The sequence below is a fragment of the Pseudoalteromonas sp. SR45-4 genome (assembly GCF_014163535.1).
Classification (GTDB): Bacteria; Pseudomonadota; Gammaproteobacteria; order Enterobacterales; family Alteromonadaceae; genus Pseudoalteromonas; species Pseudoalteromonas nigrifaciens.
Window position 1 is genome coordinate 1 of sequence record NZ_JACJDO010000008.1, and the last position, 57,671, is coordinate 57,671.

At 40.2% G+C, this 57,671-nt stretch carries 43 protein-coding genes, 5 tRNA genes, 1 other RNA gene and 3 pseudogenes (1 of these 52 running past the window's edge); 12 read left to right on the top strand and 40 right to left on the bottom strand.

The features are described from left to right. The 12 genes and pseudogenes from H5058_RS05395 to H5058_RS05450 all read right to left on the bottom strand — a co-directional run. A pseudogene (locus H5058_RS05395) lies at positions 1 to 309 on the bottom strand (transposase); the annotation flags it as partial. A gap of 302 nt (positions 310 to 611) precedes the next feature. After that, complete coding sequence (locus tag H5058_RS05400; protein ID WP_182677210.1) at positions 612 to 2,513, bottom strand: SurA N-terminal domain-containing protein; 1,902 nt, start codon at positions 2,511 to 2,513, stop codon at positions 612 to 614. Between the two features lie 171 nt (positions 2,514 to 2,684). Then, a pseudogene (locus H5058_RS05405) lies at positions 2,685 to 2,993 on the bottom strand (HU family DNA-binding protein); the annotation flags it as partial. 170 nt (positions 2,994 to 3,163) lie between these two features. Next, positions 3,164 to 5,524 (bottom strand): endopeptidase La, encoded by a 2,361-nt coding sequence (gene lon, locus H5058_RS05410; protein ID WP_182677212.1) that lies wholly within the window; start codon positions 5,522 to 5,524, stop codon positions 3,164 to 3,166. Positions 5,525 to 5,673: 149 nt separating this feature from the next. Then, positions 5,674 to 6,957 (bottom strand): ATP-dependent protease ATP-binding subunit ClpX, encoded by a 1,284-nt coding sequence (clpX, locus tag H5058_RS05415; protein WP_011328719.1) that lies wholly within the window; start codon positions 6,955 to 6,957, stop codon positions 5,674 to 5,676. Positions 6,958 to 7,089: 132 nt separating this feature from the next. Further along, positions 7,090 to 7,707 carry an ATP-dependent Clp endopeptidase proteolytic subunit ClpP gene (gene clpP / locus H5058_RS05420; protein ID WP_011328720.1) on the bottom strand — a complete coding sequence of 206 codons (618 nt, stop codon included), beginning with the start codon at positions 7,705 to 7,707 and terminating at the stop codon, positions 7,090 to 7,092. Between the two features lie 164 nt (positions 7,708 to 7,871). Beyond that, entirely contained in the window at positions 7,872 to 9,176 is a 1,305-nt protein-coding gene (tig, locus tag H5058_RS05425) for a trigger factor (RefSeq protein WP_011328721.1), read from the bottom strand. A 456-nt stretch (positions 9,177 to 9,632) separates the two neighbouring features. Further along, positions 9,633 to 9,709 (bottom strand) — tRNA-Pro (locus tag H5058_RS05430). A 64-nt stretch (positions 9,710 to 9,773) separates the two neighbouring features. Then, a tRNA-Pro gene (locus H5058_RS05435) sits at positions 9,774 to 9,850 on the bottom strand. Positions 9,851 to 9,865: 15 nt separating this feature from the next. Continuing rightward, positions 9,866 to 9,941, bottom strand: a tRNA-His gene (locus tag H5058_RS05440). 23 nt (positions 9,942 to 9,964) lie between these two features. Then, positions 9,965 to 10,041: transfer RNA gene (locus H5058_RS05445), tRNA-Arg, on the bottom strand. Between the two features lie 116 nt (positions 10,042 to 10,157). Beyond that, positions 10,158 to 10,234: transfer RNA gene (locus H5058_RS05450), tRNA-Pro, on the bottom strand. Between the two features lie 345 nt (positions 10,235 to 10,579). Here H5058_RS05450 and folD point away from each other — a divergent pair. Beyond that, positions 10,580 to 11,434, top strand: a complete 855-nt coding sequence (gene folD / locus H5058_RS05455) for a bifunctional methylenetetrahydrofolate dehydrogenase/methenyltetrahydrofolate cyclohydrolase FolD (RefSeq protein WP_182677214.1) — start codon at positions 10,580 to 10,582, stop codon at positions 11,432 to 11,434. Between the two features lie 30 nt (positions 11,435 to 11,464). On the opposite strand, the gene H5058_RS05460 is transcribed toward folD, so the two are convergent. Together H5058_RS05460 and cysS are read right to left on the bottom strand one after the other, a co-directional pair. Beyond that, positions 11,465 to 12,361 carry a DMT family transporter gene (locus tag H5058_RS05460; RefSeq protein WP_179808013.1) on the bottom strand — a complete coding sequence of 299 codons (897 nt, stop codon included), beginning with the start codon at positions 12,359 to 12,361 and terminating at the stop codon, positions 11,465 to 11,467. A 188-nt stretch (positions 12,362 to 12,549) separates the two neighbouring features. Continuing rightward, on the bottom strand, positions 12,550 to 13,929 hold the full coding sequence (cysS, locus tag H5058_RS05465; protein WP_182677216.1) for a cysteine--tRNA ligase: 1,380 nt from the start codon (positions 13,927 to 13,929) through the stop codon (positions 12,550 to 12,552). Positions 13,930 to 14,084: 155 nt separating this feature from the next. Here cysS and H5058_RS05470 point away from each other — a divergent pair, with 155 nt between their 5' ends. Next, the gene (locus tag H5058_RS05470; RefSeq protein WP_011328724.1) at positions 14,085 to 14,576 is read left to right on the top strand and encodes a peptidylprolyl isomerase; all 492 of its coding nucleotides are present in this window, start codon (positions 14,085 to 14,087) and stop codon (positions 14,574 to 14,576) included. Positions 14,577 to 14,688: 112 nt separating this feature from the next. Next, on the top strand, positions 14,689 to 15,429 hold the full coding sequence (locus H5058_RS05475) for a UDP-2,3-diacylglucosamine diphosphatase (RefSeq protein ID WP_011328725.1): 741 nt from the start codon (positions 14,689 to 14,691) through the stop codon (positions 15,427 to 15,429). A gap of 18 nt (positions 15,430 to 15,447) precedes the next feature. Here H5058_RS05475 and H5058_RS05480 read toward each other — a convergent pair whose 3' ends face one another. Next, positions 15,448 to 16,215: a tRNA isopentenyl-2-thiomethyl-A-37 hydroxylase MiaE gene (locus H5058_RS05480; RefSeq protein ID WP_011328726.1), complete on the bottom strand. Its 768-nt coding sequence runs from the start codon at positions 16,213 to 16,215 to the stop codon at positions 15,448 to 15,450. Between the two features lie 223 nt (positions 16,216 to 16,438). Here H5058_RS05480 and H5058_RS05485 point away from each other — a divergent pair, with 223 nt between their 5' ends. Then, a complete protein-coding gene (locus tag H5058_RS05485; RefSeq protein WP_011328727.1) occupies positions 16,439 to 17,038 on the top strand; it encodes a Yip1 family protein in 600 nt (199 codons plus the stop codon). Positions 17,039 to 17,131: 93 nt separating this feature from the next. Here H5058_RS05485 and purF read toward each other — a convergent pair whose 3' ends face one another. From purF to fabB, 10 genes are all read right to left on the bottom strand, one after another. Continuing rightward, a complete protein-coding gene (gene purF, locus H5058_RS05490) occupies positions 17,132 to 18,658 on the bottom strand; it encodes an amidophosphoribosyltransferase (protein ID WP_011328728.1) in 1,527 nt (508 codons plus the stop codon). 18 nt (positions 18,659 to 18,676) lie between these two features. Further along, positions 18,677 to 19,171, bottom strand: coding sequence for a CvpA family protein (locus H5058_RS05495; RefSeq protein WP_041454502.1), 495 nt, complete (start codon positions 19,169 to 19,171; stop codon positions 18,677 to 18,679). Between the two features lie 195 nt (positions 19,172 to 19,366). Continuing rightward, entirely contained in the window at positions 19,367 to 19,996 is a 630-nt protein-coding gene (locus H5058_RS05500; RefSeq protein WP_179808016.1) for an SPOR domain-containing protein, read from the bottom strand. Between the two features lie 11 nt (positions 19,997 to 20,007). Further along, positions 20,008 to 21,273, bottom strand: a complete 1,266-nt coding sequence (gene folC / locus H5058_RS05505) for a bifunctional tetrahydrofolate synthase/dihydrofolate synthase (protein ID WP_086998467.1) — start codon at positions 21,271 to 21,273, stop codon at positions 20,008 to 20,010. A 25-nt stretch (positions 21,274 to 21,298) separates the two neighbouring features. After that, positions 21,299 to 22,174, bottom strand: a complete 876-nt coding sequence (accD, locus tag H5058_RS05510) for an acetyl-CoA carboxylase, carboxyltransferase subunit beta (RefSeq protein WP_011328732.1) — start codon at positions 22,172 to 22,174, stop codon at positions 21,299 to 21,301. Between the two features lie 154 nt (positions 22,175 to 22,328). Next, complete coding sequence (gene truA / locus H5058_RS05515) at positions 22,329 to 23,123, bottom strand: tRNA pseudouridine(38-40) synthase TruA (RefSeq protein WP_011328733.1); 795 nt, start codon at positions 23,121 to 23,123, stop codon at positions 22,329 to 22,331. A gap of 149 nt (positions 23,124 to 23,272) precedes the next feature. Next, positions 23,273 to 27,277 (bottom strand): FimV/HubP family polar landmark protein, encoded by a 4,005-nt coding sequence (locus H5058_RS05520; RefSeq protein WP_182677218.1) that lies wholly within the window; start codon positions 27,275 to 27,277, stop codon positions 23,273 to 23,275. A 348-nt stretch (positions 27,278 to 27,625) separates the two neighbouring features. Further along, on the bottom strand, positions 27,626 to 28,642 hold the full coding sequence (locus H5058_RS05525) for an aspartate-semialdehyde dehydrogenase (RefSeq protein ID WP_182677220.1): 1,017 nt from the start codon (positions 28,640 to 28,642) through the stop codon (positions 27,626 to 27,628). Between the two features lie 45 nt (positions 28,643 to 28,687). Continuing rightward, positions 28,688 to 29,809 carry a 4-phosphoerythronate dehydrogenase gene (locus H5058_RS05530; protein WP_179808019.1) on the bottom strand — a complete coding sequence of 374 codons (1,122 nt, stop codon included), beginning with the start codon at positions 29,807 to 29,809 and terminating at the stop codon, positions 28,688 to 28,690. 109 nt (positions 29,810 to 29,918) lie between these two features. After that, a complete protein-coding gene (fabB, locus tag H5058_RS05535; protein ID WP_011328738.1) occupies positions 29,919 to 31,130 on the bottom strand; it encodes a beta-ketoacyl-ACP synthase I in 1,212 nt (403 codons plus the stop codon). A 181-nt stretch (positions 31,131 to 31,311) separates the two neighbouring features. Between fabB and mnmC the strand changes: the two genes are divergently transcribed. Then, a complete protein-coding gene (gene mnmC / locus H5058_RS05540; RefSeq protein ID WP_179808020.1) occupies positions 31,312 to 33,321 on the top strand; it encodes a bifunctional tRNA (5-methylaminomethyl-2-thiouridine)(34)-methyltransferase MnmD/FAD-dependent 5-carboxymethylaminomethyl-2-thiouridine(34) oxidoreductase MnmC in 2,010 nt (669 codons plus the stop codon). Between the two features lie 82 nt (positions 33,322 to 33,403). After that, positions 33,404 to 34,039 (top strand): NAD(P)-binding oxidoreductase, encoded by a 636-nt coding sequence (locus H5058_RS05545; protein WP_011328740.1) that lies wholly within the window; start codon positions 33,404 to 33,406, stop codon positions 34,037 to 34,039. Between the two features lie 5 nt (positions 34,040 to 34,044). Here the strand turns inward: H5058_RS05545 and H5058_RS05550 are convergent, their stop codons facing one another. Then, complete coding sequence (locus H5058_RS05550) at positions 34,045 to 34,803, bottom strand: sulfite exporter TauE/SafE family protein (RefSeq protein ID WP_182677222.1); 759 nt, start codon at positions 34,801 to 34,803, stop codon at positions 34,045 to 34,047. A 595-nt stretch (positions 34,804 to 35,398) separates the two neighbouring features. Here H5058_RS05550 and gltS point away from each other — a divergent pair. From gltS to H5058_RS05570, 4 genes are all read left to right on the top strand, one after another. After that, a complete protein-coding gene (gene gltS, locus H5058_RS05555) occupies positions 35,399 to 36,613 on the top strand; it encodes a sodium/glutamate symporter (RefSeq protein ID WP_011328742.1) in 1,215 nt (404 codons plus the stop codon). Positions 36,614 to 37,086: 473 nt separating this feature from the next. Next, a complete protein-coding gene (locus H5058_RS05560) occupies positions 37,087 to 37,662 on the top strand; it encodes a hypothetical protein (protein ID WP_182677224.1) in 576 nt (191 codons plus the stop codon). Between the two features lie 8 nt (positions 37,663 to 37,670). Beyond that, a complete protein-coding gene (locus tag H5058_RS05565) occupies positions 37,671 to 37,949 on the top strand; it encodes a hypothetical protein (RefSeq protein ID WP_182677226.1) in 279 nt (92 codons plus the stop codon). Next, positions 37,949 to 38,374 carry a protein-export chaperone SecB gene (locus tag H5058_RS05570; protein WP_182677228.1) on the top strand — a complete coding sequence of 142 codons (426 nt, stop codon included), beginning with the start codon at positions 37,949 to 37,951 and terminating at the stop codon, positions 38,372 to 38,374. The genes H5058_RS05565 and H5058_RS05570 overlap by 1 nt, the downstream gene beginning before the upstream one ends. Before the next feature lie 2 nt (positions 38,375 to 38,376). Here H5058_RS05570 and H5058_RS05575 read toward each other — a convergent pair. From H5058_RS05575 to ssrA, 13 genes and pseudogenes are all read right to left on the bottom strand, one after another. Continuing rightward, a pseudogene (locus H5058_RS05575) lies at positions 38,377 to 38,568 on the bottom strand (tyrosine-type recombinase/integrase); the annotation flags it as partial. A gap of 686 nt (positions 38,569 to 39,254) precedes the next feature. Beyond that, on the bottom strand, positions 39,255 to 40,400 hold the full coding sequence (mcrC, locus tag H5058_RS05580; protein WP_182677230.1) for a 5-methylcytosine-specific restriction endonuclease system specificity protein McrC: 1,146 nt from the start codon (positions 40,398 to 40,400) through the stop codon (positions 39,255 to 39,257). Continuing rightward, positions 40,400 to 42,877, bottom strand: a complete 2,478-nt coding sequence (locus H5058_RS05585) for an McrB family protein (RefSeq protein ID WP_259398618.1) — start codon at positions 42,875 to 42,877, stop codon at positions 40,400 to 40,402. The genes mcrC and H5058_RS05585 overlap by 1 nt, the downstream gene beginning before the upstream one ends. 54 nt (positions 42,878 to 42,931) lie before the next feature. Next, positions 42,932 to 46,108, bottom strand: a complete 3,177-nt coding sequence (locus H5058_RS05590) for a type I restriction endonuclease subunit R (protein WP_182677232.1) — start codon at positions 46,106 to 46,108, stop codon at positions 42,932 to 42,934. Further along, complete coding sequence (locus H5058_RS05595) at positions 46,105 to 47,136, bottom strand: SIR2 family protein (RefSeq protein ID WP_182677234.1); 1,032 nt, start codon at positions 47,134 to 47,136, stop codon at positions 46,105 to 46,107. Before H5058_RS05595 ends, H5058_RS05590 begins: the two co-directional genes overlap by 4 nt. 3 nt (positions 47,137 to 47,139) lie before the next feature. Beyond that, complete coding sequence (locus H5058_RS05600) at positions 47,140 to 48,534, bottom strand: restriction endonuclease subunit S (protein ID WP_182677237.1); 1,395 nt, start codon at positions 48,532 to 48,534, stop codon at positions 47,140 to 47,142. Next, a complete protein-coding gene (locus H5058_RS05605) occupies positions 48,524 to 50,269 on the bottom strand; it encodes a class I SAM-dependent DNA methyltransferase (protein ID WP_182677239.1) in 1,746 nt (581 codons plus the stop codon). The genes H5058_RS05600 and H5058_RS05605 overlap by 11 nt, the downstream gene beginning before the upstream one ends. Positions 50,270 to 50,699: 430 nt before the next feature. Then, positions 50,700 to 51,284: an inovirus-type Gp2 protein gene (locus H5058_RS05610; RefSeq protein ID WP_182677241.1), complete on the bottom strand. Its 585-nt coding sequence runs from the start codon at positions 51,282 to 51,284 to the stop codon at positions 50,700 to 50,702. Between the two features lie 298 nt (positions 51,285 to 51,582). Continuing rightward, on the bottom strand, positions 51,583 to 51,888 hold the full coding sequence (locus H5058_RS05615; protein ID WP_182677243.1) for a hypothetical protein: 306 nt from the start codon (positions 51,886 to 51,888) through the stop codon (positions 51,583 to 51,585). Next, on the bottom strand, positions 51,878 to 52,147 hold the full coding sequence (locus tag H5058_RS05620; RefSeq protein ID WP_182677245.1) for an AlpA family transcriptional regulator: 270 nt from the start codon (positions 52,145 to 52,147) through the stop codon (positions 51,878 to 51,880). Before H5058_RS05620 ends, H5058_RS05615 begins: the two co-directional genes overlap by 11 nt. A gap of 130 nt (positions 52,148 to 52,277) precedes the next feature. Then, the gene (locus H5058_RS05625; protein ID WP_182677247.1) at positions 52,278 to 52,970 is read right to left on the bottom strand and encodes a hypothetical protein; all 693 of its coding nucleotides are present in this window, start codon (positions 52,968 to 52,970) and stop codon (positions 52,278 to 52,280) included. 7 nt (positions 52,971 to 52,977) lie between these two features. Further along, complete coding sequence (locus H5058_RS05630) at positions 52,978 to 54,213, bottom strand: integrase domain-containing protein (protein ID WP_182677250.1); 1,236 nt, start codon at positions 54,211 to 54,213, stop codon at positions 52,978 to 52,980. Between the two features lie 175 nt (positions 54,214 to 54,388). Next, positions 54,389 to 54,745, bottom strand: a transfer-messenger RNA (tmRNA) gene (gene ssrA / locus H5058_RS05635). A gap of 270 nt (positions 54,746 to 55,015) precedes the next feature. Between ssrA and H5058_RS05640 the strand changes: the two genes are divergently transcribed. Then, on the top strand, positions 55,016 to 56,641 hold the full coding sequence (locus tag H5058_RS05640; RefSeq protein ID WP_182677252.1) for a DUF342 domain-containing protein: 1,626 nt from the start codon (positions 55,016 to 55,018) through the stop codon (positions 56,639 to 56,641). On the opposite strand, the gene rnt is transcribed toward H5058_RS05640, so the two are convergent. Further along, positions 56,625 to 57,323 carry a ribonuclease T gene (rnt, locus tag H5058_RS05645; protein WP_011328771.1) on the bottom strand — a complete coding sequence of 233 codons (699 nt, stop codon included), beginning with the start codon at positions 57,321 to 57,323 and terminating at the stop codon, positions 56,625 to 56,627. The genes H5058_RS05640 and rnt overlap by 17 nt on opposite strands. Positions 57,324 to 57,530: 207 nt before the next feature. On the opposite strand from rnt, the gene H5058_RS05650 reads away from it, so the two are divergent. Beyond that, positions 57,531 to 57,671, top strand: partial view of an OmpA family protein gene (locus H5058_RS05650; protein ID WP_182677254.1) — the start only. The gene runs 738 nt beyond the window's last position; the window shows 141 of its 879 coding nt (coding positions 1-141); the start codon lies at positions 57,531 to 57,533; the stop codon falls past the right edge of the window.

The window sequence follows — 57,671 nt, forward strand, 5'->3', positions numbered from 1 at the left end:
AACAGTGCCTTTACAAAGCCTGTGCCACCGCTGAATAATGGCTTTATCGGTTAGTCGCTTGGCTTTTTTATCATCAACATAGAGTACTAAGTGGGTGTGATTACTCATTACTGCATATGCGCACACATCGATACAAAATACGTTAGCGAGGGCAAGTAATTTGCTTTCAACCCACTCTCTGCGATGTTCATACGATTGATTAGTAAAGTTGTCTACGCCGCATAAAAATGCACGGCGTACACAGCGCGAAATACAGTGATAGTATTTTGTATCGACCAAACTTACCTGACGCTTTCTTGCGATAGCCATGTTGCACCCTGCTTAATTATTGCACTAAAAAGAGCATAGTTAATTACACTGATATTACAAATATTAGGGTGGGTGTCTTTATTGAAAATATTTTAAAATGGGTGTCTGCATTAAAAATATTTCAACTGTAAACCTAAATACCAAGTTTGGTTAATCACTTACTGATATCTGGCACCTTCTTTTAGTAATAACTGCTCTTACTCATAACTGCTCTTACTCATAACTACTTTTCCTAATAGCTGCTTTTTTACAAACAAAAAAGGCGCTTTAAAAAGCGCCTTTTAATTATTTTATTACGAATTTTACTCTGCGGCTTGCGCTACATTTGGTAAGTTAATTTTCGCTTGAGCTTTTAATGACTCAATAAACACCATGTAGTTTTTGTTTGCTTGTGCCATGGTAATGTTTTGCTGAATTTGTGGGTCAATATTATCTGCAACTTCAGCGTTCGTTACCGATTTAAGCGCAACAATCGCAGCATCACCATTATTTAAATTAACTAGCTCAACGATTGCTGAATCAGTTGGGTGAGCCATTTTAAATGTTTGCGTCACAATAGCTGGCGAAACAGTATAGCTCTGACGCGTTAACTGCGCTTCTTGGCGAACTGTTAGGTTTTGCTCAGCGGCAACGTCATTTAAGCTCTTGCCTGCTTGTACTTCTGCAAAGAGTGTACGGGCTTTTTCTTTAGCAAGCGCTGATGTTTTCTCGTTAACTAAGCTGGCTTTAATTTGCTCGCTTACATCGCTTAGTGCTTTAGTGGCAGCTGGCTCATGTTCATTAACACGCACCACAATAACATGCTCATTACCTAACTCAATCAGCTCTGAGTTTACTTTATCTTCAAGTAAATCAACTGATGTTAATGCTGTAATAACTGCAGGGCTGTTTAACGGCTCTGGTAGCTCATTTAGCGCTACAAGTGGAGTAGACTTAATCTCTACACCCGCGGCTTCTGCTGCATCAACTAAGCGGTCTGAAATTTCAAACGCAAGCGCGGCCATTTCTGTTTGCTTTTCGTAAAATGCATCTACTTTTTCAGCTTTTTCTAGTTCTGCACGTAAATCTGCTTTTACATCATCGTAGGCTTTTACTTGCTGTGCCTGTAGGTCGGTTAGTTTAATAATGTGGTAACCAAATTCTGATGCTATAACGTCTGAGTAGTCACCTTTATTTTCGAGCGCAAATGCTGCGTCTTCAAAAACAGGATCCATTACATCACGTTCTATCCACTCTAAATCGCCACCCATTTCGCCACTTACAATATCATCAGACGATGATTCTGCTAGCTCGGCAAAATCAGCACCTTGATTTAATTGCGCTAATAAAGACTCTGCTTTTGCTTTAGCTGCATCATCGTCTTCACTGTTATCAATTAAAATATGCGAAACACGACGCTTTTCAGGCTCAACGTATTGCGCTTTACTTTGTTCGTAATAGGCTTTTACGTCATCTTCAGTTACTGAAGCAGCTGTAATGTCTTGCGCTTTTAGCTCTATGTAATTAACCGATAAACGCTCAGGAGATAAAAACTGGCCGCTATTTAATTCATAGTAATCAGCTATTTCTTGCTCACTCACTACAACACTGTCTTGCATTGCTTCTTTATTAACTACTAGGTAGTCAATGCTGCGCGTTTGTTGTTGTAGAGCAATGGCACTCTCAAGTTCATTTTTTAGCGCAAAATCACTTCCCGCAACAGCAGATACAAGCTGGCTGCGTGTCATGTCTTTACGTAAGTACTCGCGAAATGAGTCTGGTTGAAAGTTCATTTGACGAATAACTTGCAAGTAACGGTCGTTGTTAAAGCTTTCACCAATTTTAAAATAAGGTAATTCTAAAATGGTTTGTCTTACACTTTCATCGCTTACACGAAGGCCTAACTCTGCCGCTAGTTGAGTTTGCAGTTCTTGTTGTACTAAACGGTCAATTACACCTTGGCGTATTTGCGCCATGTAATTTGGATCGGCTGCAATTTGGGTAAAGTATTCACCAAACTGTTGCTCTAATCGGCCTCGTTCATTTTGAAACGCACGATTAAATTCGGTTTGACTAATTTTAATACCATTTACTTCAGCAACAGGTTGTTCTGTGGTTTGACCTAGGTAACTACCAATTCCTGCTAAAGCAAAAGATAAAATCACGGCGCCTAAAATTACTTTGGCTATAGGTCCTTGCGAACCTTCTCTGATTTTCTCAAGCATTTGTTTATCTCTTTTCTGAGCAAGGTTTTTACCTTGTCATATGTAAAAAAAGCGTATCTTACCAGATACGCTTTTTCACTTGAAGTAACTGGCGGTAAAGTTACTTAATTCATCTTCTGTGGTCATTAAGTATTTTTACACTCGCCACAACTAATGTGTTTAAAACAGTGATTAGTTTACTGCGTCTTTTAGTGCTTTACCTGCTTTAAATGCAGGGATAGTTGCAGCAGCAATTTGAATTGTTTCGCCAGTTTGTGGGTTACGGCCTGAACGTGCAGCACGGTCACGAACTGAAAAAGTACCAAAACCAACAAGTGCAACTGAGTCGCCTTCTTTAAGTGCGCCAGTAACTGATTCGATAAATGAATCTAGTGCACGACCTGCAGCCGCTTTAGAAATGTCAGCATCAGCTGCGATTTGATCGATTAATTGAGATTTATTCACAATATCATCCTCTTTAATTGTTGTTATCAAGAGCGATTGTTTTTTACTAACATCACTGTTTTGAAAATTTAGAGCAAACTATTATGCTCATACGATTATATTTTTCTTAAGCCTAGTAACCATAAGGGCTAGGCTTGAAAACCAGTGCTTAACTTATCATACCGTTTAGATTTGAAAAGCCCCTAAAAGCACTTTTTTAGCGTTTTTTATCGGTTTTTCGGCGTTTCGACTGAAAAACTATCAACTGGGTGCACTAAAGCAAGTTTTAATACTTCATCAATCCATGTAACTGGGTGAATATCGAGGCCAGCCAATACGTTGTCTGGGATCTCTTTTAGGTCACGTTCGTTAATTTTTGGAATAATAACCGTTTTAATACCGCCGCGATGCGCTGCTAATAATTTCTCTTTTAAGCCACCAATTGGTAGTACTTCACCACGCAATGTAATTTCGCCTGTCATTGCAACATCGGCACGTACCGGATTACCCGTTAAGCTCGACACTAAACCAGTTACCATAGCAGCACCTGCACTTGGACCATCTTTAGGCGTTGCGCCTTCAGGTACGTGTACATGAATATCGCGCTTTTCATAAAAATCACTGTTAATACGAAACTCTTCCGCTCGGTTTCGTACTACTGTCATGGCTGCTTGTATCGACTCTTGCATTACATCACCTAATGAGCCGGTATAGCTAAGCTTACCTTTACCTGGTACTGCAGCGCATTCAATAGTTAGCAAGTCGCCGCCCACTTCAGTCCATGCAAGGCCGGTAACTTGGCCAATACGGTCGCCGTCTTCTGCTTTACCGTAATCAAAGCGCTGCACCCCTAAAAAGTCCTCTAGGTTGTGCTCATCGATAGTGACTGTTGTGGTGTCTTTTTCGATTAAAATATTTTTAACCGCTTTACGACATAGTTTAGATATTTCGCGCTCTAAATTACGTACACCCGCTTCACGCGTGTAATAACGAATAATACCGGTAATGGCACTATCGGCTATCTCAATTTCATGCTCTTTTAAGCCATTACGCTTAACTTGCTTGGTAATTAAGTGCTGTTTAGCAATATTTAGTTTTTCATCTTCGGTGTAACCCGACAAACGAATAACTTCCATTCGATCTAGTAACGGCCCTGGAATGTTAAAGCTGTTTGATGTAGCAACAAACATCACATCCGACAAATCGTAGTCAACTTCTAGGTAGTGATCGGCAAAATGACTATTTTGCTCAGGATCTAACACCTCAAGTAATGCAGATGCGGGATCACCACGCATGTCTGATGACATTTTGTCGATTTCATCAAGTAAAAACAATGGGTTTTTAACGCCCACTTTTGTCATATTTTGAATCATTTTACCTGGCATTGAGCCAATGTAAGTACGACGATGGCCACGAATTTCAGCTTCATCACGTACACCGCCAAGCGCCATACGAATATACCTACGGCCGGTAGAGCGTGCAATAGATTGACCTAAAGAGGTTTTACCCACACCAGGCGGCCCTACTAGACACAAAATAGGCCCTTTAAGCTTGTTAGTACGTTGTTGCACCGCTAGGTACTCTAAAATACGTTCTTTAACTTTTTCTAAGCCGTAATGGTCGCTATCAAGTATTTTTTGCGCGCCAGCTAAATCTTTTTTAACTTTTGAGCGTTTTTTCCACGGTACACTAATTAGTGTATCTATGTATGAGCGCACTACACTGGCTTCTGCCGACATTGGCGACATCATTTTTAGCTTACTTAACTCAGCCGTCGCTTTTTCTTTTGCTTCGGTTGGCATGCCCGACTCTTCAATACGCTTTTTCAGCGCTTCAAACTCGTCTGGCACATCATCAAGTTCACCGAGCTCTTTTTGAATAGCTTTCATTTGCTCATTGAGGTAATACTCGCGCTGTGATTTTTCCATCTGCTTTTTAACGCGGCTACGTATTTTTTTCTCAACTTGCAGTAAATCTATTTCGCCTTCCATTAGCGCCATTAAGTATTCTAAGCGTTCGGTAACACTTGAGGTTTCTAATACTTTTTGTTTTTCAGGCACTTTTAATGGCATATGAGCTGCCATGGTATCGGCAAGGCGCGCCGGATCGTCAATCCCCGAAACCGAAGTAAGTACTTCTGGTGGGATTTTTTTATTGAGTTTTACATAGCCTTCAAATTGGCTAATTGCGCTGCGAATAAACACATCTTGCTCATGCTCATCTATTGATTCTGATTCAATAAACTGCGCATTAGCTACAAAAAATTCTTCGCTATCAATAAATTCTTCAATTTTTGCGCGCTGCGTACCTTCTACTAAAACTTTTACTGTACCGTCTGGTAACTTTAATAACTGAAGTACAGTGGCAATAGTACCAACACGATAAATATCATCTTGCTCAGGCTCATCTACGGTTGCATCTTTTTGGGCAACCAAGAAAATTTGTTTGTCTTTATCCATTGCCGCTTCAAGGCATTTTATTGATTTTTCACGGCCTACAAAAAGCGGGATCACCATGTGCGGATATACCACTACATCGCGCAGTGCTAATACTGGGATTTCGACTCGATCGGTTCTCTCAAGCGTCATTATATTTCTCTTTGCACTTCATTTATTTTAAAGATTACTCAAGTATATGGGGATAACCTAATTAAAGTTCAACGATTTTCCCGTACTCAATTAAATTAATTATAAAAAAAGGAGCCTTAGGCTCCTTTTTAAATCAAATAGCTTAAAAACTACTCAGATGCTGCTTTATCTTGATTATTATTTTCATAAATCAAAATTGGGTCTGATTCACCTTTAATTACGGTTTCATCTATAACCACTTTGCTTACATTATCCATAGAAGGTAGCTCATACATAGTATCAAGTAATACACCTTCAACGATTGAACGCAAACCACGAGCACCTGTTTTACGCTCCATTGCTTTGTGGGCAATTGCAGCTAAGGCATCATCGCGAAACTCAAGCTCAACATCTTCCATACCAAACAATACTGAAAACTGTTTAGTAATGGCGTTTTTAGGCTCACTTAAAATTTGTATTAGTGCAGCTTCATCAAGTTCAGTTAATGTAGCAACTACCGGTAAACGGCCGATAAACTCAGGGATCAAGCCGTACTTAACTAAATCCTCTGGCTCTACGTCTTTAAATGTATCACTTAAAGAGCGGCTCGCTGCAGACTCTTTAACATCAACACCAAAACCAATACCGGTATTTTTATGGCTACGTTGCTCAATCACTTTATCAAGACCTGAGAATGCGCCACCACAAATAAACAAGATTTTAGACGTATCTACTTGTAAAAACTCTTGCTGTGGGTGCTTACGGCCACCTTGTGGTGGAACCGAAGCTATGGTGCCTTCTATCAGTTTAAGTAGTGCTTGTTGCACGCCTTCGCCTGATACATCACGCGTAATTGACGGGTTGTCTGATTTACGAGAAATTTTATCAATTTCATCTATGTAAACAATACCACGTTGTGCTTTTTCTACATCGTAATCGCATTTTTGTAACAGCTTTTGAATGATGTTTTCAACATCTTCACCCACATAACCCGCTTCGGTTAATGTGGTTGCATCGGCCATAGTAAACGGCACATCTAATAAGCGTGCTAACGTTTCTGCTAGTAATGTTTTACCACTACCTGTAGGACCAATTAATAAGATATTACTTTTACTTAGTTCAATATCTTGCTTAGTCGACTGATTACGTAGGCGTTTGTAATGGTTGTATACCGCTACAGACAATACTTTTTTAGCATGGTCTTGGCCAATAACATAGTCGTCTAAGTGTTTACGAATTTCTTTTGGTACAGGTAGTTTGTCAGAGGCATCGTGCTTAGGCGCAATGTCTTTTATTTCTTCTCTGATAATATCGTTACACAACTCTACACATTCATCACAAACATATACTGAAGGGCCTGCAATTAATTTGCGTACTTCATGTTGGCTTTTGCCGCAAAAAGAACAGTATAACAATTTACTACTTTTGTCGCCGTCTGTAGGAGTGTCAGACATTCAGCTACCTCATTTTATACGTTGGCCACCAAATTGGTCGATGGCTATTTCAATACGTTTTAACTATACCAAAATTTAATTTTTTCGCATAGTAACTCAAAGTGGCAAACAGCCTAGCTGTTTGCCAAACGCTTACTTGCTAGCGCGATTTTTAAATACTGAGTCTACAATGCCGTAATCTACAGCTTGATCAGCACTCATAAAGTTATCACGATCAGTGTCTTTAGAAATCACGTCTAATGGTTGGCCTGTATGCTCAGCCATTAAGCGGTTTAGCTTGTCTTTAATAGACAGGATTTCTTTGGCATGTATTTCAAAGTCAGATGCTTGACCTTGGAAACCACCTAATGGTTGGTGGATCATTACGCGCGAGTTCGGTAGACAAAAACGTTTGCCCTTTGCCCCAGCGGTAAGTAAAAAAGCACCCATGCTAGCAGCTTGACCTACACAAATTGTACTTACATCTGGTTTAATGAAGTTCATTGTGTCGTAAATTGCCATACCCGCAGTAACCGAACCACCTGGTGAGTTTATATATAAAAAGATATCTTTATCTGGGTTTTCTGATTCTAAGAACAACATTTGCGCTAAAATCAGGTTTGCCATGTTGTCTTCAACAGGACCCGTTAAAAAGATAATACGCTCTTTTAATAATCTCGAATAAATGTCATACGAGCGCTCGCCTTTAGGTGTTTGTTCAACAACCATAGGGACCAATGCGTTTAGGGGATCTGTAATACCAATATTCATACTTATTTAATTCCTTATGCGCTTATACTTGTCCTTATTAAAGAAAAGCATAGTTATCATTTTTCGCAAATTAAGAACCACAAACTAAAATGGCCCGAGCACACTGCATAAACAGAGTAACACGAGCCATTTAATCGTTAGCGAGCACTTAAGTCAATGACTTATTAAGCACCTTGCTGTGGATTCATGATGTCGTCAAATGCTGTTTCAACGTCAGTCACAGTTGCTTTAGCTAAGATAGCCTCAACAGCTTGCTCTTCCATTGCTACATTACGCATTTGCTGCATAAGTTGATCATTCGCTTTGTAGTATTCTACTACTTCAGTTGGATCTTCGTATGCAGAAGCTACCGTTGCGATTAATGCTTCAACTTTAGCGTCGTCAACTTTAATCTCGTTAGCTTTAATCACTTCACCTAATAAAAGGCCAGTTTTAACACGTGTTACTGCTTGCTCATGGAACAATTCAGCAGGAAGCTCAGGCATGTTTTGCGCATCACCACCAAAACGTTGAGCAGCTTGCTGACGTAATGCGTCAACTTCTTGATCAACTAGTGCTTTAGGCACTTCAATTTCGTTGTTCGCTAAAAGACCTTTAATAGCTTGATCTTTAACGTTAGCTTTAACCGCTTGGTCTAGCTCACGTGTCATGTTCTTTTTAACTTCAACTTTAAGCGCGTCAACACCACCTTCGGTAACACCGAATTTAGTTGCAAATTCTTCGCTTAATTCAGGTAACTCTTGCGCTTCAACTTTTTTCACTGTGATAGTGAATTGAGCCGCTTTACCTTTTAAGTTTTCAGCATGGTAATCATCAGGGAAAGTTACGTCAGCAATTGCTTCTTCGCCTGCTTTTTTACCTACGATATTATCTTCAAAACCTGGGATCATACGACCTTGGCCAAGTTCTAATGGGAAGTCTTCAGCTTTGCCGCCTTCAAATACTTCACCGTCGATAGTACCTACAAAATCAACCGTTACACGGTCGTTTTCGCCAGCAGCTGTATCAACTTCAGCCCAGTCTGCGTGTTGCTTACGAAGTGTTTCTAGCATGTTAGCTAAATCTTCGTCAGTTACTGTTACGGCTGGTTTTTCAACTGTAATTTTGTCTAAACCTTGAACTTCAACTTCAGGGTAAACTTCAAACGTAGCCGAAAACTCTAAATCTTTACCAGCTTCAAGTGCTTTTGGAGCAAATGTTGGTGCGCCAGCTGGGTTAATTTTTTCTGAAACAATTGCTTCATAGAAATTACGTTGCATTACTTCGCCAGCAACTTCTTGACGAACTGCTGGTCCAAAACGCTTGTTAATTACTGATGCTGGAACTTTACCAGCACGGAAGCCATCAATACGCTGCGTTTTTGACAGTTGTTGTAAGCGTTTTTTTACTTCATTCTCAACGTTCTCTGCAGGAACGGTGATGGTCAGACGGCGCTCAAGGCCTTGGGTCGTCTCAACAGAAACTTGCATGATTTACCTCAATCTTCAATTTTGGCGACTGTTCGCCTTCTTTACACACAAAGTCATCTTTAGGAGTCTTGATAAAATTTAAACCTTTGTGGCTTAAAAACATTCGTCGCTACCACCAGATACCATTGCTGCTCTGCCCTGCGGGCACTATATTAAAATAATAGACGCGGCATTATAACGTAATATTGATGATAGTCGAGTGTAGGAAACAATTTTTTGAAGCACAATTGTGTTATTAGTAATCAAGCGAATAAAAAACAGGCTAATTTAGCAGCTAATCAAAAGTATAAAGTTATAGTTTATAAGTTCTAAAATAGTTTATTAGTGAGTTTTTATTATTTATTTTCGAATATTAACAATCTCTGCTTTAACAAAGTGCTCGATAATACTGATTTTGAAGTGAGTAGTGCGTGTAATATCAAAACCATTTTCATTTATTATTGTTAATAAAGAAAATGGTCGGCGATGCAGGATTTGAACCTGCGACCCCTTGGACCCAAACCAAGTGCGCTACCAAACTGCGCTAATCGCCGATATATTTTTTATACTTAACTTTTGAATACTTAAACTTTGTATTTAAGACCATTTATAAGAAAATGGTCGGCGATGCAGGATTTGAACCTGCGACCCCTTGGACCCAAACCAAGTGCGCTACCAAACTGCGCTAATCGCCGATACTCTTTGTAAATTGGGGTGACTGATGGGGCTCGAACCCACGACAACCGGAATCACAATCCGGGGCTCTACCAACTGAGCTACAATCACCACGGTATTTACTTGTTTTCAAATGGTGCACCCAGAAGGATTCGAACCTTCGACCCACGCCTTAGAAGGGCGTTGCTCTATCCAGCTGAGCTATGGGCGCATCGAAAACTTCATAGTTTACCAATAAGCTAATTACGTAAGTACAATGGCTTTGTGCAAATGTACTATTGCATTAATACCCAAATAATATCCACTTAGCTTAATTACTTAAGAAAGTGGTCGGCGATGCAGGATTTGAACCTGCGACCCCTTGGACCCAAACCAAGTGCGCTACCAAACTGCGCTAATCGCCGATGCTTATAATTGTTAGCGAGTGACCTCGTTGACAACGGGGTGCATAATAGTGATTTGGCTGGGTTAGGTCAAACGTTTTTTTAAGAAAACAATTCAATTGCTCACTTTTAGTTCATAATAGCCAGAATAACCTAATAGCCGGCTGAAATTTAGACTATTTTGTATAATCAAATACGCTATTAGCTAAAAGCAACTTGGCGCTTTAGTGCTTTTCTGCGAAAATAGTAAACATATTAAAAATGGATTTAATAAAGTAAGTATTTCTTTATTACATTACCCCTATTTTTTGTATATCCATTTTAAGTATCTGTATCAAGCTAATTAACCCTAATTAAAGGTCACCCATGACGGCAAACATCATTGATGGTAAAGCAATAGCAAAACAAGTACGTAGCGCAGTTGCACAACGCGTTTCAGAGCGAGTAGCACAAAACCTTCGTGCGCCCGGTCTTGCAGTAGTGCTTGTAGGACTCGACCCTGCGAGCCAGGTTTATGTTGGCTCAAAACGTAAAGCCTGTGAAGAAGTTGGTTTTATCTCTAAATCTTTTGATTTACCAGCAAGTACCACTGAGCAAACACTATTAGAGTTAATTGATGAATTAAACAACGATCAAGAAATTGACGGTATTTTAGTACAACTCCCTTTACCTGAAGGTCTTGATGTAGAAAAGATTCTTGAACGTATTACTCCGCATAAAGATGTAGATGGTTTTCATCCTTACAATATAGGCCGACTAGCCCAACGTATGCCAGCCCTTCGTCCTTGTACACCAAAAGGTATTATTACCTTACTTGACTCAACGGGTGTGCGTTATAAAGGATTGCATGCTGTGGTTGTAGGTGCATCTAATATTGTAGGGCGTCCTATGGCACTAGAGCTATTGTTAGCTGGTTGCACTACCACTGTTTGCCATAAGTTTACACAAGACTTAGAAACCCATGTTCGTCGGGCCGATTTATTAGTGGTTGCAGTTGGTAAACCTGAATTTATTCCTGGTGACTGGGTTAAAGAAGGTGCGATTGTTATTGATGTAGGTATTAACCGTTTGGACAACGGTAAATTAGTGGGTGACGTTGAGTACGCCGTTGCAGAACAAAAAGCTGACTTTATTACTCCTGTACCAGGCGGTGTAGGCCCGATGACAGTTGCCAGCTTAATTGAAAATACATTAGAAGCGTGTGAGAAATATCACAGCTAATAAACAAAAATAAAGCAATGAAGAGCCCGCTTAATTGCGGGCTTTTTGTATCATCATTCTACGTTTTATTAAGTCCAAGCCTTGTGGCAAAACCGAAAACACAATCATTAATAACATAATCGCGTACTGCCAATTTGCATACTGCTCGTTAATTAATATTCCTGCACATAAAATACCGGCAATTGGGTTGGCTATAGTGCCAAATGTAAATTCAACTACTGACATTCGTCCTAATAACCAAACATATAGGATGTAAGCCAAAGCAGTGTTAGGTACCACCAGCCAAAATAACGCCAGCCATTGGGTGCTAGTTATTGATGCAGTTAAAAATTGATACTGCTGTGGAGCAAAATAAAAAGCTTGAACCATAGCGGCAATTGCTAACAAGCTACCGCCAATGATTAACTGCCAGGTAAGTACCGTCCACCAGTGAACTTTAGCGGTTACTTTTTTTACCAGCGTACTGCCTATAACAATAGTTAATAGCGCCCCTATCAGTGCCACTACTCCCAATACATTAAGTGCTACATGCTGTGGATCAAATAAGCACCATGCTAAAACCACTAAAGCAAGGCCACAAAAACCTTGTACTAGCGCTGGCTGTTGGCGTTTAACAAGCCAGGCATACAATAATGCCACTACCGGTACTGACACCATACCCACGCCTGCAATAGCTGCAGGTAGGTTAATTGCCATTACAAAAATAAAACTAAAAAATAGCGCAATATTAATCGTGCCGATTAAAAAGATACCAGGCCATTGCTTTGCTGTTGGCCAAGAAGGTTTAAATAACAACAATAATAAACCGGCAGGCAGTGCACGTATGGCTCCTAATAAAATTGGCGGCCACTCTGGGGTTGCGTATTTAGTTACCGCATAAGTTGTTCCCCATAAAAAAGCAGGGATCATGGCAAGTAAAATATTCATTAATTTTCCATTTTTAAATTGATGAATGTGAGTTTAAAACCTCAACTATAATTGAGGTCAACAATATCAATTTTATTAAAAGCATAGTCAATTTATTGCAATTGATATAACCAAAAAAGGGTTACCCTATGGCAACCCTTTTTTTGTGATCCGCGCGTTATGGCTAAATCCGCAAAGGTTAATAACCCCTATGCTTTACGCCACGTTGTTTTTCCCGCTGAATCTTCAAGTATTACACCCAATGCATTTAAAGCATCGCGAGCTTCATCTGCTGCAGCCCAATTTTTACTGGCACGTGCGTCATTACGTTTTACAATCAGTGCCTCAATTTCAGCCACTTCATCGTCGTTTTGACCGCCTTGTAAAAATGCCTCAGGTGCTTGTTGAGCAATACCAAGTATTTCACCTAAGCTGCGTAGAATGAAGGCTAAATGTCCTGCTTTTTCGCTATCACTTTCTTTTACTCGGTTTAGCTCTTTAGCAACTTCAAATACAACCGGTAATGCTTCTGGCGAATTAAAGTCATCATTCATAGCTTTTCTAAACTTAGCCACATACTCATTACCCTCAAGCTCACATTCAACTGGCTCAACACCACGTAATGCCGTGTAAATACGCTCAAGTGATGAACGTGCTTGGTCTAAGTTTTCTTGCGAGTAATTAAGCTGGCTGCGGTAATGGCCTGATATTAAAAAGTATCGAACCGACTCAGCGTCGTATTGTTTTAATACCTCACGCACAGTAAAAAAGTTATCTAACGATTTAGACATTTTTTCTTTATTTACTTGCACCATACCCGTGTGGATCCAAGTATTTACATACTTGCCATTATTTGCACAGCACGATTGTGCAATTTCGTTTTCGTGATGCGGAAACTGTAAGTCAGAACCCCCACCATGAATATCAAAATGCTCACCCAAATGCTTTGAGCTCATAGCAGAACATTCAATATGCCAACCTGGACGCCCTTCGCCCCATGGAGATGACCATGATGGCTCACCCGCTTTGGCTTTTTTCCACAATACAAAATCAAGCGGATCGTCTTTATCTTGAGCAACCTCAACACGCGATCCTGATTGCAGCATGGTTAAATCTTGCTGCGATAATGCGCCATACTGCTCAAAGGTAGAAACATCAAACAATACATCACCATCGGCAGCAACATAAGCATGGCCTTTGGTAATTAAGCGCTCAACCATTTCAATAATTTCATCCATGTGCGCAGTTACTGTTGGTTCAACATCGGGGCGTAACATGTTTAAACTATCAAAATCTTCATGCATGGCTTTCGTCATGCGCACAGTTAAGTCGTTTATTGACTCGCCATTTTCGTTAGCGCGTTTAATTATTTTGTCATCAACATCGGTAATATTACGCACATATTTTAAATCGTAACCAATATGGCGAAGGTAGCGAACAATCACATCGAAGCCAACAAAGGTACGCGCATGCCCAATATGACAGTAATCATAAATGGTGATACCACACACATACATGTCGATTTTGCCTTCGACCATGGGTTTAAATTGCTCTTTTTGTCGCGTTAGTGTGTTGTATATATTAACCATTTACTTTGAGTCCTTGACTATTAACTTGAACAGCTATGTTACCACTTGAAAAGCCCCTGCTCTAGCGCTTTATAACAAAGCAAACATCTACTTTGTTAATCTTAGCTAACTGAGATAAAATAGCGCGACTATTTAAACCAGATACAGGAAACCTCATGGTTGTTCTACACACTAATTTTGGTGACATCACCATTAAAATGTTTGATCAAGAAGCTCCAAACACAGTTAAAAACTTTTTAGAGTATGCAAATGCTGGCTTTTTCAACGGCACTATCTTTCATCGTGTAATCGATGGTTTTATGGTTCAAGGCGGTGGTTTTATCCCTGGTATGGATCAAAAAGAAGTAAATGATCCAATTAAAAATGAAGCTAACAATGGCCTATCAAATAAAGTAGGTACTTTAGCAATGGCACGTACGCCTGATCCACACTCAGCTACAGCGCAATTTTTCATTAACGTTAACGACAACGATTTTTTAAACCACAGCAGCGAAACGTCGCAAGGCTGGGGTTACTGTGTATTTGCTGAAGTTGTTGAAGGCATGGACATAGTTAATAAAATTAAAGGCGTAGCAACTGGTAGCAACGGCTTTCACCAAGACGTACCACTTGAAGATGTAATTATCGAAAGCGTTACTGTTAACTAATAGCGTTTACTCACATTATGTGAGTATATAAGCGGGTATTAATATAAATTAAGTTTAAATATTTACTTAATTTATATAAGCCCGCTTTTATTTTATCTAAAAAGACTCATCTATGACTCGCAAAACTTATTTTATTGCCGACTTACACCTAAGTGAAAACCGCCCTGATATTAGCGCGGCATTTTTTAGCTTTTTAAATACGCACATACTTAATCAAGATGTAGATGCACTGTACATTTTAGGTGATTTTTTTGAAGTATGGGTTGGCGATGATTACATTACAACGCTGAGCGCTAATGTAGCAAAGCATTTAAAAGCAGTCAGTGATGGCGGTACACCGGTTTATTTTATTCATGGTAATCGCGACTTTATTATGCGCGACAAGTATGCCGCAATGGCAGGTATGACCTTACTTGATGAGCAAACCGTAATAGATTTATACGGTACACCAACGGTTATTTTACATGGCGATGAAATGTGTACTCAAGATATAGAGTACCAAAAGTTTCGTCGTAAAAGCCGTGGATGGTGGTGGCCAAAACTAATGTTGGCTATGCCACTATGGTATCGTAAAAAAATAGCCCGTAATGCACGTGAAAAAAGTAAACTTAGCCAAGCCAATAAACCCCTTGAAATACTCGATGTGATTGATGACGCCGTACTCGCTACTTTTGCTAAGCACCAGGTCACTAATATGATCCACGGTCATACTCATCGCCCTAATGTGCATACTTACACAGTAAACCAAGAAACTTTAACGCGTACGGTTTTAGGTGACTGGTACACCCAAGGCTCATATTTAGTGGTTACACCACAGGCTCAAAAGTTAATTAGCACTCCTTTTAAGGCGTAAAATGAGTGCTACAAAAGGTTAGTTTTTTAATGCAGGAATACCGCTATGAAATTTAAAGTCGGTATCGGGCGTTGCAATGAGCTCACGTTCTTTTTCTGCAAAAAACTGCACTCGCTCGGTAATATCAAAGTCGGCAATTTCTTGCGCCAGCGTTAAATAATCTTGATAATGTCGCGCTTCTGAGCGCAATAGCGATATATAAAAGTCACCTAAACGTTTATCTACATGCGGAGCAAGCTTAGCAAAACGCTCACACGATCGCGCCTCAATGTAAGCACCCACTATAAGCTTATCGACCAGAGCATCTGGCTCAAAGGTTTTTACATTGCGCAGCATACCTTTAGCATAACGACATGGGGTAATACTTCTATATTCAACACCGTACTCGTCCATAATTTCTAATACTTGATAAAAATGATGCAACTCTTCTTTTATTAGCATCACCATTTTATCGATTAACTCTTGCCCATACGGCGAGTTAGATTTAGGAATAATAGCCTTGGTAAGCTTGTTTTTAGCCGCTAAGTCACGCCAATTGCCTTCACGTTTATAAATTAATGTTTCAAACGGTTTTAGCCACTCAAGCAGAGCGTCGCTACTTTCTTTATCCACCGCATACTTACGAATTAAAAACATCGCTGATTGCGCTGCCTTTAATTCACATATCAAATGGTCAATTAATATAATCGATAAATTTTCTTTTTTTATCGCTTCATCAACCCACTGCTGTGGGGTTTCGCATTTTAAAAAACTTAAAATTGGCGCTAATAATTGTTGCGTAGACACTTTTTGCATATCTCAGTATAACTTTAAACTTAATAACGATTTTACCATGAAACCTTTTTAAAAGATCACCACGACCTACTTTTACATGGGTATCATTTACAACTTCAAAATGTTAATACAATGTTGCCTTGACTTTGTATTGCAAGTGAACCATAACTGTATAGTGACTGTATAAAAATAAAACAGTAAAAAACTAATAAGTTACTTTTATGGAGTAAACACTATGATACTAAACCACCTATGGGGGCTTTACGCTCACCCACTTGAAGAATGGCAAACAATTGATAACCGCCATGAAAGCCTAACTTATAGCCTCTCGCATATTGTGTTGATAGCGCTATTTCCCTCAGTTATGGGGTACTATTCATCGGTATATTTAGGATGGAGCATAGGTACAGGAAACCCCGTATTTTTAACCCATGACAGTGCACTACTTATTGCAATTGCAATGTATGTGGCGCTAATTGCGGGTATATTTGCTTTGGCTTATTTAGCCCACTGGATGGGAGTAACCTTTGGTGCTCAGCCCACTTTCACTCAAGCTCTCGAACTAGCAGCTTATACTGCAACCCCGGTATTTATGTCGGCACTAGCTGCTTTTTTACCACATTTATGGTTTGTGGTGTGCGTAGGCATGGTTGCTTTGGCTTACTCGGTGTACTTACTTTATACCGGTGTGCCAATATTAATGCATATACCAGAAGAACGAGGCTTTATTTACGCAAGCTCTGTAGTAACTTGTGGCTTAATTTTACTGGTTATTATTTTAGCTGTTACCGCTATGCTATGGACTAATGGAATAGTGAGCCCCATGTTTACATAAGCACTGCACCGCGTTGGAGTAAAAGTATTTGTGCTTTTTTGCACAAAAAAAAGGAGCTAATTAGCTCCTTTTTTATTTAAATATTTTTAACGATTAGTCTGATTCGTTTTCATCTTGATTATGAATTTCTAACCCTGAAGACATCGCATTTTCGCGAGTACTTTTTGCAGAGTCATTACGCATTTTATCAATACGATTTAAGTAATCTTGATCAATGTCGCCAGTTATATATTGGCCATCGAATACTGATGTTTCAAATTTAGTGATTTCAGGGTTTTCTTTGCCAACCGCTGCAATCAAATCTTTTAATGACTGAAAAATCAAACCGTCAGAACCAATACTTGCATTAATATCTTCCACTTCACGGCCATGAGCAATCAGCTCGGCTGCAGATGGCATATCAATACCGTACACATTAGGAAAACGTATTTCAGGAGCAGCTGATGCAAAATAAACATTTTTAGCACCCGACTCTCTAGCCATTTCAACGATTTGCGCTGAGGTAGTACCACGCACAATTGAGTCATCAACCAGTAATACGTTTTTACCTTTAAACTCACGATCTATGGCATTTAACTTTTGACGCACCGATTTTTTACGTAACTCTTGGCCTGGCATAATAAATGTGCGGCCAATGTAACGGTTTTTAACAAAACCTTGGCGGTAAGGTAAATCAAGAACACGGGCTATTTCGAGCGCAATATCACACGATGTTTCAGGAATAGGAATAACCACATCAATGTCTTTATCAGCCCACTCACGTGCTATTTTTTCACCCAATTTAGTTCCCATATTTACCCGTGCTGCATAAACAGACATACGGTCAATGGTTGAATCGGGGCGAGCAAAATAAACAAACTCAAAAATACATGGTGAATAAGATACTTTATCTGCACAGCTTAACGAGTGAAATTCACCGTTTTCGGTTACATAAATAGCTTCACCGGGTGCTACATCACGAATAAATTCAAAACCATCTTGTTTTAGTGCAACACTTTCTGAAGCAAACATGTATTCGGTGCCTTTTGCGCTTTCGCGTTTACCAAATACCAATGGACGAATACCATTAGGGTCACGAAACGCCACCACACCGTGGCCAATAATCATCGCGATAGCAGCATAGCCGCCATTCACTTTGTTATTTACTTCGGTAATAGCGGTAAAAATATCTTCTGCGCCAAGCTGTAGCTTGTTTGATTTACTTAACTCATGCGCAAGAATATTAAGCAATATTTCTGAGTCAGAGGTGGTGTTTACATGGCGTCGTGCTTCTGAAAACAATTGCTCTTTTAACTCTTCTGCATTCGTTAGGTTGCCATTATGTGCTAATGCAATACCAAAAGGAGAGTTTACATAAAATGGCTGCGCTTCTGATGAGCTTGACGAGCCTGCTGTTGGGTAACGAACATGGCCTATGCCAATTGTTCCCTGCAATCGTTTCATATGGCGAGTGTGGAATACATCTCTCACTAAACCATTTGCTTTGCGTAAGCTAAACGTATTGTTGTCAATGGTAATAATACCCGCGGCGTCTTGGCCGCGATGCTGCAAAACAGTTAAGCCATCATAAATCGCCTGATTAACTGGCGATGTTCCGACTATTCCAACGATACCACACATGTAATTTATCCTCGCCGATTAACGGTTTACTGAATTTAAAAAGCTTGAGTTGTTTTCAAGGTATGAAAAAAACCATTCAACAACAAAGCCAAATTCCGGAATCAAAATAGAGTTGCCCCACCAATGCGTATTAGGCGCACCTGTAAAAGCATCAAGAAAGAAGAGTAACGCGCTCACGACCAACACGCCTCGAAGAGCACCAAACACTATGCCAAAAACACGGTCGGTGCCTGATAAACCAGTACGCTGTACTAATTCACCTAAAATGTAGTTTAGTAAACCGCCCAACAATAGCGTCACAAAGAATAATATGGCTATGGCCGCTGCATTTCTTAAAAGGGGTTCAGAAATGGTAGTTAGGAAGGAAGCTAAATATTGATAGAACAAGCTAGAGATGATAAAAGCGCCAGCCCATACAGCTAATGACATAGCTTCTTTAACAAAGCCGCGTATTAAACCGATGACGGTAGATAGTGCAATAATGCCAAGAATGGCGTAATCAACCCAGATCATAAGAACCAATTAGTCGCTAATTTGGGGCGCATTCTATACCTAAACATCGTTAATATGCAAGTTTAAGCGGGAGATAACTGGTTGCCCAAAACAGTAAATTTTAACCTTAATTAAAATAGTTTTGACCAACATATGAGAAGTGTAATACGACTAATAAAAACACCTAACCTTGCACACAAGGCTAGGTGCAATACGTTACTTGGTTACTTCAAATTGCGTTATTTTACCATTGAGCTTAGTTAGCTCTTTAAGTGCTGGTAATTGCTTTTGTAACTCATTTTTATTAAGCGATGGGCCAACAAATACTTTAGTTAATGTACCGTTTGGCGTTTTTACTGGCTTAGTAAAGGTTTTGAACCCTTTAGCTTGCAGCTTTGCTTGCAGCGCTTTTACGTTTGCGGCATGAGAAAAACTACCTAATTGAATGACATAAGCCATGCTGGTTAGGTTCTCATTGTTTTGGCGTGGCTTGATTGATTGTACCGGCGCAGCTGCTTGTGGTTGAGCTTTAGGTGCTATTACCGCCTCTACCACTTTAGCTTCTGATGTATAGTCACTTTGAGCAATGTTAGCTTGTTGTTCAAAAGCGATATCATCTGCTTGAATGTCTTCTATCTCATCTTGTTGCAACGAGTCTGCCCCGGCTACGTTTTCATCAATTTCTTGCTGCAGATCGATTGTTTTGAACTCAGAGCGTTCTGGAATCGCTTTAAAGCCTTCTTTATAGTGCACTTTTTCACCATCAAGTATGTTAGGTATAAACACAATTGCTGCTATTACCACGATACTTGTTCCGACTAAGCGATTTATAAAACTTGAGTTCACCGATATTCTCTCTATTTTTTAAAGTAATCAATAGCGCCAGCAACGGTAAAAAATGAACCAAAAACAATCAAAACTGTGTCGTTTTGTTGTGTTGGCAAAATTACATCGAGTGCTGCTGCTACGCTATTATAACTATGCTTAATATCATTATGCGGTATGCTTTGTAGCGCATTTTGTAAGTTGCTAGCGCTATCACCACGAGGGCCATTTAAACTCGCTAACGACCATTGATCAACTAAATGGCTTACTTCTTTAAGCACACCTGCTTTATCTTTATCGGCAAGCATAGCGACTAATGCATGAATTTTAAAGCCTTTATCTTTGTAGCTTAGTAATTTACTTGCTAAATATCGAGCCGATTCAGGATTATGCGCTACATCGGTATATACCAAGGGTTGGTCGCTTAACTGCTCAAAACGCCCTTCCACAACCAGGTTTGCTAAACAGGCTTTGATCACCGACTCACTCGGGAGTAAATTTAACACACTTAGCGTGGTTAACGCTGTTGCTGCATTTTGACTAGGAATTGCTGGTTTAGCTAATTCAAGGTTGTACTGTTGGTATTGCCAGCTAAAGGTATCTGCGTGTTCTTTAAATATAAAGTCACTCCCTGATAAAACCATCTTGGCATTTATTTCATCGCCATAATCAGTCATGGTATGGGGAATATTTAAATCGCCAATAATAGCCGGCGTATTTTCACGAAAAATACCCGCTTTGTCATAAGCAACGAGTTCGCGCGTATCACCTAAGTATTCTTTGTGATCTAAATCGATAGTGGTAATAACACTCGCAAAAGGCGTAACAATATTAGTGGCGTCATAACGCCCGCCTAAACCTACCTCTAAGAGTACGTAGTCAACCTCACAGCGCTTAAAAATTGCCAGCGCAGCCAAGGTGCCATATTCAAAATAAGTGAGTGCGGTATCTTTGCGCCCTTGTTCTAGTAAATGAAAGGCATCAACATGATACTGATCGCTAAGCTCTTGCCCATTTACCCGTACACGTTCGTTATAGTGCGTTAAATGTGGTGAAGCATACGTACCTACGCTAAGGCCTTGCGCTAAAAGTAACGACTCTAGGCAGCGTGCTGTGGTGCCTTTACCATTGGTACCGGCAATCAAAATAATTTTACTTGAGGTGTTTAATAGCCCAATGTTATTAGCAACACTGGCAACGCGTTCTAGCCCCATTGCAATATTTGCAGGGTGAACACTTTCTAAATAAAAAAGCCAATCATCAAGGCTTGATGATTGGCTAGGAATTGTTTTTGTCATAGCGTTAGATCAATAAAGCTTAAATTTACGCTACTCTATGCTCTTGCTCAGTAGAAGGCAAGTTCATAAACTTAGCCAAAATGCGTGCCAATGTATCGCGCATTTCACGACGGTCAATAATCATGTCTATTGCACCGTGTTCAAGCAAGAATTCACTACGCTGAAAACCTTCAGGGAGTGTTTCACGCACTGTCTGCTCAATAACACGCGGCCCTGCAAAACCAATTAATGCTTTTGGCTCGCCTACGTTAATGTCGCCCAACATAGCAAGCGATGCAGAAACACCGCCCATTGTTGGATCAGTCATAACTGAAATAAATGGTAAGCCTTTTTCTGTCATTTTAGCAAGCGCGGCACTGGTTTTAGCCATTTGCATTAATGAAATAAGTGCTTCTTGCATACGTGCGCCGCCAGAAGCCGAAAAACAAATAAGTGGCATATTATGCTCTAAGCATTGATCAACAGCGTCAACAAAACGTGCACCTACTACCGATGCCATTGAACCGCCCATAAATGAGAATTCAAATGCTACAGCAGCTACAGGAATACCTTTTAAATGTCCCTTCATTGCCACAAGCGCGTCTTTTTCACCACTTGATTTTTGCGCCGCTGTAATACGGTCAGAGTATTTTTTTGAGTCTCTAAATTTAAGCACATCTTTAGGTTCGTGCTGTGTACCAAGTTCTACACGGTCACCTTCATCTAAAAAATACTCAAGGCGCTTACGCCCACTAATACGCATATGATGATCGCACTTAGGACATACATTCAATGCTTTTTCTAATTCGGCTTTATACAAAATAGAATCACACGATGTACACTTAGCCCAAACACCTTCTGGAATTTCTTTACGACCTGATGCTTTTGTCGTTTTAGGTAAGATTTTTTCTAGCCAACTCATTTGCAACTCTCTTAATGCTGTTCTGTGTCGCGAGCTTGCATGCTTATCATGCAAACAAATTTTCTCAATTAAAACATGAATTACACTAACACGGTATCAAAAACTGGTCTTAGTAGTTGCCAGCGCTTAGATTAAACAGTTAAAAACCACCTAATTAAATACTAATATCTGGTAAAAACAAAGGTCCTAATGGCGTTTTAGGTATGTTAAATTGTTCAGGATAATCAACATCTACCAGGTATAAACCGGCAGCTTTAGCGGTTGCACTTGCCTTTGCTCGCTCTTTTAAATCTAGCAATTCTTTTAGCCAAACAGGTTGTTGTTTATGTAAGCCTATATCCATTAAACAACCCGTTATATTACGTACCATATGATGTAAAAAAGCATTGGCTTTAATATCTATAATAACGTAACTGCCTTGGCGCTGTACCGATAAATGCTGAATTGTTCTAATAGCAGTATTTGCTTGGCAGTGAATAGCGCGGAACGACGTAAAGTCGTATTTACCTATTAAATACTGACACGCTTCTTGCATTTTAGTTTCATCAAGCGTGTGATGAAAGTGCGTAACACCTTCGTTTAATACCGCACCACGAAGTGGGTTATTATAAATAACATAACGATAACGGCGTGCTGTAGCACTAAAACGAGCATGAAAATCATCAGCCACTGGCTGAGCAAAACGAATAGCAATATCTTTTGGCAACAATGTATTCATGCCTAAAGTAAATGCCACCATATCGCGTGGTGCATCTGTATCAAAGTGCACAACTTGCCCGGTACCATGCACACCGGCATCGGTACGCCCTGCGCATACAATTGCAACCGGATGATTACAAATACGCGATAACGCTGTTTCTACTTCTTGTTGTACGCTGTTTACGTGTGATTGTCGTTGCCAACCACTATAGCGTGCGCCGTTGTATTCAACTCCAAGTGCTACTCGCATAATTACTGCTTTACCTACTGTGCTAATGAACGGGGCATTTTATGCTATCTAGCGATGCAATAAAAGCAGCTGCGCTATAATCAAACCTATCCCGATTAAAAAAGCCCGTAATTAGTAAAATTACGGGCTTTAAATTTATGCTCTTTATTTTATTTAAGTTTAGCTTTTAAGCTAAGCGCTTCTTGTTGAACTTCTTCAGGGCCTTTATTAATAACGTCTTCGATAACCTTAAGCGCTGAGTCAAAATCATCTATTTCAATATAAGCGCGGGCTAAGTCTAATTTAGCAGAATAACCGCCACTTTCAGCATCAACATCTGTTGGGTTATCGCCGGCCAGTAATGAGTCAAAATCACCTAGCCCTACGTCCATATTCACATCATCGTAAGGTTCGTGCTCTGTATCTGCGTCGTCACTTTGCTCTAATAACGCATCAATATCTACAAACTCATCTTTGCTAGTTTGCTCAATAGTATTGCTGTTAACAGTTGGCTGTGGCACTAAAGCTGATTCATCAGTATCTATTTCATCACTGAGTAAGTTATTAAAATCAACGTCAAACTCACTACTGTCTGCAATATCCAGCTCATCGGCATCGGCTAATTCATTTAGTAATGCATCAAAGTCGGTCTGAGTTAAATCGGCCATAAACTCGTCATCAAGCTCATCATCCGATGCAACTTCACCGTTATGCGGTAACTCTGTTGGCATTAATGCCGCTTCACGGTCTACATTTGTTTGCTCATCAATTAACTTCTCATCTAACTCTTCATTTAATTGCTCAATTTGAATATCGTCTACTTCGTTAAGCAAATCATCACTAACGTCATCATTTAATTGCTGCTCAGACGAATTACTTGTATCAACCTCTGGTGATGAGGTTATTGGTAATAATTCATCTTCATTTTGTTGTTCACTATCGAGCTCTGAAAAATCATTTTCAATTAATAGTTCATCGTCAAAGTCATCATTTAAACTATCTAAATTACCACCGGCTAGTAGCGAGTTTGCAAGATCTTGTTCAGCTTGACTCGAGGCCATACCTTTAGCATCACCATCTAGGTTATCGCCTTGCAGCTCTTGCGGAGTAAACGCTTGCTGTTCATCTGCTGTTAGTATTGCATCGTCATTCAGATCTAGCTCAGGGTATTCGTCTACATCAAGCTCTTCGCTTGGCGCTGCTACATCAGGCACTGACTCATCTGCTAATAATTCAGATTCATCATTTTCAATACCTAGAGGGTCGTCACCTAATTCGGCTTCTGTTACATCATTAAAATCATCAACCGACCACTGAGGGGGTTCTACATACTCTTCATCATCGGATGCTTGTTGTAGCTCATTTAAAAGCTCATCAACACTTTTTAAATTATCGTCATTATATTCTTCAAGCGCATCTTCAGGATCGAGTAACGTCTGCGATGTATCTGAGTAATCCTCTATAATTGAGTCGCCAAAATCGTCTTGCTCTTCTACTGCAAGCTCTGGTTCTGACTCAAGTGCTGACTCTGTATTTTCACTTAATGAAGAGTCAACAGATTCAGCGTCGTCACTATTTAACTCTTGCTGCGCTTTTTCTAAATCCTCTACTAACTCAGCTGTATTATTTTGCTCTTCAAGCGCTGCTTCAGGCTGCTCTTCCTCGCTTTGTTCACTAACTTCGTCGATTAAGCTGTCGATGTCGTCAATATCATCTAAGTCAAAGTCGTCGGTTTCTTCTACTAACTCAGCTGTATTATTTTGCTCCTCAAGCGCTATTTCTGGCTGTTTTTCATCGCCCTGCTCACTTTGTTCACTAACTTCGTCGATTAAGCTGTCAACATCGTCAATTTCATCTAAGTCGAAGTCATCTGTTTCTTCTACTAACTCAGCTGTATTATTTTGCTCTTCAAGCGGTGCTTCAGGCTGTTCTTCATCATCCTGCTCACTTACTTCATCGATTAAGCTGTCGATATCGTCAATATCATCTAAGTCGAAGTCATCGGCTTCTTCTACTAACTCAGCTGTATTATTTTGCTCTTCAAGCGCTGTTTCAGGCTGCTCTTCCTCGCCTTGTTCACTAACCTCGTCGATTAAGCTGTCGATGTCGTCAATATCATCTAAGTCGAAGTCATCAGTTTCTTCTACTAACTCAGCTGTATTATTTTGCTCTTCAAGCGGTGTTTCTGGCTGCTTTTCATCGCTTTGTTCGCTAACTTCATCGATTAAGCTATCGATGTCATCTAAATCAAAGTCGTCATTCTCTTCTACGAGCTCTGTAGCGCTGTTTTGCTCTTCAAGCAGATCATCGCCCTGTTCGCTTGCTTCGTCAATTAAGCTATCGATGTCATCTAAATCAAAGTCGTCATTCTCTTCTACGAGCTCTGTAGCGCTGCTTTGCTCCTCAAGCAGATCATCGCCCTGAACGTTTGCTTCGTCAATTAAGCTGTCGATATCATCTAAATCAAAGTCGTCGTTTTCTTCAACTAGCTCTGTAGCGCTGTTTTGCTCTTCAAGCAGATCATCGCCCTGAACGTTTGCTTCGTCAATTAAGCTGTCGATATCGTCTAAATCAAAGTCGTCGCTTTCTTCAACTAGCTCTGTAGCGCTGCTTTGCTTTTCAGGCAGAGCATCGTCCTGCTCACTTACTTCATCGATTAAGCTGTCGATATCATCTAAGTCAAAGTCGTCGTTTTCCTCTACCAACTCTTCTGTATTGCTTGGTATTGATGATTGCTCTGATTCTAATAAATCATCAATATCAAAATCGTCATCTTCACTTGCTAACTCTTCACTAAAGGCAGATATTTCATCGTGAGAATCCCCACTCTCTGGTGCTACTTTGTCGCTATCACTCGATTCAATTTCTGGTAATCTATCGTCTTCATCAAATAAGCTATCTAAATCATCAGCACTTAAAATATCATCACTGTTTTGTGATGTGTTTAAGTCTAAATCAATAGTGTCCTCTAAGCTGTCATCTACAGGCTCATCAAAGCCTTGCTGCATAAAAATATCGAGCTCATCATCGTCTTGGCCGTCTTCATCATCAAAAATGATGTCATCGCTCAGTAAGCTTTCTAACTCATCTTGATCTAATAAATTGCTATCGTCTAATGAGTCGTCAAACGCTACATCGTCATCTAACAGCGCGTCATCCGAAATACCGTCATCTAATTGAACACTTAAATCATCCAACGGATCAGGAATAATGGGATCGTCGTGGCTAGCTGCACTTACAACATCATCGCTGTCATCACTGCTATAAACGGGAGTTTGCGGTAAAAACTCTTCATCTTCTTGGTTATTTTGCTCGGTGTTATTTGCGCGTTTACGTAACAACATTACAACGGCAAAAATAATTAATAATGCAGGTATAGTCATTAACAAAATTAAAACCAGCGGATTAGATAGCAAGGCTCCTAAGTCAAATTCGGCATCTTGTTTGGCGTCTTTGATTTTTTGTTGCGCTATTATTTCATTTTGTTTAACTATTAATTCTTTAAGTTGCAGCTGTATTTCGCTGTCTTGCCCTAGTTGCTCGCGTAAGTTTTTTAGCTCTTGTGAAATACCTGTGAGTTGTTTTTTAAGCTTGTTATTCTCTACTAATATTTCTTCAACATTGTTTACCGAACTTTTAAATTGCTGTTGCAGCTCAACTAATCTATTACTTTGATCCGTTTTTATGTCATTTAATTCTTTTTGTAATTCTTTTTTAGCTTCGTCTACGTCAACTTTACGCGCTTGCGTTACTTTGGTTTGAGCTGTATTAATTTCGCTTTGCGTTAGCGTGCCGTTTTTCTTTTTTTCCCATAACTTGTCGTCTTGTTCAGAGCGCTGTCTTGCTAGCTCAGAGCTAACACTTTTAATTTCAGCTAAGGTGGGTATGTTTAAATAGGCACCACTTTGCATGTGGTTAAGGTTTTGTTCTAAAAATGAATTTGGATTTTTGTTATACAAGGCCTGCATAACTTGATAAATGCTTACAGAGTTATCAGGACGAACTTTAACAGCAATACGCCAGAGTGTATCGGTCGGTTTTATTGGCCCTATTGCTCGTCCTTGCACACCATAGTCAACGCCTTTAGGCCCCTTTAGTTGGGTACTGTCTTGAGAGTAAACAGAAGTGACTATCAATGCAGACGCCAATATAATAAGTGAAGCTAAACCGCGCATGCTGATCCTTTAATGTTTAAATGTTAACGTAGCGCCACAAAGTGGGCGCATAAACATTGATTATTCTTGCCGTCATCAACCAAATGGCTGACTCACATTTTTTATTACAATCTATTTTTATTGCAAGCTCTATTCCAGTTACAAACTATAAACCAGTTAGCCACTAATATCCATCGCAACACTTTGAAAATAAATACCTTAAATTTATAATTAAAAGTATTTAAATCTGTTATATCAACATCTTTATACGCTTTTAAATTATATGCGGCAATTAATTGACAGCCATATAAACAAAAAGCGGCAAACAAATAATGTTTACCGCTTTTTTTGCTTTAAAGCTATAAGTAATTACATGTAGTTAGCAATAAGCTCTTCTGCAATTTGTATGCTATTTGTTGCTGCACCTTTGCGGGTATTATCGCTTACAACCCACATATTTAAACCATGTGGATGTGAAATATCGGCGCGTAAACGACCAATGTAAACTGTGTCAGTACCGCTGGCATCAGATACCGCTGTTGGGTAATCGCCCGCATCATCAATAAGCTCAACACCTGGCGCGTCGTTTAATAACTGTTTTACGTGTTCAAGGTCATATGGCATACGTGTTTCTATATTGATTGACTCTGAATGACCAAAAAACACCGGTACTCTTACACACGTTGGGTTTACTGCAATGGTAGTATCACCTAATATTTTATGCGTTTCGTTAACCATTTTCATTTCTTCACGGGTGTAGCCGTTATCTTCAAATGCATCTATTTGTGGGATCACGTTAAACGCAATTTGCTTAGGAAATATATCGCTGTCAACTGGACGGGCATTCATTAAGTTAGCGGTTTGCTTTGCTAACTCATCAACCGCTTTTTTACCTGCGCCCGACACTGCTTGATATGTTGATACATTAATACGGTCAATTCCGTAAGCATCGTATATTGGTTTTAGTGCCAACATCATCTGAATAGTTGAACAGTTAGGGTTGGCAATTATGTTACGGTTTCTAAAATCGGCTAAGCTTGCTGCGTTAACTTCTGGTACGATTAGAGGGACTTCAAAATCATTTCTAAAAAATGATGTATTGTCGATTACTACACAACCAGCATCTGCAGCAATTGGCGCGTACTGCTCTGACACACTACCACCAGCAGAGAAGAAGCCTATGTGCGCTTGGCTAAAGTCAAAGCCTTCAACATCTAGTACTTCAATGGTCTCACCACAAAACTTAATGTCTTCGCCTGCGCTGCGGCTGCTAGCAAGTAAAAAAAGTTGATCCACTGGAAATTTACGATCTGCTAATGTTTCAATGATTTGACGACCAACTAAACCTGTAGCACCAAGTACCACAACGTTATATTTTTGCGACATATTTATTCCTCTTTAAGCGATATTAAAACAACATCGCTAGTTAAATTAGTTTGCAACAGTAAACCCAAGCTGGGCTAAAGCGGCTAGCTGCGAGCTATCACCTTGTATTGTTAAAGTGCTAAATTCTCGTCTTACAGGGTAGTTTTTACGTAAACTATCAAAACCGTTATTCGCTAAATCACGCAGTAAAATACCGTCATCACGGCGTACGTCGTAAATTAAATGCACCAAACGCGCAATATCAGCTTCATTAAAACTTTGTCCTAATGTAGCTTGCGTAATTGCAGGCACGGGTAAAAACTCGTCGAGCGACTTTGTTGCTTCTATCCCTTTGAGTTCACAAAACTTTTGATACAATATTTGTGTACCACGGGCTTTCCCTTCAAGGGTGTGCCCTGCAATGTGAACGCTTGCATAGCGCACATGCTCCAATAGCTCAGTTAAAATAGTGGGTTCGTTTTCCCATACATCAAGCACTAAATCTAAATCGGCACCCGCTTGCATCACTTCTAATAATGCTTGATTGTCAATCACATCACCACGGCTTGCATTAATTAACGTAAGCCCGGGTTTGAGCGCTTTTAATCTGGCTTTATCCATCATATGTAGCGTTTTATGCTCGCCACTTTTTATAAGCGGAACATGAAAAGTTACAATATCTGACTGCGCAAGTAATTGATCAAGTGCTACGTGCTCGTTTAATAAGCCTTGCGCATGTTTTATTGGATCACATAAAAGTACGGTTAAATTCAGCGCTTGTAATTTTTTCGCCAAACAACTGCCAATACTGCCTACGCCAACTATACCTATTGTTTGATTATTAAGTGGGCGGGCGTTTTCTTGGCTTAAGGCATATAAACTGCTTATTACATACTCGGCTACCGCAATTGCGTTGCAGCCTGGCGCGCTACTAAAGGCAATATTTTTATCATTTAATAATTGCGTATCAATATGATCAACACCAATTGTTGCGGTGCCAACAAAGCTTAGTTTGTTAGCGTGTGCTAAAAGCTCATTATTAACCTGAGTGACTGAGCGAGTAAGCAGCACATCTACGTCTATTAGTTGATCGGCTGTTAATTGTCGCCCATCAAAACGCTCAACTTCACCAATGTCTGCAAAGTACTGCTCAACTAAAGGCATATTCTGATCGGCAAGAATTTTCATACAGAGTCCGTTTGGCAATTAAGGGTCGCTATTGTAACGAACAACCTAGGCTTTGCACAAACTAAAAAGCCGAGCAATGCTCGGCTTAGGGTATTTAGTAAGAAACTAATTAACCTTTATATTTACTCATAACTAAAGTGGCATTTGTACCACCAAAGCCAAAGCTGTTCGACATTACAGTATTTAACTCAACATCACGACGCTCAGTAACAATATCAAGGCCTGCAGCTTGCTCGTCTAATTCATCAATATTAATTGATGGTGCAACAAAGCCATGCTCTAGCATTAATAAAGAGAAAATAGCCTCGTGAACACCCGCCGCACCTAGGGCATGGCCTGTCATTGCTTTAGTTGCGCTGATCATTGGTGAATTACCACCAAATACGTCTTGAATAGCGCCAAGCTCTTTAACATCGCCCACTGGAGTAGATGTGCCATGCGTATTTAAATAATCAATACTTTCTACGTCTTGCATAGCTTGGCGCATACAGCGTGCAGCACCTTCGCCTGAAGGAGCAACCATGTCGTAACCATCAGACGTTGCACCATAGCCAACAATTTCTGCGTAAATATGTGCGCCACGAGCAAGAGCATGTTCAAGCTCTTCAACCACAACAATACCGCCACCACCAGATATAACAAAACCATCGCGGTTTGCATCGTACGTACGCGATGCTTTTTCTGGTGTTTCGTTGTACTTAGTAGAAAGTGCGCCCATAGCGTCAAATTCCATTGCTAAAGTCCAGTGCAGCTCTTCACCACCACCAGCAAAAACAACATCTTGCTTGCCAAGTTGAATTTGTTCTACTGCATTACCAATACAGTGCGCTGATGTAGCACATGCAGAACTAATAGAGTAGTTAACACCTTTAATTTTAAACGGTGTTGCTAAACATGCAGACGTGGTGCTTGCCATAGTACGTGGCACCATATAAGGACCTACACGCTTTACGCCTTTTTCGCGTAAAATATCAGCCGCTTCTACTTGCCATTTAGATGAACCACCACCAGAACCAACTATAATACCCGTACGCTCGTTTGACACTTGCTCGTCAGATAAACCTGAGTCTGCAATCGCTTGCGTCATTGAAATATAAGAATAGGCAGCAGCATCACCCATAAAACGCATTGCTTTGCGGTCAACATGTTCTTTAACGTCAATATCAATTTTGCCCGACACGTTGCTACGTAGCTTGTAATCGGCAAATTCTTGGTTAAACGCAATGCCACTACGGCCTGTTTTTAACGATTCTAATACTTCTTCTTTGTTGTTACCAATACTTGATACAACACCGATACCTGTAATTACGGCTCTTCTCATGGGTAATTCCCTTAGCTTAATACTTAATTGCGTTCTATTTTACGCGAATTTAATCATCTAAGTGGTCAGCTTTCTAGCGTACACTTGTACTCTGAACTGCTAGCTTATAAATAACGCCAGACTATTTCAAAGAAAACACGTAAAATAATTAAAAAATTTCATCTCTAAAATTAAATGGGTCATGATAAAAAACGCCAACATTCACTTTAACCACCAAGGCACACCTGTTGCCAATGACTTCGATGATATTTATTATTCTGACGATAATGGCTTAGCTGAATCTTATTATGTGTTTTATCAGCAAAACAATATAGATACACGGTTACAAAGCCATGACCAAGCACATTTTGTTATAGCCGAAACCGGTTTTGGTACTGGCCTTAACTTTTTAAATACATGCCAGCACTTTACTGACCACCTTGCACGCCAACAAGTTCAAAAGCAACTAAACTATGGTGTAAAGCGACTACACTTTATTGCCTTTGAAAAACACCCATTAAGTGTAAGCGACTTAAGCAAAATATTAACAGCATGGCCTGAACTTAATTTATTAAGTGAGCAACTTATCAGCCAGTATCCCATTAATTTAGCAGGCTGCCATCGACTTGAATTTAATAATGGGACAATCGTGCTCGATTTATATTTTGGTGATGCACTGGAATCGATTAAAACAATGAGCTATCCGCGCTCAGGTATAGTAGATGCTTGGTTTTTAGATGGTTTTGCACCGAGTAAAAACCCTGACATGTGGCAACAAAGCCTGTTTAATGCCATGGTTAACATTTCAAAAGTAGGAGCCACCCTTGCTACCTTTACCGCTGCCGGCTTTGTTCGTCGTGGGTTAAGTGATGCAGGCTTTACCATGCAAAAAGTTAAAGGATTTGCGCACAAACGTAGCATGCTAATTGGCACATTAAAACACACTAACGATACGCAATCGGCGCCAAGTTATTTTAATCACGATGTAAGCCCGCTTAGTAATGTGGCGGTAATTGGTGGTGGTATTGCCAGCAGCTGTATTTTATACAGCCTAGCTAAGCGAGGTATTAGCAGCCAATTATTTTGCCAAGATGCTGCACCCGCTATGGGGGCATCGCACAACGTGCAAGGGGCGGTATACCCTCATTTACAAGCAAAAAACTCCCCACACAGCGAGTTATTTGCGCATAGCTTTTTATATGCCAAACGGCTTTATAAACAGTTACTCAATGATGGCTTTAGTTTTGATCATAGCTGGTGCGGTGTATTGCAGCATGCAGTAAAACAGCCACTCGTTGATCGCCATGAAAATTTAGCCCAGCAGCAATTATGGCCACAAACATTAATGCGTAACGTAACCGCAGAGCAAGGAGATACTATAGCCGGAGTTACTACTGGTTATTCTGGCGTCTATTTTGAACAAGGTGGCTGGGTAAACCCACCACAACTAGTTAATGCTATGTTGAGCGCCGCCCATTGTTTGGCGCCTTATAAAAGTACTTTTAACTGCCATATAGAACAGTTAAAAAAAACCAGCAACGGCTGGCTACTTTTTAGTAACGGCAAACAGTTTGGCCCCTTTAGCGATGTAATTATATGTGCAGGTGAGCACAGCGATGCATTTGCACAAACTAAAGCACTACCAATCGTTGGTGTACGCGGGCAAGTATCGCATGTGCAGGCAAGTGAGCAGTCAACTAAACTAAAAACAGTGCTGTGCCATAAAGGCTATTTTACACCCGCTTATTTAGATCATCATTGCATGGGGGCAACGTTTGAAAAAAACACCAAAAGCCGACAAGTAACTGAGCAAGACAACCTTAGTAATCGCGAGCAATTACTCAACTTTTACGGCCACTGTAATTTTGCAACTAGCTTAGGCAATATAACCGCAGCAAAAGCCGCAGTGCGTTGTAGTTTTATTGATCACTTACCTATGGCAGGAGAGTGGGTAGAGCAAAGCGATTACCTAACTGCCTTTGCTAATTTACGTTTAGGTAAACGCTATCAGTACCAAGCCCTAAGTAAAAAACAACAAGGGCTACATATTTTCACCGGCTTTGGTGCACGTGCTTTATGCAGTGCGCCACTTTGCAGTGAACACTTAATTAGCAGTTTAAACAACGAGCCGCGCCCGCTCAGCGAGCGTGTAAGCCAAGCTATTCACCCTGCTCGTTTTATAGTGCGTGATTTAATTCGTAATAAAATTTAATCAGTTAGCTATACTTGAAAGGTATACCAACGAGTCACGATCTACTGTAAGCTGAAATAGCAAACAAATTTAGGAGTTAATGATGAGTAAAACCTTAATTATTGGCGCAAGCGGGCAAATTGGTAAAATGACTACCGAGTTATTACTCCAGCATGAGCATAATGTAATCGCTTTAGTGCGCAATAAAAATAAACTAAGTGATTTAAATAGCGTACATTTAACTATTATCGAACAAGATTTAGAAAGCGATTTTAGTGACGTAGTAAAAGACTGTGAGCAAGTTATATTTGTTGCTGGCTCAGGCGGCGGTACAGGTGCTGATAAAACCTTATTAATTGATCTGTGGGCTGCTACTAAGGCAATTAACTTTTCAAAAGAGCACGGTGTTAAACACTTTATTATGGTGAGCTCGTTAGGTGCTGACGATCCTGATGCAATTCAAAGTGATCTAAAACCTTACCTAGTAGCTAAACACATGGCAGACAGATACCTAATAAATAGCGGCCTTAGTTATACCATTGTACGACCGGGTGCATTAACCAACGAAGCTGCATCAATGCTTATTAGCACAACACGACCAAGCGATCGTTCAAATGCAAAAATAAGCCGAGAAAACGTTGCTCATGTTTTATTTAACATTGCGCAAAACCAATGTAATAGCAGTTGTATTTTTGAGCTTTTTGATGGCGACAGCCCTATTAAAGCTGCGGTAAAATAATCTGCTTATAGCAATATTTCACTTATGCCTTGCCAAGCCAATTGGCAAGCCATAAGTGTTAATATAACCTTAAAAATAGCTTTAAAACGTGCTGTAGGCATACGTTTAAGTAAATAAATACCTAACCAAGTGCCTAGCGCACCACTGGCTATCATACCTATCACCAATGGCAACCATTGCCAAAAGTTAAACCCAATAACAGTATAAACAAACGCCTTTAACACATGCTGTAGGGTCATAATGCTAGAAAACGTTGCAGTGAACTTTAATTTGTCATAATTATTAATATGCAAATAACTCGCTACTAGCGGTCCACTTGCGCCAACAAACATAGAAATAAATGCCGTTATTAAACCCGCAACTAAACGCCCCAGCTTTGAGTCGTTTTTAAATTTAGGCGTTTTACCCCACAATAAATAAACCACAAATACCGCAACCGCCAACTTCATACCATCTAACTGAATATCATTAACTACAGTGCTAGAGATGCCAGCGCCAACCAACCCACCAAGCGTAAAGTAAATAAACATATTTTTATCTATATGTTTAATGCTCAACACTAGTCTATTTGCATTCGATCCTAATTGTACTAAGCCATGCACTGGCACCACGACCGTCATTGGCATAATTGATGCCATAACAACTAATAACATCAGCCCGCCACCGGCACCAAACGCGGCAGATACAAAAGATGTAAAACCTGCAAGTACAATAAGTAACAGCGCTATACAGGGAGTAACAAACTCTGTAGCCAATAAATCCATATTTATGCTCTAGGGTGAATAACACCTTATATTGAGGCTTATTTTAGTGATTTTGTATAACCATTAGGTATAACACGCATAGTTTAAATTGCGTTCAAAAAATATAAGCATTGTGTAAAGCCACAGCACATTAAAGCTCAGCATTAAGTTAAAAATATGCTTACAACAATTAATTATAGATTCTATTTTAAAGTTAATAACCCGCTATAAATTAGCCCAAACACGTAACTAATAAAAATGAACTGTCCCTTTATCTATTCAACTTTTAACAATTACACCCAACTTTGTTTGTTGTAAAAAAATACAACCACATTAAAACTAATAAATAAGGATTACTTTATGGCTGTGTTTGCTGCAAAATAGTATACAAACTTAAAATATGCATCTTGATCGGTAACCGGTATATGCTAAGCTCCTGCCCTCAAAATTAAACTTTGCCTGTTTTTTATTAATGATTTGCTAAGTTGCAAGGTACTGCTTTTGCTTATGGCGCTCTAAAGTTTTGAACTGCTAATCTGTTGATTACCTCTTCACGGTCAAACTTTGGTTCATGTGCAAACAAAAATATACCGTATTAAAAAGGTTAAATGCGCTTATGAATATTGAAATTTCTATTATAGAAACCTTGTTAGTTTCTTTGTTAATACTTTTTGCAGGCTATTATCTCAATAGCAAAATTGCTTTTCTTAAAGACAACAACATTCCTGAACCCGTTGTGGGTGGTATTGCCTTTTCTATTATTGCGGCCATTCTGCACGTTTACTTTGATATTAACTTTCAATTCGATATGACTTTTAAAACCCCATTAATGACCATGTTTTTTACCACTGTTGGTTTGGGTGCGAGTTTTAGCTTATTAATTAAAGGTGGCCCTAAAGTCGCACTGTTTTTGGGCGTCGCAACAATTTATTTATTGGTACAAAATGCCTTAGGCATATCTATTGCGGTAGCAACCGGTATGGAGCCTTTAATGGGCTTAATTGGCGGCTCTGTAACACTCTCTGGTGGCCATGGTAGTGGTGCTACGTACGCTGATTTATTTATTAATGAATATGGTATGCAAAGTAGCGTATTTGAACTGGCAATGGCAGCCGCTACGCTAGGGCTTATTCTTGGTGGCTTAGTTGGCGGCCCAGTCAGCAGACGCCTCATTAATAAATACAACTTAAAAGCAGACACTTCATACCATGAAGAGCGCGATGACACAGTTACCTTCGACCCAGATGATCACGACCTAGTAACACCGCGTAAAATGATGGAAACCTTGTTTGTTATATTATTATGTATGTACTTAGGCCGCATGGGCTACGACGCATTAAAAGCAATTGACGTTATTTTACCAGCATTTTTAATCCCATTATTATTTGGTGTTTTTATTACTAACCTTACTGAATTTTCTAAAATTTATAAGGTAAGCCGCGCCTGTATAGACTTATGGGGCACTATGGCGCTATCAATGTTTTTAGCCATGGCTTTAATGTCGTTAAAAATATGGGAACTGCTGAGCTTAGCCGGCCCAATGATATTTATGATTTTAGTACAAGCCGTTATGCTAATGCTGTTTGCTTACTTTATTACCTTTAGAGTAATGGGTAAAAACTACAACGCCGCAATAATAGCGGGCGGTCATTGTGGTTTTGGTTTAGGCGCAACGCCTACCGCAGTTGCAAATATGGAATCTTTAGTATCTCGTTACGGCCCCTCACCACAGGCATTTTTAGTAGTACCTTTAGTGGGCGCATTCTTCATTGATATTACCAACGCACTCATTATACAGCTGTATTTAAGCTTTCCTTTTGTTAGCGGTTAATAGCCGCACTTAAGCTATTGCACTCTCGTGAGCCAGCCCAAACGCTGGCTCACATTTAATAACTAACCCTGCCGTACCTCCAATCGTTTTTAGCAAACCTAATATGGACAACTCGTTCACCATCACAATATTAATCTTGTAAAAGCCACCTTAAATTACAGCCATAAAAAAGCCATTATTGGTTGAACTGGAAGGCTCACGTCCGAAAAGCCTCGATTGTTATTTCTACTCTATAAAAACAATAAGTTAAAATAAAATCAAGCCATTAGCTTCTTATTTTATCTTGTGTGAACTTATGGAATCTATTGTATATGGACAAGATATGGTCATTAAACTGGTATACATCAGTTAAGTGATATATATTTAGGTATACATCTTTAGTAGAAAAACTTAAAATAAACACAAATTCAGGCTACGGTGAACATTCACCGCCCTGAACAATCGATTTATCATTTTGAATGTGTAAAGGATATATGCTTCCAAATCAGTTATTTTATCAGACTTGTGAACAAGGTGGTGGTTACCATCATGTATATGACAACTCTCCATTCATAAGTGAAGATAACCCCAAGCAATGGCTCTCTCAGGGGTATTATTTTTGGATAGAAGATAAAGAATTGGCTATTTCATGGGGAAGAGTAGCAAAGAAAAACATCTATTCTATTGTTGAGTTTGAGCTTGACTTATCTAAATCCGGACAGATACTTGATCTAATAGGCAGCCCCAACGCTATAAATTATTTTAAAATTTTAATTCGTGATTATCTTGATAAGGTTCACACTATCAAAGATAAGAATAATCCACTAAAAGGTGTATCTATATCTGGCATAATTAGATACTACAGAGCAGAAGCCGCTCAGGGAAAGTGCAAATTCCCTTGGACTGGGATTAAATGCTGTGACATTGATACTAGACTTCAGTTGAAGTTCAGAAGAGATAAGCAAGAATGTTTAGCACTAAATAACCGGCACCAACTTTGCTTATTTGATATCAATGAAGAAGTTATTAGCAGGAAAACTTTAATACACCCTGCAGAATGGATCGCTTAGGAGGTTTTATGGATATTTTTGAAGAAAGCTTACTATCAATTAAAGAACACTTAAACACAATTTCAGCTGAAGAATTTCAGGAAGAAGCTCTTAAACATGCAATATTTTCTGGTGTTAGCGCAGCTGATGTTATTGGATACTCTGATAACACTAACCTATTTTTGGAATCTTACGATATTAGTTTTGAACCACAACAAGCTGTTGGAATTCATTTCAAAGGATCTGGCTCGAAGTTTATGTTGTTCGGTACAGCTTGCAATGAAGAGCAATTAGAGAAGGCTGCATAATGTCAATTCAATTTATTGGTGGAAGAATGACTCTCCTTGAGATTCATGCTTCCCCTAGTATTTTTTCGGACTTCGCTAATTCGAAGGATAGTGAATCAGGGGTAGAAGAATTTAGTGTATCTTCAGCCTTCTCAGATAACCATGACGAGCATCATTATCAAGTTGAGTTCAGAATGAAAATCGTTTCTTCTGATGGTGCTTTAGTAAATTTCAAATATTTAGCTAATTTTTATAGAGAAGAAAGTATCGACGACGATTTTAAAAAATCACCATTTGTCTTTGTTAATTCTCCAGCTATAGCTTATCCATACCTAAGAGCTTCTGTTAGTTCTATTCTAATAAACTCTGGTTTAGCAAATATAATTCTTCCGACAATTAATTTTCAAGCAATGTATAACGAAGAAATAAAACCAAACTTAGAATAGTTTTAAATTAATTTAGGCCCAAATTTAATAGCATCCTCTAAATGACTTGGTGCAAAGTGCGTGTAAACCATGGTTTGCTCAATCTTTGCATGACCAAGTATTTGCTGTAAAACTAAAATATTACCTCCGTTCATCATAAAGTGACTTGCGCAAGTATGCCGTAAAACATGGCTATACTGCTCTTTTGGCAAATTAGTAGCGGGCAAATATTTAAAACTCTTTCAATTTAAGAACTTATTTAATCTGACAATTGCCGGTTTTTTAGAGCCAATACCCAATTCTTACTATTACTTCTGCTTCTTTCAAAACCTTTATTCGCCTTTAGATGGCGCTCAACGACGTTTCGCTAGCGACAACTAACTGTGCGTTTGTAATATGAGGATCGTTACTAATAAGGTTGATTATTAATTTATCTACATCAGACAGTTTTAAACTCTCAGTTACTCCCCTCATTTAAACCTTCATTTTTAAAAGCTTAGCTTCGGTTACTGCATCAAAAATCATCACTCAATGAAGTGCGCTACCTGCTTCGTGGGTACTTTGGCGAGTAGCTTAATGGGTCTGTGATCTTAATTAACCTTTAGCCATAAAAAAACCCGCAAGCTTGATTTCTCAAGCGTTGCGGGTTTTTTAGGGTTTTTAGATAAACGAATCTAAAAACCGATATTGGTGGGCTGGGGTCATCTTAACCAAATAATTAATACACTGAATTAAAAAGATAAAGTAAAACAAGTAAAACCAGGGTACTACTTCCAGTACTACCTTGGTTAAAACTCATATCAATTAACTATTAGAAAATAGGGCTCAATAAAAGTTGTAGCTAGATATGATTGTTATATTTTTTCAATACTTCAGTCTGGAAATTTATCTAGTAACATTTCTAGTATTGACCCTGATCTTTTTCTGTCTTGCGAAAAGCCATTTGAGTTAACAAAAGTAAGCGCTCCCTAATTGATTTAGCCGGCTCGCCCAAATTAACAGTGCAAAACCATATTGGGTGATTTTGAATAGTTACCCTCTCAGTGACTTCTTTATCTATCGTTGGGTGAAGCAACATGCCAATGCTTTTTAACGACTTAGGTTCTGTAGTAATTTCTTGGCTTCGAAGGTAGGCGTACATTTGATAAATATAACCACTGCGAAGAGTTTCTTCTCTATGCCAACCTTTGGCCGTCACTGAGTTGAACTTTGTATCGATTACCAAACGCTCACCTGATACCCGATTATCAATAATGATATCTGTTTTCATGCTGGGAAGAATTTCATCGATCCCTGAACTTTTATCAGATATTTGCCAATTAAACTGTTTGCCAGCCAATACCCTCCACTCTCTTTTATCGAGTGCTCCGGCGTAAAAACCTGCGACAGCTTTTTCAAACAGTTTCCGAAGCCACTCTTTTTGATTATCGGGAGAAGCTAAATGAAATTGTCCGTCAAACTCTGTGGGCAAAGCGAGGGTAAAAGCCAAATCAGCTGCAGCCACCATCTTCTGGTCACTAATATCATGACGACCAAATCTCTCTGACTTGCCGCTGTAATTTATTGGCTTTGCCTTCGTCACACCAAGACGCTCTAAACTAAACATCAAGGCTCGGCATTTGTGCGCGAGCGTTGGTCTAATATTCAGCTTTGTTAAACACTCCAATGCCGATCTAACGTAACGATTACGAGGAGTGTCTATCGTTAGCTCATCAAAACGACAACATACCTTACCCTTTTCAAGCAGCCTATGGCGCTCGGTGGTGAGAGTATCTATACGCCCACGAACACGATTAATCACAGCAACTTTAGATTCATACCCATAGCTTAAATTACGCATCATGCGTTCTTCAACCTGATGATAAAGAATCTCGGCAACCAAATCTGCTATATCTTCTGGGTTGTCTTCAACGTCGACTTTATTGGTACCAAAGTGACGATAAAGATCTGAAGCATAAAGCATCAACAGCCACAAGTTACGAACAGGGATCTTGCCTAACCGCCTTGTCAAAATGATTTGGCTTTGTGTTTCAACAACTGCAGGCATTATATACCTTCAACTAACGCTTCTTTGCTTTTTAAAGCGCGTTCCATATCGTCAAACCAGTATTCTTCAAGCAGCGGTCCAATTTCAGTTTCTACTACACCATGAAACCATGCTGCAGCATCTTCGATCTTGGTATTTAACGGTGGTGTGACATAACTATGACCTATTTTAAACTGAGACCCCAAGTTACGATCTTTTGCTATCTCGTTGTTGAGTGACACTATACGCTGCTCAATTAACTGCAAAAAATCGTCATCAATCCCAGCCTTACTGTGTACCCAATTACGCCACACTTCACCTAGTGTTGGCTTAAGATCAAAAAAAGCGAACCGACGACGCAAAGCAAGGTCAACTAGAGCCAGTGAACGGTCGGCAATATTCATCGTACCAATAACATAGAGGTTAGCTGGAATATGGATTCTTTCACCTTCAGCTCGGCGGTAGCTAAGCTCCAAAGCTTCGTTTGGTGTACGCTTGTCAGCCTCTAATAATGTAAGCATTTCACCAAAAACTTGGGCAGGGTTACCCCGATTAATTTCTTCGATAACGACTACGTGCTTAATACTCGCATCTTTTTTTGCTGCATTTATCATTTCCAAGAACGGGCCATCGACTAAAGTTAGTTTACCTTCGCCTGATGGCCTCCAGCCACGCACAAAGTCTTCATAAGATAGGTTTGGGTGAAACTGAACGGCTCGCAGAGAGTTCTCGTCTTTTTGGCCCATTATGGCAAAGCCAAGCTTCTTCGCGAGCCACGTTTTACCTGTTCCAGGTGGACCTTGGAGAATAAGGTTTTTTTTATGCCTAAGTTGGTTAATTATTTTAGCGATACTTTCTTTCTCAAGAAAACAACCGTCAGCAATGATATCGTCAATGGTATAAGGTTCAATGGGAGCAGTCTGAACGGCATCTTCACCTTCTTCCACTAATAGCTCCTCATTATCAAGGTCAGTAGCATTTGGGTGCGCGGATGTGCCAGTATCCTTATATAGCCAAGCTGACAGCGACAGTTCAGGAAAAGAATGTACCGGGTAGGCATCTTCTTGAAAGCGCGTCTCCAAGTCATCAATCAAACCAAAGTAATCCTTTGGGCTACAGCGACTTTTCTCACCATTTTTGCCTATTTCTAAACCTAGCTTTTTAGTAATGTAAGTCTGAGATTGACCATCAAGAGTCAAATACTTCCATGGTCTAACCCAATATAGGCCCATTGAAAGGTTCCAGCCAGTTCCCCATACTTTAGTCGCAGTTTCATAAGCGTCGTAAAGTGCCTCTGCGGTATCAGTTTCTGCATTATTTGCGTGTTCTATAGCTGCCTCAAAAAGGCCCCATAAGGTGTCGATATCGTGCTCATTTCGGCGGTGTTTGTAACCAAAAAACCAAGAGCGTTGATTATTAACAACAGGGATACCCTCAAAGGAATTAGGAACGGGCGTTTCAACATTTAAAAAATCAGCAAGCTGGTATGCAATCGATATTCGGTTAGCATCAGTTATACCTCTATTAAAAAGCCCAAAAACAGTAAACGGACAAATATCTTCTAGCAATTTTTTGGTGCCTTGCTCGGGCTGATCTTGGAGAACAGATATACTTTCAATTTTATTGGGTAAATCGTGAATGGCTGCCATTAAAGAGGCGCGGTCATCTTTATAAGCTAACAGCTTGTCAGCAAACTCTTCATAAAATTGGGTCCACTTAAAGCGCTGTTTATCAATAGGGGTATCACCAAAGCGCTCTTTCCAATAGGGCGCATTGCGAAACCGATCTATATCCTGGGGCTTATTATTGAAAGTGAAGTCAATAAGTCCCTCTGTCATCCAGTCATCCGGAGAGACACGCCAAATAGTGCTGCGATTGGTATAGAAATACCATTCATTAACAGGCTCAAAGCGTTGTTGCCATTCAACATCGACTAGTCGCCCATCGCCATGATTACGGGTAATCACGCCGATAGCTTTGATGCCCATTACTGAAACAGTCTGGCTTTTATTATCAAATGGTAGCTCTAGTTTTCGTGTATAAGACGATTTAATAGCAATCTTGTCACCCGGCTGCATACTGCGGACTACATCGAGATATTTATCCTCATAACCATTTTGCCAAATGCCCTGCTCTAAGAACCTTTGGGTTTGATCATTGTTTCCCCCATAAGATGCACCCACAAACCAAAATGACTTAGGGCTACCAGTCGTGCCCTTAGGGCTACCAGTCGTGCCCTTTGCTCTCAAAAGTACCTCCTCAAACAATTCCTCAACTATCGGCAGTTGATGCTTATCTAGGATCGAGCGTAAGCGTATTTTCAACTCTGCATGAATGGTATTCTTCACTTCCCAGTCTGTATATTGAGATACGTTGCTTATCGCTGCATTAATCTGCCCAATGATTTGTTCAACTTCCTCGTCATCAACACGAATTTTCATGCTGGAGATTTGGTTTAAAACAAAACCTCTCATATCATATTTTGTTTCATTATTCATTTCTGGTTAAACCTACTTTTTAGATCCTGATTCTGAATAGCTCTGTATTTTTTATTATTTTGTCCATGAATTAGATAAAATTTCAGCTTGTTTGAGTATCAACTCTACAGCTTCAATGGCCCTATCAGGTGGATACTTGTATCGCTGTAAAGTGCGCCGTACCAATATTTTTAATTTCGCGCGCACGCTGTCTCGCACCTGCCAGTCTACAGTGGTGGACTTTCTAAGTTTGTCGGTAATTTCAACTGCAATTTTTTTGAGGGTTGCATCGCCTAACTCTCTCACGGCACTTTCGTTATCAGCAAGTGCATCGTAGAAGGCGATTTCATCAGGGGTAAGCCCAAAGCCTGCTTCACGGGCCATTTCTTCTTGAAAGGCTTTAGCCATTTCAATGAGTTCTTCAATCACCTGTGCGGTTTCAATAGCTCGGTTGTTGTATTTGCGCAGTGTCTCTTGCAGCCTATCGGCGTATTTTTTTTCTTGCACCACGTTGTTACGTGTTTTGGCTTTAATGTCGTCTTTTAACAGCTTCTCTAATAGTTCAACCGCCAGGTTTTTCTCTGGCATCTGCCGCACATCTTCCAGAAACTCATCCGATAACAAGCCGATATTGGGCTTATCCAAACCACACAGTGCAAACACATCCGCGATACCTTCTGCGATCACTGCATTGTCTAAAATTTGTTTTAAGGCGGAATTTTTCTCCTCAATGCTGCGTTTTTTATCGACACTGGTGAACTTACTGATAGCCGCTTTAATGGCCGAGTAAAAAGCAATTTCTTTGCGCAAGTCTTTCGCTTCATCCAAGGTGCTGCAAAGTGAGTAGGCTTTACTAGCGGCTAGCACCAAATCAAGAAAGCGTTTTTTGCCATCTTCTAAACCAAGCACATAGTTGGCAACAGGCACCAGCAGCTTATGCGCGTCTGTTTCAAAGCCAGAAATATCTAAACCATCGCCTTTGGGGGTTTTGGCAAATAAGCCTCGAAGAGCATCGATTTTTTCTAGCAGAATCGCAAAGGCTTCTTCGGCATTCAAGGTGGGCTCGCCTCTTCCTTTAGAGTCGGTATAGGTTTTCAGCGCCTGTTTAAGTTCATTGGCAATACCAATGTAATCCACCACCAAGCCGCCAGGTTTGTTTTTAAACACCCGGTTAACACGGGCAATGGCCTGCATCAGGTTATGGCCCTTCATGGGCTTGTCGATATACATGGTGTGGCAGCAAGGGGCATCAAAACCGGTAAGCCACATGTCGCGCACAATCACCAGCTTTAGCGGGTCGTTGACGTCTTTAAAGCGCTTCTCCAGGCGTTTTTTGGTTTTTTTGTTGTAGATGTGCGGCTGTAATAAGGGCTTGTCAGAGGCGCTGCCTGTCATCACAATTTTGATGGCGCCTTTTTCTGAGTCGTCTGAATGCCACTGGGGGCGCAGGGCCACAATCTCGTTGTATAAATGCGCGCAAATATCACGGCTCATACCCACAATCATGGCTTTGCCATCCATGCAGGCATTGCGGGTTTCAAAATGCTCAACAATGTCGGCGGCAATTTGTTGTAAGCGCGGGGTGGCGCCCACCAGCTTTTCAAGCCGACTCCACTCGCCTTTGGTTTTCTCGCGCGAGCTTACGTCTTCTTCATCTTCCACTACTTCATCCACTCGGTCAGACAAAGCGGCGATTTCATCGTGGTTTAAATCCAGTTTGGCAAGGCGCGATTCATAATAAATAGGCACCGTCGCGCCATCGTCCACCGCATCTTGAATATCGTAAATAGACACGTAGCCACCAAACACGGCGCGGGTGTCTTTATCTTCTTGCGATATAGGGGTGCCAGTAAAGCCAATAAACGAGGCAAAGGGCAAGGCATCACGCATATGTTTTGCATAGCCGAATTTATACTCGCCGGTGTCTTTGTTTAACTGGGCTTTTAAACCGTATTGGCTGCGGTGTGCCTCATCCGACACCACCACAATATTGTGTCGGTCATTCAGCACGGGGTGGTGGTTTTCATCGTCCAGCAGCGCAAATTTTTGCACGGTGGTAAAAATAATACCGCCCGATTCACGCTCGGCCAGTAACTGCCTTAGCTCATCACGGTTGCCCGCCTTTACCGGGGTTTGCTTTAGCAGTTCAACCGCATTGCTGAAGGTTTCAAACAATTGGCCGTCTAGGTCGTTGCGGTCAGTCACCACTATAAGCGTTGGGTTGTTCATGGCAGGCTGTTGCAGCAATTTACCTGCATAGCAACACATAGAAATGCTTTTACCGCTGCCCTGGGTGTGCCACACCACACCGGCTTTTTTGCTGCCGGGCACTACTTCACCGGCATAAGTCGCGCGTTTTTCACTGATGCCGCTGATATTCTGTGCCGCAACCACGGTCGCTTTTACTGCTTCTCGCACGGCGTGAAACTGATGATAGCCCGCGATTTTTTTAATAATCGCCTCACCATCGGTTTCAAACAACACAAAGAAACGAATGTAATCCAGCAGCAACTCTCTATTAAAAAAGCCGCGCACCATGGTTTCCAGCTGCCATTCAAGCAAGGGCTTGTCATCTTCATGTTTAATTGTACGCCATGGCATAAAGCGCTCTTGGTTGGCGGTTAACGAACCCACTCTGGCGGTGTAGCCATCACTGACGACCAGTGCCTCGTTAAAAATGAAAAGGTCGGAGACCTCATCTTTGTATGTCTGTAATTGGTTGAACGCATCCCAAATATCGGCGTTTTCATCGCTTGGGCTTTTGAGTTCCAGCACGGCAATGGGCAAGCCGTTGATAAAGCAGATTACATCCGGTCGGCGCGGCTGTTTGGTGCCCGAAATAGTAAATTGGTTGACGACTGCAAACTGATTGTTTGCGAGGTTTTCAAAGTCGATTAAAAAGGCGTGATCGCTCTTTGTTTCAACGCCGGCCTCATTTTCTACCTTAAATTCCACCGGCACACCTTCAAGCAACAACCGGTGAAAAGCGCGGTTATTAGTAATCAAATCCAAGCTTTCGGGCTTAAGGGCTATAGCCTTTAGCTGCTCAAAGCAGTTATCTATTTGGTCGAAAGGGATGTGCGGGTTAATACGCTTAAAGGCATCAAACAAATGGGCATCCAGCACCACTTGCGCATAATCCGAGCGCATCGGTGTTGCGCTATCGGGCGCAATGTCGGGCCCATGCAGTACATCCCAGCCGCCTTCGCGGAACCAGTCTAAGCAGAGGTTTTCTAATTGTTCTTCGTTCATGGATTTACTCCCTCTACTAACTTTTCCAGCAAGGCTTCAATTGATTCGTCGTGTTCTTCGGTATACCAAATAGGGTAGATATTAGCCTGCGCTAACTGCCCAGCTCTAGGGACTCTATCTTCCTCATTGTCGAGCTGTAAGAATGCATAATGTTTTGGCAATGAGCCTGGTTCTTCTTCACTAACAATTTCAACCAATGCTTGAACTGTTCTATCTGTACCTAAACTGCAACCTAGGAATAAGAGTGTTTTGGAGGAAAGCGCCTTTATGCACTTTTTAAGTTGGTCCTTCTCTTTGTAGTGCTCGTCGTATTCGGCCTGGGTTAGAATACGATTTCTACTGGAATTAGACTTTCCATGAAGTTTTAACAATATATTTTTTTCTTCACCTAATAACTTAGGTAGTTCTACCGCTTCACTTCCAATTAGAGTATCAGCAAATGGTCGGCCAACTGCTTCATAACATCTTTTTAAAAGATTGTCGTAATTGGTTGTTATAACAGAATTTTTGAAAGCATATGGTAACAGACGGACCGCACCATAAATCGAATTGTCATGACCAAACTCATTTTCCAGTTCCTCATTGAAACGAGCCTCGCCCATATTGTCATACAGAAACTGTGCAGCTTCTTCGTATTTCCAAGATGACATGAGTCGATGAAACTGTGCTTTATCGGCAGTTGTTTCTTCAATTAACCTATTTAAAAAGGCTGTCCAGCCAGGGTATCCACTGGGTATTGACATGCCTGCACCTATGAACGGTGTTATGGCACCGCTAGCAAACCGCTCTTTTAATATACGGAATCGACGCTCATTTCCGTATTGAGATAAAATGTCTTCAGCTCTTTCAAGCCGCTCTAGCTTTTTGTTTTCGCACCACTCACTAAAAACTGTATCAAATGTTGTTTCACTAATATCTTGTAGAATTTGTTGTGGAGTAAACTCAGCGGCTTCGATTATTACCTTACCAGTTTCTTCATCAACCTCAGCTCTGAGCTGGTCCAAAAACTCCTCTTTTAGTAAGTCCATTTATTAAGCCTCATTACCTAACTGCGCAAATCGATTACCTGCTAATAACTCGGGCAGCAGCAGGTCTCGCGTTGCCGATAAAGAATTTGATTGATGAATATTGCCAGTAACGGATGCAAAAATATCTGTGGCTTGAGCTGTGAAGTTTTCTACAATATCTTTCCTAGGCACTAAAATCTTAATGGGCTTAAAATTCGCCTTACTAATTTCAGCAAAGGTAGTACCACTAGCACGCTGCTTAATTTCTGCCATATTTTGTTCGCACCAAAGCATGACGAATTCTGGTGACAACCTACCCTCACATTTCATAGCTATATAGCCTTGATTCACGGCTACAGGTATCTTAGCCAGTGCAAGGTAGCCAACTGGCGCTCTTGAGGATATCAGCACAGTATTCACTGGAAGGAGACCCGAGCTGATTTTCTTTAAACCAGCAGGTGTAATTTTTCTACTTGTATTAGTTAATACTTTGCTGTTCAGGGCTGACATATCTTTGGGAGTCGTCCAGTGGATACTACCTCCCTCCCAAAATGTAGTGTTTTTGGTAGAAGGAGTACCCCCACCAACAACAGAAACTTCACTACCAATTTCTGAAACCTCCCACCCCTCCGGAATATCCCCAAGCTCCGACTCCTGCATGGCTGATGAAAAGAGCGCAGCGGTTTGAGCTAGTTGCTCATATGCATCAGGATTTGCTTGCTTTAACTCAATCAGTTGCTCGGGGCTTTTCGCAGCAATAATGCTCATTGCGGCAAGCTCTGCGTCTTCTGCTGTTCCGCCAGCCTCTAGAACCGCAATTTTTGCTTTGACAGGATCAAAATCGACAAACCAACTTTTATACAATGCTTGAGCGATTTGTTCTAGGGTTTGGTTGGTTTGGGTGTTGAGTTCAAATTTAGAATCTAAACAATCTAGATATTCTACCAATCTATCCTGTTCGTCTTTAGTTGGAAGTTTTATTTCAAACTTACCAAAGTGCCCTTTATTAAGTATTGGGGTAGCTGATCCGCCAGCAATACTTTTCAAAGCATCTTGCTGTGTCGATAAAACATAATAAATGAATACTGGATTGAATTTTTCCGTGTCAACAACAATCGTGTTTATCTGTTGATTAGTTACGGAATCACAACTCACCAGAACGGCTTTTCCCATATCGGATCCAATACAAGACACAGCAACACTATTTTTGGGAACTAGAGATTTATTTACAGCGGTAACTCCAGTTTCTGATAGATATCGTTCAGTCCTATCAATCCAACGACGACCATCCATGTCTCTAGGTGTAACGAATGGCACACCTGAATCTGAAAAAGCATCTTGCACCTTTGACGGAGGAGTTTTCCCTGTAACAATGTGGCCCAACTCCTCCAATCTATATCTTGTCCAATCAGAGCTCATAACCAATCCCCGCTAAATTGTCCTTAATCGCTTTTTCTAATCGATCGGATTCTTCAAACTGGGATTTAAGCTGCGCCGTTAATCGCTCTATTTTTTCAGGGAATGGTTCTGAGTCCTCTTCGGCATCTGCAGCTCCGACATATCGACCCGGCGTTAATACAAAATCGTGTTTTTTAAGGTCATCCAAAGAAGCGGAATAACAGAAGCCTTTAATATCTTCGTAATTCTCACCTTTTTGCCAGGCGTGGAATGTGTCAGCAATTTTGGCAATATCTTCGTCTGTAAAGTCTCTCAAGACACGATCTTTTAAGAAGCCTAGATTTCTAGCATCGATAAATAAGGTTTCGCCGCGACGGTCGCGTTTGCCATTGCCGCCTTTTTTGTTTTTAGTTAAGAACCAAATACATGCTGGAATTTGAGTGTTGGTAAATAGCTGTCCGGGTAAAGCCACCATGCATTCAATAAGGTCACCGGGGACGTTATTTTCTGTATTACCTAGAATTAGAGATTTTCTGATTTCACCCTCATTGTTGGTATTTGAACTCATGGAGCCATTGGCTAACAATAAACCCATCGAGCCGTTATCGTTAAGGTGGTGCAGCATGTGCTGGATCCAGCCGTAGTTGGCATTGCCAGCAGGAGGTGTACCGTATTTCCAGCGCACATCTTCTTCTAGTTTCACATGCCACCAGTCTTTAATATTAAACGGCGGGTTGGCCATTACATAATCGGCGCGCAGGTCGGGGTGTTGGTCGTCTAAAAAGGTGTCGGCGTTTTTGTTGCCAAAATTAAAGTCAATGCCGCGAATGGCCATGTTCATGGCGGCTAGCTTCCAGGTGGTGGGGTTGCTCTCTTGGCCATACACCGAAATATGCTTTCGTTGCTCTGCTGGGTTGTAGTGTTTTTCGGCTGCATGGGCTTCGATGAATTTATCGTTGCTGACAAAAAAACCACCGGCGCCCATGGCCGGGTCGTACACGCGACCTTGGTAGGGTTGCAGCATTTCAACAATGAGCGTAACAATGCTTTTGGGGGTGTAGTATTGGCCGCCTTGCTTGCCTTCGGCTAAGGCGAATTGCCCTAAGAAATACTCGTAAACGTGACCAAGAATATCTTTGCTATGCAGGTCGAGTTTTTGCCCTTTGTACTCGGGGTTGCGGAAACTGGTATCTGAGAACTTGTTAATCAGCTCGGTGAGGTTGTGATTGTCGACTTCATAACGGCCAATGGTAGGCAAAATGCCTTTGAGCTTGGGGTTGGCCAGCTTGCCATCGATCTTGTAGGTTTCGATGGCCTCTAGAGCGTTATCGAGTAATTTTGAGATAGAGGTAAGCTTGAAGCTTTTGCCGCTTTCCAGTTCAATATCACTGCCTATGGGCAACGCTGCGGTACTTTTTAAAAACTCCCAGCGGGCTTGCTTGGGCACCCAAAACACGTTTTTCTCTTGGTAGTATTCGTGCAGCTCTAACTCTGCATTCACGGCCTCGTTGTAGTCGTCGCTGTCGTAATCGTCGCGAGGCATGTAGTAGATGTTATCATCGCTGTTGTCTTCGGTAAACAAGCGGCGCAGCTCTTGCTGGCGCTCTTCAAAGGCATCGGATACATATTTTAAAAAGATAAGGCCCAGTACAACGTGCTTGTAGTTGGCAGCATCTAAGTTGTTGCGCAGCCTGTCGGCTGAAGCCCACAGCTTTACATCAAGCTCTTTTAAAAATTGTTGTTCTGCAGTGTTCATTGTTATCTCATTGTCGTTTAATGCTTAAAATTAGTTTCAGTATGGCTTAGCAAATTAGCTAAAGCGCCTACAAAAATAAGGAGGTGCAAATTGATTTAAAAAGTATGGCTAGGGATTAGCCTGGTTCTAGGAAAGGTCCATTCATTAACAACTCCTTGTTGATGCACTTGCGCTGCTATACAGGTAAACACTAGTTATTTACGTTATATAACCCTTTAGTAATTATGATACTAACAAATAATATCGTAAGTGTATAAAAATATGTATTAATAAACAGTACTGGGCGTATTAAGCCTATCCTGTGAGTGCTATAAGTCCAACCTGATTTAGCTAACATGTTTTGAAAAGTTTTGATTTCCTGTTATTTACAAAGAGTGAATATTAATTGCTTACTTCAAAGTTGCCGTTATTTATTCACTAACAAATAGCATCATCTTTTTTGTGAGCCTAACTTGTGTTTAATACGACTAGTACTATAGTTTTTAGTTTGCGGAGGCTTCTGGCCTTTGCCTCTCACTTTAGCCAAATACGATATGCGCCATATTGCCTGCTGAAGCGAGTTATAATCCCCTCGCTTAATATTATAGTAGCAATGCTTGGGGGTATATTGTGAGCCTTGTAGTTGGTGCTCCCATACCATTTTTACTTTACTTAAAATGTCATGTGGGTGACGTATTTTGTGTCCATCAAGCATTAAAACGTAGTGGTAATGCTGTTGCTTAGCTGTTTCAATTTCACGGCACCAAATGAAGCCTATGCGCTTTAAATTATAGGAACGCTTGAGCCATTTAAATAAAATTCGGTTAAATTTAGTGATCACTTGGTTAGTTTGGGTGAACTCATATAGCCTAAGATCAAACCGTACTAAATGAACTTTACTGTGATGATTGAGCATTACATCAACTTGGTTAATCATTTTTTTAGCCATAGCTGAGTAGATGCCGCTATGTTTTCCATTGACCCAAAATATTTGCTCATTTACTTCAAGGAAACGAGTCTTCATTTTATAAGACATAAAAATACTTAATAAGTTACAGATATTATTAATTACCTAGCTATATGTTAGTTGTTACTATCACTGTTTAATTTAGGGTGAAATAGACAGTAATACCGGTGCTATTTTATTTTTAGGGTAAAAAACCTATAAATAGCGCTTAATAAGTATTATTTAAATCCAAAGCTGATCCTATACAGTAAGTAAACACTAACATCTTTAGGTTCGATATTAACGTTATTCTTAAAAGTTGCTGATAGCTTAACTTTCATATTTTGCCACCAGCACACTATCAATAAGCCACTTAGTCGTTACCCTATCAGCAGCTAACTTCACTTTTAAACGACACTTGCTGCTCATCTGTCATCGATAAAACCATTATCGGAAATGCTGTTAACCGTCCCGTTGAAGGACATTCGACCTCTTTATTATCTACTGTAAATAAGTAGCCTTTACGTTTAAGTGCATATATCACATTTTGTAGGTCATCAATTCCAATATAGCGCGCCGTATTAGTATTTATTGTTAGCCCTTGGCTTATCACACTCAACACATAACTCGTCTCCTTTTGACTCCAGTGTGGCTCTGGCAAGCCTAGCTCTAAGCATTTATTTTTACGAATCATTGCTAAACTCCTTCATGCCACGTTTACCAATAATACTTTGTACTAATATTTTTAATTGTTGCTCTGTGTAACCTGCGATCATTGCTTGGACTACTTTGTCACATTCACTTTCGACAAAGCCAACAGCACGCGCACCTAAGCTTATTGGTGTAGGAAAAACACCATCATTTATACGGTTGTATAGGGTGGATTTGGACCAGCCAGTTTTGTTTAAAACTTCGGGTCTGCGGATGATTTTAGAAAAACTTTTAATGTTCATTATTAATTGCCTTTAGACGTTATAAAACGATTCAGGCACATTAAAAACCATTAGCATGGGGGTAAGGCTAGACGGGTTAACTAATTAATTAAGGGGGTAACCTAGGTAACCCCCTTAATTATTACTTAGATTATGATTTTATAATTGAAGCAATTCTTTCAGCTTTTACATTGCTAATGCCCTGAAAAATGCGACCATCTCGATGCTCAATTCCACGGCGTTTACTTTCTTCTTTTAACCAAGCCTCTATTTCTTTGTTAAAAGGCAAATTATCTTTACCTTCACAAAGTTGTTCGTATGCATCTATTGCCAATTGAAGCTCCGGTGGGTATCGATTTGAGATATTTACTTCATTATTACTAGATTGTTTTTCATTGTTCTCTATAGAGTTTGATTGAGTACCGATAGGTTTATCATTGCTTTTTAAAGGCACACCAAGCTTTGCACAAAATTCAATAAATTCTGAGTAATTAAAATAAACTTGCCTATCATAACCGTTACTTATTTCTAAATGCTCAATACCTTTTAAATCAGGCCGAGAGCAGTAGCCCCCGCATTCATAAGAGAAACTAAATATAGGCGTTTGGTTATAGTCATTTGAGTACGTAACAGGATTTCTAGTTTGTTTAATAAACCCGATTACATAGGCTTTTATGGGATCTTCATCAAATGGAATTTCACTTACTATGCCTTCATAATAAATATAAGTATCAAGATCATTTATAACGTCATGAATCGGTATATTAATTAACGACTGTAGCTGCTCTTTGGTAAAAAAGTCATTTTTAAAATCATTTCCCATATTCATTTCTTTATTATCCATAATAACCTCAACCAACTATTTTTAAGGTGGTATTAGAGCGCCCTACCTTGCCTTGCTTAGCTAGCTCAATATATTCAGACCACCAGCTCATCATTACTCGTCTACGCTCTAAGTAATCTGCACGGTTATATGCTCGCCTTACCTCATTTTTATCAACATGTGCTAGCGCTGCTTCAACTACATCACCTTCAAAGCCATGCTGATTTAATGCAGTACTTGCGATAGATCTCAATCCATGTGCTACTAAACGATTTTCATACCCCATGCGCTTTAAAGCCATGTTAGCTGTTTGCTCATTAAGATGTGTTCGAGGGTTTCTATCCCCAGGAAATATATGCTCTCGATGACCACTGATAGGCTTTAACCTATTTAGAATCTCTATTGTTTGATCTGTTAGTGGAACGGTATGTCCTCGCTTCATCTTCATTCGAGCAGCTGGAATCTCCCACACCCTATTTTCAAAATTAATTTCTCGCCATGTTGCACCGGCAGCTTCGCTTGGTCTAACCATAGTGTGTAGCTGCCACTCGATTAAAAGACGAGTAACGACCTTAATACTCGCATAGCTAAGATCCTTCATCAGCTCTGGGAGTTCTTCAGGTAGGATAGTAGGCATGTTTTCTTTGATTGGCTTTTGAAAAGCCGCTCTTAGGCCTGATAACGGGTTAGCATGTATTAACCCAGTATTGACACCATAGGTCATTATTTCATTTAACCTTTGGCATAAGCGCTTAACTGTTTCTAAACTCCCCTTTGCAGCTAAAGGCTTTATTACTTCAATAACTTTTGGTGCCGTTACTTTGCTTATAGGTAGCTTTCCTAGCTCAGGAAACAAGTGATTTTCTAGCGAGCGCCATAAATCAATACCATAGTTTTCACTTACTTGTGTTTTCTTGATTTCAAACCAATTAGTGGCAACATGATTAAAGGTATTTGATACTGCCTCTAACTGTATACGCTCATGATCATCTTTATACTCTTTCGGATCGATGTCTTTAGCCAGTAACTCTCTAAATTTTGATTTTAATTTACGGGCATCAGCTAAAGATATAGCTGGGTACCCTCCTAAACCAATACTGGTCCGCTTTTTTGTGTAAGGTTTGTAATAGTCCAGCAACCAAGATTTATTGCCGTTAGGTTTAACTCTAAGTTGTAAGCCGTCGCCATCAGATAGTTTATATACTTTCTCTTTTCCCTTGGCTTGCTTAACTTCCGTATTGGTTAGTGGTTTTGTTTTTGCCATAAAGTAGTACCCGATTTACTTTAACTGAAGTAGTACTACCAAATGTACTACTTTAAAATCTGGATGTCACTGTTCATTAATAATCTTAATTGGAATCGTAACCTAGCGGAAAGTGAGCTATATGGGGAATTTAAGGCAAAAAAAAGACGCCTACTGGCGTCTTAGTTCTTTGAAATGGTGGAGCTGGGGGGATTTGAACCCCCGTCCGAAAAGCCTCGACCGTCGGTACTACATGCTTAGTATTGTCATTTAATTAACCTTTAAGTCCCGGACAAACACGGTAAATAAAGGCGAGGCCGCTTAGTTTTAACGCTTCAACCCCGGCCAGGGTTTCCATCGCGATCAGGTGTTAGGGTGACACTCCAAAATCTAGTCCACAAGAATACATAGAAGGAGCGCTAGCTGGCCTAAGCCGCTAGAGAGTAGTTATCGTCGTTTGCGATTACTTTAGGTTGCGGCTGTTTAACGAGGCAAACCGCACCTCGACATGCACCTTGGGCTTCTTGAATTCCGTCGAATCCTAATCAGCCCCTGAATTAGTAACTCATTCAGAGCGTACGGCTAGTATAACCGAGTAATATGCTGATACTCAAGGCCCTTCGATGCTTTATTTTTACTTACTAGGCACTATTGTGCATTAAACAGGCAAAGCTATGCAAACAACCCGAGTAAGCAATAACATTTACTTAACACACTCTCTGCTTTGTGCTCAAATACGAGATTAAAATTTATTTAATAACAAATTTTGATCTTTATATAAAAAATAAAATAATAACAGGCATATTACGTAGGGAATTTATAAATGTCGGTTTTCTCATTTAATCAACAAACAGGGTACTTGTCTTTATTAAAGCATCCTATAGACAGTGGTTTTATAGCAACAACAACACAGTTAATAACATTGATAGAGCAATCTCAGTATTGTGACTTTGAGATTATAGCTGTCAATATTAGTAAGTTATTTACGCAAAGTAAAAATTACCAAAGCGAATCGTTAATTGTTGCACACGCAATTAATGCCGCTATTACTATTAATATTGATGACAAAAATATGGTAGCCGAAGCAACGATTAAAACGGCAAAAGGTGGTGTATTGCTATCAATGCAAGACGCACAAAAAGCACTTTTTGATGCTGGTATTAGTAAGGGCATAAGCCCACAAGCATTAGATAACTTTTTAGGACAGCAATTTGAGCACCCAGCAGGAAGCGAATATTCTGCAATTATTGCGCATGGCCGTAACCCTAAAAAAGGCCTTGACGCCAAATTTGTACGTTTGTGTTCAACCGCACAAGATCGCGTACTTAGCCCGCAAGCTAAGGAAGCCGGTAAAGTTGATATGAAAAATTTAGGGGCAATTATTACGGTAAAACCAGGCACGCCACTTATGCAGCGAGTTGCGGCTACTTTAGGTGAAGATGGTTATACTGTATTTGGCGATATTATTTTAGCAAAGCCCGGAAAAGAGCATCAATTGCAGCCCTTTGAGGGAACCAAAATAGATCCTAATAACCCAAATATATTAATAGCTGATTGCAAAGGCGTACCAGTTGCCCTCCCCCGTGGAATGCGTGTGGATGACGTGTTATGTTTTGATAACGTAGATGTAAGCACCGGCCATATTAACTTTACCGGTAGCGTAATTATTAGTGGTGATATTAAAGATGGTATGCATGTTAAAGCGAATGGCGACATTACTGTTTTAGGCTTTGTAGAATCAGGAACAATACACAGTAAAGGTGCAGTAACCATTATGCTAGGTGCCATTGGCCGAAAGCGCGAAGTTGATGAAGCATTTAGTTGCCACATAATTGCTCAGCGGACTATTTGCGTTGGATATGCGCAGTATTGCCACATAGAAACAGCGCAAGATCTCTTTATTGAACGCCAGGCTTTACATTGTGATTTACGCGCTAAGCGATTAATTAGAGTAGGAAAAGCGAACAATCCGCGCGGTAAAATAATTGGCGGTAATATATTAGATGCACTGCGTCTTGAAACTGGTGAGCTGGGTGCGCCCGCAGGAACTAAAACCAAGGTGTTTTTAGCACAACATTGGTTTGAACTGAGAGAAAAGCAAACTGAAATTTTTGACTTTGAAAAGCTGCTTGCTGATAAATCTGCTGTGCTAAAAAATGCGCGAATTAAGGCCAACAAAATCCCAGCGCCGGCACAACGTCAACTATATTTAGATAAAATAAAACTTAACGAGCAGCATATACAAACACGTACTGCCCAGTTACAACGTCAAAAACAGCTTATTAAGCATAAAATAATGCAACTATTGGCCACCAGCCACTTAAAAGTTAACGATTTAATGCATCCGGGTGTGGAGCTTAAAATAGCAAAAGACACTAAGCAGTTTTCGCGTATTTATCCGCCCCATTTAGTCAAACTAAGCGAAGGTAAAATTACTCAGACGTTTTAGCATCATCGCTGTCAATATCATCTACTTGTAACTCAGTATCGGTGTTTTCTAATGGCGCTAGTGGCCAACCGCCTAGTTGTTGCCAGCGATTCACTATTAAACAATAAAGCTCAGCGGTACGCTCTGTATCGTAAAGTGCTGAGTGTGCTTGGCTATTATCAAATTCAATACCCGCTGCTCTACATGCTTTGGCAAGTACAGTTTGCCCTAAAGCAAGCCCTGCTAACGATGTAGTATCAAAACTTACAAATGGATGGAACGGCGTGCGCTTTATATTATTGCGCTCTATTGCTGCATTTAAAAAACCATGATCGAATGCTGCATTATGCGCAACCACAACTGAACGTTGGCAGCCGGCTGCTTTTTGCGCTTTGCGCACAACTTTGCAAATTTCTTTAATTGCATGCTCTTCAGGCACGGCACCGCGCAGTGCTGAAAATGGATCAATACCATTGAACTCAATGGCCGCTTGTTCAATGTTAGCGTCTGCAAACGGTTCTACATGAAAGTGCACCGTGTGATCTATGCTAAGCAATCCTTCGTCATCCATTTTTAAAACAGATACTGCAATTTCTAATAAAGCGTCGGTATCTTTATTAAACCCGCCAGTTTCAACATCAATTACCACTGGAAAAAAGCCACGAAAGCGTTTTGCGAAAAGTGTTTGCTCAGTATTTGCCATAGTCTTCTTGGTTTGTAGGTGTAAGCCATCTATTATGTCAAAATTGGGGGCCTTTCGGCTAGGGGATTTATTGATTAATTATAGCTAAAACTATAGGCATGTAATTTGCTTTACAGTTAGAGCTTACTCAGTATTGTTTACTATTAAGTGCTATTACACGGTATTTTGCCAAATTATTGGCAATACTGATTTACTGGAGAATTCCCGATGAAGTTTAAGTTGTTATTTATTAGCCTTGGTATTACCAGCGCACTTTGCAGTTATAGCAGCTATGGTGCTATGCGCCAATACATTGCCGATCAAGACAACTCTAATTGGCAAGTAGTTAAAACCTCTCGTTTACAATGC

What these genes read in the sequence shown, in the direction of transcription:
- H5058_RS05400 (WP_182677210.1), bottom strand. Translation starts at nt 2,513, where the DNA reads ATGCTTGAGAAAATCAGAGAAGGTTCGCAAGGACCTATAGCCAAAGTA.
- lon (WP_182677212.1), bottom strand. Translation starts at nt 5,524, where the DNA reads ATGACGCTTGAGAGAACCGATCGAGTCGAAATCCCAGTATTAGCACTG.
- clpX (WP_011328719.1), bottom strand. Translation starts at nt 6,957, where the DNA reads ATGTCTGACACTCCTACAGACGGCGACAAAAGTAGTAAATTGTTATAC.
- clpP (WP_011328720.1), bottom strand. Translation starts at nt 7,707, where the DNA reads ATGAATATTGGTATTACAGATCCCCTAAACGCATTGGTCCCTATGGTT.
- tig (WP_011328721.1), bottom strand. Translation starts at nt 9,176, where the DNA reads ATGCAAGTTTCTGTTGAGACGACCCAAGGCCTTGAGCGCCGTCTGACC.
- folD (WP_182677214.1), top strand. Translation starts at nt 10,580, where the DNA reads ATGACGGCAAACATCATTGATGGTAAAGCAATAGCAAAACAAGTACGT.
- H5058_RS05460 (WP_179808013.1), bottom strand. Translation starts at nt 12,361, where the DNA reads ATGAATATTTTACTTGCCATGATCCCTGCTTTTTTATGGGGAACAACT.
- cysS (WP_182677216.1), bottom strand. Translation starts at nt 13,929, where the DNA reads ATGGTTAATATATACAACACACTAACGCGACAAAAAGAGCAATTTAAA.
- H5058_RS05470 (WP_011328724.1), top strand. Translation starts at nt 14,085, where the DNA reads ATGGTTGTTCTACACACTAATTTTGGTGACATCACCATTAAAATGTTT.
- H5058_RS05475 (WP_011328725.1), top strand. Translation starts at nt 14,689, where the DNA reads ATGACTCGCAAAACTTATTTTATTGCCGACTTACACCTAAGTGAAAAC.
- H5058_RS05485 (WP_011328727.1), top strand. Translation starts at nt 16,439, where the DNA reads ATGATACTAAACCACCTATGGGGGCTTTACGCTCACCCACTTGAAGAA.
- purF (WP_011328728.1), bottom strand. Translation starts at nt 18,658, where the DNA reads ATGTGTGGTATCGTTGGAATAGTCGGAACATCGCCAGTTAATCAGGCG.
- H5058_RS05495 (WP_041454502.1), bottom strand. Translation starts at nt 19,171, where the DNA reads ATGATCTGGGTTGATTACGCCATTCTTGGCATTATTGCACTATCTACC.
- folC (WP_086998467.1), bottom strand. Translation starts at nt 21,273, where the DNA reads ATGACAAAAACAATTCCTAGCCAATCATCAAGCCTTGATGATTGGCTT.
- accD (WP_011328732.1), bottom strand. Translation starts at nt 22,174, where the DNA reads ATGAGTTGGCTAGAAAAAATCTTACCTAAAACGACAAAAGCATCAGGT.
- truA (WP_011328733.1), bottom strand. Translation starts at nt 23,123, where the DNA reads ATGCGAGTAGCACTTGGAGTTGAATACAACGGCGCACGCTATAGTGGT.
- H5058_RS05520 (WP_182677218.1), bottom strand. Translation starts at nt 27,277, where the DNA reads ATGCGCGGTTTAGCTTCACTTATTATATTGGCGTCTGCATTGATAGTC.
- H5058_RS05525 (WP_182677220.1), bottom strand. Translation starts at nt 28,642, where the DNA reads ATGTCGCAAAAATATAACGTTGTGGTACTTGGTGCTACAGGTTTAGTT.
- H5058_RS05530 (WP_179808019.1), bottom strand. Translation starts at nt 29,809, where the DNA reads ATGAAAATTCTTGCCGATCAGAATATGCCTTTAGTTGAGCAGTACTTT.
- fabB (WP_011328738.1), bottom strand. Translation starts at nt 31,130, where the DNA reads ATGAGAAGAGCCGTAATTACAGGTATCGGTGTTGTATCAAGTATTGGT.
- mnmC (WP_179808020.1), top strand. Translation starts at nt 31,312, where the DNA reads ATGATAAAAAACGCCAACATTCACTTTAACCACCAAGGCACACCTGTT.
- H5058_RS05545 (WP_011328740.1), top strand. Translation starts at nt 33,404, where the DNA reads ATGAGTAAAACCTTAATTATTGGCGCAAGCGGGCAAATTGGTAAAATG.
- H5058_RS05550 (WP_182677222.1), bottom strand. Translation starts at nt 34,803, where the DNA reads ATGGATTTATTGGCTACAGAGTTTGTTACTCCCTGTATAGCGCTGTTA.
- gltS (WP_011328742.1), top strand. Translation starts at nt 35,399, where the DNA reads ATGAATATTGAAATTTCTATTATAGAAACCTTGTTAGTTTCTTTGTTA.
- H5058_RS05560 (WP_182677224.1), top strand. Translation starts at nt 37,087, where the DNA reads ATGCTTCCAAATCAGTTATTTTATCAGACTTGTGAACAAGGTGGTGGT.
- H5058_RS05565 (WP_182677226.1), top strand. Translation starts at nt 37,671, where the DNA reads ATGGATATTTTTGAAGAAAGCTTACTATCAATTAAAGAACACTTAAAC.
- H5058_RS05570 (WP_182677228.1), top strand. Translation starts at nt 37,949, where the DNA reads ATGTCAATTCAATTTATTGGTGGAAGAATGACTCTCCTTGAGATTCAT.
- mcrC (WP_182677230.1), bottom strand. Translation starts at nt 40,400, where the DNA reads ATGCCTGCAGTTGTTGAAACACAAAGCCAAATCATTTTGACAAGGCGG.
- H5058_RS05585 (WP_259398618.1), bottom strand. Translation starts at nt 42,877, where the DNA reads ATGAATAATGAAACAAAATATGATATGAGAGGTTTTGTTTTAAACCAA.
- H5058_RS05590 (WP_182677232.1), bottom strand. Translation starts at nt 46,108, where the DNA reads ATGAACGAAGAACAATTAGAAAACCTCTGCTTAGACTGGTTCCGCGAA.
- H5058_RS05595 (WP_182677234.1), bottom strand. Translation starts at nt 47,136, where the DNA reads ATGGACTTACTAAAAGAGGAGTTTTTGGACCAGCTCAGAGCTGAGGTT.
- H5058_RS05600 (WP_182677237.1), bottom strand. Translation starts at nt 48,534, where the DNA reads ATGAGCTCTGATTGGACAAGATATAGATTGGAGGAGTTGGGCCACATT.
- H5058_RS05605 (WP_182677239.1), bottom strand. Translation starts at nt 50,269, where the DNA reads ATGAACACTGCAGAACAACAATTTTTAAAAGAGCTTGATGTAAAGCTG.
- H5058_RS05610 (WP_182677241.1), bottom strand. Translation starts at nt 51,284, where the DNA reads ATGTCTTATAAAATGAAGACTCGTTTCCTTGAAGTAAATGAGCAAATA.
- H5058_RS05615 (WP_182677243.1), bottom strand. Translation starts at nt 51,888, where the DNA reads ATGATTCGTAAAAATAAATGCTTAGAGCTAGGCTTGCCAGAGCCACAC.
- H5058_RS05620 (WP_182677245.1), bottom strand. Translation starts at nt 52,147, where the DNA reads ATGAACATTAAAAGTTTTTCTAAAATCATCCGCAGACCCGAAGTTTTA.
- H5058_RS05625 (WP_182677247.1), bottom strand. Translation starts at nt 52,970, where the DNA reads ATGGATAATAAAGAAATGAATATGGGAAATGATTTTAAAAATGACTTT.
- H5058_RS05630 (WP_182677250.1), bottom strand. Translation starts at nt 54,213, where the DNA reads ATGGCAAAAACAAAACCACTAACCAATACGGAAGTTAAGCAAGCCAAG.
- H5058_RS05640 (WP_182677252.1), top strand. Translation starts at nt 55,016, where the DNA reads ATGTCGGTTTTCTCATTTAATCAACAAACAGGGTACTTGTCTTTATTA.
- rnt (WP_011328771.1), bottom strand. Translation starts at nt 57,323, where the DNA reads ATGGCAAATACTGAGCAAACACTTTTCGCAAAACGCTTTCGTGGCTTT.